This window comes from Bradyrhizobium sp. AUGA SZCCT0177 (assembly GCF_018130125.1).
GTDB lineage: Bacteria > Pseudomonadota > Alphaproteobacteria > Rhizobiales > Xanthobacteraceae > Bradyrhizobium.
Genome location: NZ_JAFCMA010000036.1, coordinates 1 through 56957 on the forward strand (window position 1 = coordinate 1; position 56957 = coordinate 56957).

Here is a 56957-nt window from a genome sequence, read left to right on the forward strand (position 1 = left end):
GTTCAGCTCTCGCCTACCCGACAGCTTGACACCTGCAACGGGTGCCAGGACCACACGGTTTTGCCGTACGCTTATCCACGCCGTCGTCGAGGCGTAAACCAGCGTCCACCGCAACCCGTCCAACGTCCGTGACGACGGCCGACGCCCTCTGAGTGGGACGGGATGGCCAAAGATATGCACCTGATTTTCTTTCTGGTAAACAGAAATATTTTTTATTTTGGGGCTTGACACGATTTTTGATAATCAGAAATGACCTACCCGGCTTCCGCCTTCGCTCGTTGAGCTACGGCGGACAGGTCGCCAAGGCTACTCCGGGCGCGGCCGTCGGGTTGTTTTGTCGCACAGCGACGGGCCGGGAAGGTCGGCGGCTCGTATGAGTAGACCCGCCCACACACCGGCGGCTTGCCATCCGTGTGGAACGACCCGGTGGCTCTGAGCCCACGCCGGGCAATCGCTTGACCACCATCAAGCGGCCAGCAGCAACGCACATCTCGATCCAGCCGCTTGTCGCGCCCGCACCGCTCGACGGGCCCGTCAGCGAGAGGGATCCTGAGTCTCGGAATTCGGCGTGCGGGACGCATGATGCGTTGCACGATCATGATCATCGTTGGGAACCCATTCCTCCGCGCTTGAGTCCCAATGATGGGTGTCGTCGAAGTGTTTCCAGAGTGGCGGCCTTGGTTTGCTTTCACCCTTCTGTCGCAATGCATTCAGTGCGCGGAGTTGGACAACGAGCGCGCCAGCCATCGTCACCCATCCGCGAGCGCTATATCGGGAATTCCATTTGATTGTCTCGAGCATCTGACGCCTCCTTCAAGAAAGCAGCCTTCCGCCATCTTAGCCCGGGCCAAGAGCACGGGAATGTAAACTACTTCACAGTCAGCCGACATCTTCGACATAGCCGCGGGCGAACCCATGAGGGCATGCGCCTGGCGGCGCCGCGAGGACTGAGTGTCCCGGATCATATCCGCTCTATCATATCCTTTCTATCACAAGGACGGAACATCGTCGGCGCGGTCGGGCATGTCCGAAACGGCTGATGGATCGGCTCGCCGGCCTGCCAACGATCCCAGATCTCGGATCGCTGGGCCGCCAACTAATGCGCCGTCGCTGCTTCATGCCCACACTCCATCTTTGCTAAAAGATTGGAGTGTTGCGCTGACCAAATGAGCCCGCCCCATCGTAGCGGACATTGAATCGCAAGTTGGGTGTTATGGAAGTTGGCCATTGGCAGAGGAAGGCGCCAGCAAATGCATGCCCTTCCTCGCCAATCACCGCTGCAAAGCGCGAGTGTGACTTTAGTCACAACACCCTTCCCGCACCTGCTTTACGCATCATTGCACGGTCTGGATGATCCCGACCCCAACCAAAATGGTGGAGCCAGTCATGCAGACCTATTCGGCAGATATGAACACGATGCGTCTTCTTGCTGACCACGAACTTGACGCTGTATCAGGCGGCTTTGTTTATATCGCTGTCGTTGTAGGCTCGTTCCTTGCTGGAACGGGAATTCGGATGGGCCTCGACAAGATCGCCGAGGGAATCGCAGAGCCGCAAGGCACGCTGAAGGGAATAAAGCCCAGGGGCGGAAAGTAAGGCTAGTCCTTCGTTTATGCAGTGGAGCGCTCCTTGTTCATGCGGCGCTCCACTCCCGTCAGAATCCGATAGGCCGGAAGCGGCAGGACGCCGGTTCTGATGTCCAGTCCCTCCCACGCTTACGCTGCGCGCGTCATTTTGCAACACGCGCTTCCTGCTTCCTGGTCACATGCCAGATCACGATGTGATAATGCGGCACGTCCACTCCGGGGTGACCCGGGTTGAAGTAGATGCTGACGTGGTCAAGCGCTGCGCCAGCGAACCCCGACGCCTCCAATGGCTTGTGATCGTCGATGTCTCTTGTCGGGACCATATACACGGTTGCCACCAAGCGATCCTTGCGGTCGAAGCACAGGAACGGTCCGAGCGGCAGAGTTTCGGGTTTGACAAAGAGGACCCCCAGGCTGGGAAAGAACTTTGGGAAATTCACGAGATCGCTGACGCGCTTGTATCCGTTCTTTTCGGCAATCTTCCGCTGATTTGGAGGCGGACGAACGACGTGGTGCTTCCTGTGCGCTTTGCCGACTTTGCGAGCGGCTGTTTTGGTTTTTCCGACCTTGTCGGCCGTTTGCACCCTGGTCGGTGCGAGCACCCGCGGCGCCGCGGGTTGGGCTGGATCAAATTGGGGTTGACCAAACGGGGGTTGAAAAGATTGCGGTTGGCCAAATTGGAGTTGGCCAAATTGGGCGGCGGGCTGCCTCACGTCGGCGATCAGTCCGAGTGACGCGACGAGAGCTGCGGTCACCAGCGCATTGCGCATCGTGATCTCCCAATCTCACCTGCCCTGCTTGCGTTCTTGCCACCGCATGAAGTCCTGGAACAGCTCTTCGCGGTCCGGCGGATTGCTGGTTGGCTTTTGCTCGAGGAACCGGCCGAACGCCTTGCGAAGCGCGGCCTCTCCGCCCGATTGCCGCTGGAGCCAGCGCTCTGCCGGTCGAAATCGCCGCCAACCAGGCAGCACCTCAGGCAAATTCACCTCTCGCCATTTGGGATGGTGAGCGTCACCGAGAAATTCGGGAAATCGCGAGAACAGCGTTTCGACAAAATGTTCCAGGAGCTGAAACCGCTCGCTGCGGGCCGGCCAGTTGTAGGCGAAAAGAGCGCATTTGGCCGCGATCGTGTCGACGCTTTCACCGGTCACAACAATGTTTGGGTAATCCTCGCGGCGCAACGTCGATGGCAGATAATCTTGCTGCAGCGCCCGGGAATAGGGAATCGGCAGCAGGTGAATCCCATCCATTTGCGCGTAGCGGGCCAGGGCGTTGACCGGTTTTCCCGAAACCAGCAGGCTGGCGAAGACTTGCCCCTTCTTCATCCCATCCAGCGCGGCGTCCAGCCCCAGGTTCAATTCGCTGAACTTCACCTCCAGACGGTTGAGCACCTCACGGCCAAGCACAGCGGCAGCACTGCCCTCTTCGCCGAGATTGACCGTCTTTCCCTCAAGATCCGCCAGGCTTCTGATCTCAGGTCGCGCGAGGAGATGGAACTCTTCGACAAAAAGCGGGGTGATGTAGACGAGCTTGTTCTGGATGTCCGGGATCGTCCTTGTCTCCCGCAGCCGGTCGACCAGCACGACAGGCGCGATCGCCATGTCCGCACCCGCCAGCGTAAGCACGTCCAGGATGTTGCGGATGCCACCGTTTCCCACCATTGGGAGCACCCGTAATGCGACCTCGCCGCGAGGACCGGTCTCCTGGCCGCTGGCCAACGTGGTCGCAATGTCCTGAGTGATGGCGAACTCGGTGCTTTGCGGCGGACCGGTTACCAATCCCGCGGTGTAGGGGCTCACAGCTGCTCCCGCTTCCTTCCTGGGAGCACTTGCCTTGGGCGCAGACGCTTTGGCGGGTTCACTCGCAGAAACGGATGGTCGGGTTTGGGCGAGGCCCTCCCGGACCAGTTGGCCGAGCCAAGCCGCTGCAATGAATGCGGTCAACAAACCGACCCGCACCACTCCGCTGACCCTCATTGTTCCCACCTGTTCGACCAGACCAGCCCTGCCCTGGGCGTGACATTCGCTCGCCGTCAGGGAAAAGGCTTGAGCCGACAAATCGTCACCCCGCGACGTCAGAAGCACGACCGGGCAGAATGGATTTGCTTCGCTTTTTTCAACGCGCCTGAACCAGCGGCGTTCCTTTGTCGGGGATGCCTGCGGCCAACGGTCCGCATCCGTTCCCGGTCATCAGCGTCGGTTTGGGCCTCCGCCGGTGACTTCCGGTTGCCCTCCGGAAACGGGCATGGTCAGAGCGACCATTCCGCCGCTCGTTTCGTGCCACAAGAACAGGGCTTGCAGCCGGTAGGGCGCGCGAGGCTGACAGACGTCGCCCGCCGAGCTTAACTAATATGCAGGATCGCGCCGCTGCCCCTGAGTAGCCGTTCGGGCCAGTGCGAGCGCCTCCTCGACCCTCGCACGAAAATCTCGAGCAGCTTTCAGCGGACGTCGAATATCCGGGTCTTCAGAACCGCTGTCGAAAGTGATCAGCTTCATGCAATGAGGGCATTGCATCTGATAGCCTGGCTTCAGTCGCTGCGCGCGCTCGTGAAAATTCTTGCGGCATTTGGAGCAGATGATCTTGATGCGATCGGTCATGGAGCCTCCATCGAGTATGATGTGACGCAATTCCTGGTTACTACTAATTCCTCCGCCCGTCGGTCGGAGAGCTTCACCTTCGTTTTCAATCCAAACGGATACCCGCGAACCCTTCCCGTGTTCGTGTTTGAGCAGTTGCGATGCTCGCCTGAGTCCTGGGCCGCGGCTGGTGATGCAATGGTCGCCCAGTCGTTTTCCTAGTCAGTATTCAATTAAACAACCGCAACAGAAGGGCTTTACCGACAGGAACTGCTCGCACGCTGTGAAAGGCGCGAACATACTCTCCTGCGTAAAAGGCGCGTACTATGCCGACCCGCGTCGAGACATTTTCTTCGAACCGGACGCCAAAGCCATCGGTCGTGTATCGCACCACCGCAGCGGACATGTTTTGACCATACACATTGCACTTGAGAATAGTCCCCACCGGCGGCGGTGAAGGATCGATGAACCTGGCCCCGGTTATCGAGATGTCCGCCATACGAACCAGCCGTGGCTCGCTTCCCTCGTGAATGAGAACCGGCTCACTACGATCAAATCGCTCGGCCTTGCGACGACGGGGCTGCTCGAAGCAAATGAGGCACACGATCGCCAGGATGACGCAGTTGTACAAACTCCAGGCAAGCGCCAGTCCGCCGTAAGCGATGCTATCGCCCTGCGGATTAATAATGAACGCGTAAGCGATCGCCAGCAGGGTCATCAGCAGCGCAGATCCGTAAAGCCGCAGCAGCGGCCACTCGATGAACTTCTGATTGCGATCGCCACCTTTGGCTGTGACCTGAAACTTGTGACCTTTTGGCCTGATCAGGCCCACGACAATTGCCTTCAGGACCGCCGGGGCCGCGATGTACTGCGAGACGTCCGTCATGATCGCCAGGGAGCGGCCCCGGGAAATCCAGCCCATCGTGCATGCGTGCCAGACGTAGAAAGGCAAGAAATACTTGAGCAGCTCGAAGAGATCGGCGTAAACCGCCTTGATTCCGAACATGAGATAGAGCCACGGCACGAGAAGGCCGAGCACCTTCATTCCATAACCCGCGGCCCAGCTCATGAAAGCGTCGACGAGGGAAAGCCGATCGATCAAGGTGAGCTTTGATTGCAGTGAAAACGGACCGCTGCGGCCTCTCACGATTTGCATGAAACCGAGGCACCATCGGCTGCGTTGGGTGATGTACTCCTTGAGGCCCTCGGGTGCCAATCCGAGCGTAAGTCTTTCGTTCAGATAGACCGTGAGGTAACCCCGCTCCTTCAGGCGCAAAGTGACGAGATAGTCCTCGGTCACCGAATCCGTCGGGAAGCCGCCAATCTCCATGAGCCCTGAATAGCGGATCACCGATGACGTTCCGCAGCAGAAGGCGACACCCCAGGCGTCTTTGGCCGGCATCAGAATATCAAAAAAGAAACGTTGCTCATCGGGCCACACTTCTGTGGCGGACAAGTTCGACTGGATCGGATCCGCATTGATAAAGTGCTGCGGGGTCTGCACCACGCCAACGGTCTTGTCTGCCATCAAACTGATAGTGCGCGTGAGGAACTCCGGCATGGGAACGAAGTCGGCATCCAGGATGGCAACGAACTCCGGCTTGTTGCGCAATCCAGCTACGTGGCGCAATGCGTGATTGATGTTACCCGCTTTCGCGTGCCGATTGTCCGGGCGAGTCAGGTAGTGACAGCCCAGTTCTTCGGTAAGCCGTTTGAGCCACAGCCGCTTTCCGTCATCCAGGACCCAGACACGATAGTTGCCGTGTTTCAATCCCGTGGCACCGATGATCGTGCGCTCCAGGATTGCTTTCTCCTCATTGTACGTGCAGATGAAGACATCGACGAGCGGAGCCGGCGCAGCCACAGCGGCTCCCTTTATTCCACCCTTCGCGTCGGCAGAGCGATCGATCGTTCGACTGAGAAACAGTAGTGACAGGCAGACGGCAAGCAACGAGGCCATCTCGGCCAGCATGAACGGATATCCGACGAGAGCGTCGGCAGTGAGGCCTGGCGGCGGCAGCGTCTGCGTGACGCGCCACACGAGGTATCGGATCAGCAGGGCAACGCACATTCCGGTCATCAATAACCGGGCGATTGTGCTGTCGCTCCTCAGCATCGGCAGGATTGCGAGACAGACACCGAGAGCAACGAGGCCTGGTGCGAGCGCTTCGATCATGGCTTCGAAGTGCCGCGGTCGAACACCACCCGTCCAGTGCGCCCCACTGCACAGTCTTTGCCCGTGGCTTCGAGACTGGGCAGCGAGACCGTCACGCGATATGGTTCTTTGCTAAGCGCGTCGGGATTGATAGCCAGGTTCGCGGGCGCACCAGACGCGCCAGTGAGATTCACGATCACGCCCTTGATCGCCGGACTGCCGTCGTTTGGTTCGAAACTCGCCTGCTTACCGAGCTGGAGCCGGTTATAGACACTTTCGGTGGCATTCGCTGTTACGACAGCGCCGCTGCAATCAAGCAGCTTCATCAACGCCTGACCGGCCCGGACATCCTCGCCTGGCGAAGTCATCATCTCCCAGATCCGGCCGGCAACCGGTGCCTTGATGTCTGCTTCCGATCGACTGATATACTGCAACTGCTCGGACGCGATCTCGCTGGCGAGCCACTCGATCTCGGCATCCGCATGCGCCAGATCGGCTTTAAGATCATTCGCGCGTTGCCGCATCTCTTCTTCGCGCTGGACCGAACTTGGGCGGTCATTGTAGCTGTCGCCCAGATACGTGCCCTTCTGCGCGGCAGTGAGCTCGACCTTGGCTGCATCAAGTCTTCGCCGGGCGCCGATCTCGGTTTGCTGGGCCACCGATTGTTCCCGGGTCAAGCGGGCGAATTCCACGGTGGAAACGCTGCCCGACTTGATCAGCGACGATGCCCGCTCTACCGCCGCGGTCGCCTCTTCCCGTCGAGACGCGGCGGCTTCGATCACCGACTGTATTTCAGCGATGCGTGCGTCGAGTTGCAGAATGCGGCCTTCCCTGAATTGGGCGGCCTGTCGGGCGAGATCTTGCTGCGCGGCTTGAGCCGAGGCGAGTTTGGTCGCCAGACTTGGACGCTGGTTGTCCAGTCGCGACATCTGTCGTCTCAGGTCATCCAGCCGGGATCGATCGCCCCGCGCGTTCACGACGCGAAGGATGACGTCACCTTCATTCACCGCGCTCGACGCCGTCGCATGGTCAGACCGCGATCTGACTTCGCCATCGATCGGCGACCTTAGCGTCACGAGCCTGGCGTTGACCACCGCCTCGACGCTGGAGGTCTGCCAGATTGCTCTGACTGGCAGCCATCCGAACACGGCAACGATGGCGAGACCGGCAGCGATCTTCAGCACCCGCCGAACGGTTCGATAGGAGCGCGGGAGCGTTTCCTGATCAGGCGAACCGCGGTTTACCGGCTCGTCGACATCGGGCTTCAGTCGCTCTTCCAGATCGCGCTGCAGACCTTTGGCGCCGTGGTCGACATCGAAGGATTGGACACCTCCCTCTGCAACGGGAGAGGGGAAGTGTCCTGGAGTGAATTGGTTCTTTTGCGCACGATCCATGGCAGCGAGTTCCCGATACTGTGAGTGAGCGGACTTGAATCGCCGCCCTTCGAGTCAGCGCGGTCTATCCCGAACTGAAACAGGACTTAGGCATCGTCGTAGGCGACCCCGCGACGGTGGAACCTCGAAGGCGACAGCATCTCGCTTGTCACGCCGTCGTCAGCCGAACCAATCCAGCTAACGACCAAAGAGGTTAATGAGACGCCAATGATGCGCGCTGATTAATTGGAACTTCACGATTGGCACGACGACGGCTGGGAACCGGATTATCCACGTCCGATGTGGTTCATTTTCGGGAACTCGGCGCCTGCCTCCGTGTGGTCCGCATTACCGCGGCAAACGGACATCATCGGCTCGGCAATCCAGGTCCGAAAAGTGCCAGACGCGTTTTGCGCGACGGCCAACACCAGGCATTTTCCGCAGCGTCCTTTGACTCACCATACGTAAAAGCACGCCAGCGTTTTCCGATCGGGCAAGCGCGGGGCATCTCGCGCGATACCGCGCCTCACCGCGGAGGTCGCAGCTCGATGCCGTAGCGCGCATGGATCCGCGCGATGGTGCCGTCGGCCAGCAGGGCCTCTAGTCGTCGCACCTTCCGCTGCGACCTGGCCGTTCACCCCTATGGTCTGGCCAGGGAACCGTGATGGAGGGTCGGGCCTGTGCTAGAATGATCAGGCCGAGCCATCCCGGGGGAAGCCCATGAGGTGTCCGAGCTGCGGGGCCGAGACCAAGGCGGGGAACAGGTTCTGCAGCAGATGCGGAGCACCGCTTGCGCTGACCTGCGCCGCTTGTGGCTCGCTGAACGAGCCGAGCGCCAGCTTCTGTGGCCAATGTGGCATGGGGCTTGCGCGGGAGGTTCGAGGAGGTGCCGTTGCGACGGAGGAGCCGCCGGGCCTTGAACCGGCCCCGCTGGCTGCGGAGCGCCGTCACTTGACGGTTATGTTTTGCGATATGGCCGGCTCGACGGCGCTTTCGGGTCGCCTCGATCCGGAGGACCTGAGGGAGGTTATCCGGGGGTTTCAGGACGCGTGCGTCCAGGCGATCCGTCGATTCGACGGCTTTATCGCGAAGTTCATGGGCGACGGCGTGCTGGCTTATTTCGGCTATCCAAGGGCTCATGAAGACGATGCCGAACGCGCCGTCAGAGCGGGACTCGCAGTCGTCGATGTGATCAGCCAGCTGATGTTGCCGACCAAGGCGCGACTAGAGGTCCGAGTGGGCATCGCCACCGGTCTTGTGGTGGTCGGCGAGACGTTGGGTGAAGGTTCGTCTCAGGAGCAGGTGGTCATCGGCGAGACGCCCAACCTTGCAGCCCGCCTGCAGGGTATTGCCGAGCCGAACGCCGTTGTCATCGGCGACGGAACGAGACAGCTGCTCGGCAGGATATTCGACCTCGAGGATCTCGGCCCGCGGTTTCTCAAGGGAATGGCCAATCCAGTTCCGTCGTGGCGGGTCGTTGGCGAACACACGGCCGAAAGTCGCTTCGAGGCCGGGCAGGCTCAGCGTGCAACCGGTTTTTTTGGCCGCGAACGTGAGGTCGACCTTCTGATGGACCGCTGGGTTCAGGCGCAAAATGGCGAAGGTCAGGTCATCCTCTTGTCCGGCGAGGCCGGAATTGGCAAGTCGCGGATCGTCGCGGCGCTGCGGGAGAAGATCGTCGACGGGGCTCATACGCGCATCGTGTATCAGTGCTCGCCTCATCATACGAATAGCCCGTTTTATCCCGTGATCTCCCAACTCGAGCGCGCAGCCGGGATTGCGCCTGACGACCCCGCCGAGACCAAGCTCGACAAGCTGGAACCGGTTCTAAAACGTTCGTTCTCGACGATCGGTCATGTTGCGCCACTCTTCGCGACGCTCTTGTCGCTGCCGTTCGAGGGCCGGTACGTGGCACCCAGCCTCACGCCGCGAGAGCAGAAGGAGCGCACTTTACTGGCGCTCATCGAGCTGCTCAGCGGCCTCGCGAAGCAATGCCCCGTATTGTTCATCCTGGAAGATGCACACTGGATTGATCCGACGACGCTTGATTTGTTTACGCGGACCATTGACCGGCTGCAGCGATGGCCGGTCCTGCTGATTGTCACGTTCCGTCCCGAGTTCGAAGTGCCGTGGGGCCACTATCCCCACGTGACAGCACTCGCTTTGAATCGGCTGGGGCAGCGCCATGTGGCAGCAATGATCGACAGATTAACAAATCGCAAGGTGGTGCCAGCCGACGTCCGGGACGAGATCATCGCGAAGACCGACGGAGTGCCGCTGTTCGTGGAAGAGCTCACTAAGGCAGTCCTGGGATCGGGGCTCCTCAAGGAAACCGCCGACCGCTATGTTCTGCACGGCCCGCTGCCTCCTCTCGCGATTCCAGGAACGTTGCACGACAGCCTGATGGCCAGGCTCGACCGCCTTGCGTCCGTGAGGGAGATCGCCCAGATCGGGGCCGCCATTGGAAGAGAGTTTTCCTACCAGCTGCTGGATGCCGTTGCGCCGGTTCACGACAAGGCGCTGGAGGACGCACTCGACCAGCTCAGCAAGGCGGACCTGATTTTTCCCAGGGGAGTGCTACCCGAAGCGACCTACATCTTCAAGCACGCGCTCGTGCAGGATGCCGCCTATCGAAGCCTCCTGCGCTCAACGCGTCGACAGCTCCATGGCCGCATCGCTCAAGCGATCACGGAGCTGACGCCCCAAATCGTTGAGACCCAACCCGAACTTCTCGCCCATCACTATGCGCAGGCGGGGCTCATCGATGATGCCATTGCTTATGGCCTGAGGGCAGGACGGCGCTCTGCGGCGCGTTCCGCCAACGAAGAAGCGATCACGCATTACACCAAAGCACTGGAGTTGCTGGCCGCGAAATCGGAGGGAGCGGAGCGAGATCGGCAGGAGCTCGAGCTGCTGATCGCCCTTGGAGTTCCGACGATCGCGGCGCGCGGCTACATGGCGGCTGACGTCGAAGGCATTTACGGCCGCGCGCGCGACCTGTGCGACCGCGCGACCGAAACTCCGCACCGCTTTACCGCGCTGCGCGGCCTCTGGAACAGCGCATTCCTGCGAAAACCGCTGCTGAAAGCCCAAGAGCTGAGCGCCGAACTGGTGGCCCTGGCGGATGCCCAGGGCAATGATACGCGTCGGGCGCTCGCGCATCGGGCGCAAGGCTGTACCCTGCTTCTTCGCGGCGAATTTGAGTCCGGCTGGGAAAGCTTTCGTCAGGCCATCGATCTCTGGGATGTCGACAACGCGCACGCGGAGATCCTCATCTACGGCGAGGATCCGAGCGTGCTCTGCCAAGCCTATGGGTCGTGGCTGCTATGGTTCCTCGGCTATCCGGACAAGTCGAGCGCATTGATCGGCAAGGCGTTGGCCGATGCCGAGAGGCTATCCAACCCTTTCATTTACGCCATGACCCTCGGCCTCGCATCCGCGCTACACGTTGATCGTCACGAATTTTCTCGGGGATTGGAACGCGCCGACGAGTCCTCAGCTATCTGCGCAGCGTACGGTTTCCCGCAGTGGACTGCCTACGTCATGATAACGAGAGGCCGAGCTCGCGCGGCGCTTGGTCGAGCCAATGACGGTATCGCCGAGATGGAACGGGGCTTGGCCGACTGGCAGGCACTGGGCGCCAAGCTCGCTACGACACGGACCGTGGGATTAGCGGATGCGTGTGCGAAGGCAGGCCTTATCGCGGCGGGCCTCGATTGGATCAAGGTCGCCGCGGAGCATGCTCGCACGTTTCACGAAAGGCTTCTCGAGGCCGAGATCCATAGGGCGCACGGTGAACTGCTGCTCACGAGGGGGGCGACAGGGGATGCGGAAGCCTGCCTTCGCCGCTCCATAGAGATCGCTCAACACCAAAAGGCCAAGTCTCTGGAATTGCGGACCGCCACGGTCTTGGCGCAACTCTGGCAGCAGCAGGGCCAGCGAGAGGCGGCGTACGACCTGGTCGCGCCGATATACGGCTGGTTCAGCGAGGGGTTCGACAGCCCAGACCTGCGGAATGCGAGGGCGTTGCTGGATGATCTCGCATGAACGACAGGAAGTCGTGCGGGCCGCTATCCTCGCCGGCTGGGCTGCAAGTCTGCTTTACCCCGATGAGTAGATGTCGCGCGAGAGTTTCCAAGTCAGTTTGCGGTCAAAATCGACACTTTGGCCCTGTGCCGATCACTTCCGGTGTACACCCGACTCCGGACATGTCGCTACACCGCTATAACTGATGCTTTGTGCCGGGAGCGGAACATGCGCTGAATGATCGCTCGCCGGTGATCTCACCGTTCAACTGACGTCGCTCATGGTATCAGCCGCTTTGTGTCATGGATTCGTGTTTATCGCGCTCGAGTACCTTGGTTGCGCCACTCGCAGCACTCACAACGTCCGAGACTGTCCCGAATGTCCGGACCACCTTCTTGTCTCGGAAATCGCCCTTCCAGAGTCTGCCGTTCCGGCTGTACGCGACCGCGACGACGACGGGGTAATCCAAAAGGGTAAGTCTCAAGGGACCTGCCCACGTGGTATAATTCCATGTCATCGGCATGCACGCAGTAGCGGAGCGGAGGCAACGCACGAACCGACAGGGGTCCGTGCCGCGTCTGTACCGGTTGATCGCAGCTCGCATAATGGGATTGAGTTTGGTCGCTTCTCTTGGGATCAGCACAGCCTATGCGCATGACCCGATGCGACCAGAACTCAACACGTGTTCAAACGAATGGGTTATCAGCGGCGGCCCGCATCGCGCGAGGAGGGATGAGCGCCGGATTGCCGCGCGACTAGTCCAATGGCTTGATCAATTGCGGCGTAGAATTCTTGAGATGCAACGAGGTAGCGTATCGGGATGAAAGAGCTATCGCCAGTCAACGACAGCCTTCTGAGGCAGCGCCTCACCGAGCTCGACTCGATAGCGAGCTGGGAGCCGCATATTCTTTCGGGCCTTGAGAGATTTATCCGCACCGCCGGCGACTATGATCTCTTTCGCGTCAATCCTGTCCAATACGCGACTGCTACCGGCCTAAGTGAGGCAGAAGGAATTGATCTGTTTGTGCACGCCGCGAAGGTGGGCCTGTTCGAGATGCAGTGGCTGCTCATCTGCGCCTATTGCCCGCAGGTCGCAGGCAGCTTTCGAGAGCTAGACCAGGTTCACCCACGTTTCCAGTGCGAGTTCTGCAACGCGCTCAACGATGTGACGCTAGACGACTACATCCAGGTCACCTTTACGGTCTCGAATGCCGTCCGCGATATCGTATTTCGTCATCCCGAGATGCTGTCCGTGGAGGACTACTACCTGCGTTATAACTTCTCCAAGGGCTTCAAGCCTCCGCACGGAATGACGCACGAGCAACTCGTCGCAGCACTCTCGCGGGGATTTGCCGACATCGAGGCTGACCAGCAGAGGAGCTTCGAATTTGACGTGACGGCCGGCCGTTTCGAGGTGCTCGATCTCAGTCACAAGCTACTTTTGGTTTTCTTCGCGAACGGTGAACCGGCAGAACCCCAAGGGACGCAGGTCCGGCTCGAGTCGGGTCGGTTCACAGTTCCGGATCGGCCTACTGGGCCGAGAGAAATGGTACTTGGCGATGGGCGCTTTGCGTTTCGACAGACGGCCGATCTTAACCCAGGCAAGCACATCATTCAGATTGAGAACCGCACGAGCGATCGCGGCCGCTTCTGGTTCCTCCAGTACCCTTACCAGTTCGAGCCCCATCTGGTCGAGTATGAGCCGTTTCTTTCCGGTAGGCGGCTGCTGCTCACTCCGTGCTTCGGCGAACTCTACAAGACACAATTGGTGGATGAGCGGGAGAGCCTGGCAGTCTCCGACATTACCTATCTGTTCACCGATCTAAAGGACTCCACTCCGTTGTATGAAAGCGTTGGCGACGTGAATGCCTATTTTCTCGTGCGTCAGCACTTCGACATCTTGAACAAGATCATTCGGGAGCGATCTGGCATCATGGTCAAGACGATCGGGGATGCAGTCATGGCTGGCTTCGAGCGTCCGCAGGACGCCGTTCTTGCCTCCATCGAGATGGTCGAAGAACTGTCACGGTTCAACCAAACCGCTTCACGGCCGCTCGGCCTTAAGGTCGGTGTGCACAGAGGCAGAGCCATCGCCGTAAGGCTCAACGACCGGATTGATTACTTCGGGCAGGACGTGAACATCGCCGCCCGCGTGCAAGGTCTCGCCGGCGTCAACGAAGTTTGCTTGACAGAAGCGGTAATGGAAGCGCCCGGCGTCAGTGACATCGTCAAAGGACGACCGGCATCGCGCGACTACGAGAACTTGAAGGGTATCGGCCAGAAGATGGAAATTTATCGGATTGAAATCTCTCCGGCGTAGAGATGAACGACCGCTGGCCTCCGCTTCGCGGTAGGCCTATATGCTGCCAGACCGACAGACCGATTGTCGGCATTAGGTTAAAGCGCCAATTCGCCGCTGCGGTCATTTCCGTTCTGAACCGTCAATAACCCATGATGACGTTCAACTTTCCACACGTTAATTGAGCCGCGCAATCGGTTCGACGCGATGTCTAAAAGTGCCGACTGTTTCCCGTGTTAGCCGCGTGGCTCACGCAAATTCAGAGTTGCTCACGCGCTAATCAGTCCCAGGTCCGCTCCGGGTCAAAAGCGTCGTTCTAGTCGCCGCTAGTCACTTCCGGTCTGCCCCGACAGACGGACGATTGGGGGCCCGCCCATGGGCAATCGCGTGGGCTTGATCCTTGGGGCGGTCCAATCGCGTACCACCCTATTTTCATGTGTGCTATCTGGTTGGGTAGCAAGATGGTAGCAGGAGAAGCCGATCATGACTGACGATCAGGTCAATCTCGTCGTTCAGCACCTTTGCGAGCAATTGCACTTGGCGCTCCGATTGAAGGACAGCGAGGCACATCCACCAAACGCCAAGGAAATTGGATTTGATCCTGCCTCTGTGAGAACTGTATTGCTGACCGGGTTGCGTTCGGCGGGTGTCACGACCCACCACGAGGCAGCCGGGGCGAGCGAAGAGCCGCCGTGGTCCTAAAAGAAAAACGCGGGACAGAAGCCCCGCCAATGTTTCAGTTGGGTCAAACCCGGAAATCACGGCGCGCACTGAGGAAGTCCGCTTTGCCCTCAAGAACACACATGGTCCGCCTAGCCTGTCAGGTCAGATAAGTGCCACAAACGGACTCATGATTCACCGTGCGCTTTCGCGCAGCGTATGCGAGTTAAATTAGAAACTGGCGTACATCAAAAGGGGCAGGACGCCTTGCCCTTTTCGGCTCGAGGTGACGGTCCTGGACACGCCCGTGTTCGTCGGCGTAGCGCTCCCAGTCACTCGACGCTGCTCAGCCGCCTCGACCGAAAAATCAATGCTCAAATATCAAACCATAGAGAGCTATGCGCCGCTAGCGAGAATGTCGGAGCTAATTGCGTTCCGACCGCAGGGCTGATCCCTCTCCGAAAAATTTCAGAGCCCGTGGCCGGGGATCAATTCGGAGACGGAAGCAAGCTATTTTCTCAGAGCAGATCAGCTTTCGCGCGGTTCGCAGTCCGGCCGTTTAGACTTCTCCCCGGAGACCAGAATGATATGCTGCGACGCGACCGCATAGTGGGTCAGCTTGAGTTTGTGGTGGAGTAATCACATGCCCATTAAACCGCCCGCTACAGAATGGGACCTGATTCGCGCCCGTCAGATTGAGCGCTCGTGGACGCCCTTTTTTTTAAAGCCGCTCTCTAGCGCTGAAGCAGAGATCGTAACTAGGGCAATTGCGCAGGGCATCGCGTTGGGTCGCCAACAAGGTTTAGAGCTAGCGAAGGCTCCGCATGACTGTCCATCCCAAGCACATTTGGGGACTATCGCGAAAGCCGCTCGTTAAGAAAACCGCTTTGCACGGTCCTCAAAAGCAGATCAGGCCTGACGTCCGATGTGGCTCATTTTCGGAAGTCGGCGCCTGCTCGGTGTGGTCCGCATTACCCCGGCAAACGGACATCATCGGCTCGGCAATCCAGGTCCGAAAAGTGCCAGAGTGTTTTGCCGACGGCGAACGCCATGCATTTTCCGCAGCGTCGTTTGACTCACCATACGTAACAACACGCCAGTGTTTTCCCGTCGGGCAAGCGCGGGGCATCTCGCGCGATACCGCGCCTCACTGCGGCACTCGCAGCTCGATGCCGTAGCGGGCATAGATCCGCGCGATGGTGCCGTCGGCGAGCAGGGTCTCGATCGCCGCATCGACACGCGCGCGCAGCTGGTCGTCAGGGCGAAGCAGCCCGGCGGCAATATTCCAGTTCAAATCCTGATCGTCGCCGAACGCCGGAATCAGGCGCAGCGGCTTGTCGGCGTGCTGCAGGTTGAACCAGCCGACCGTCATCGGGGTGACGGCGGCGGCCTCGATCTCGCGATTGGCGAGCGCCGCAACGATATCGTCCTCGAAGGCGAACGGAGATGTGGCCGCGCCGCCCTTGGCGAGCGTCATCGAGACCACCGAGCCGACCGGTACCCCGACCCGCTGATCGGGACCGAGACCGGCCAGCGACGAAGCCTGTGAATCGCCGCGCACCGCGAGCACGACGCCGCTGCGATGGTAAGGACGCGACGTCCGCACACCGCCGGCGGGCGGCGTATCCTTGCGGGCGATGACGTCGAGCACGAGGTCGCAGTCGGCGCGGCGATACTGGATCGCGCTGATCACCCACTCCCGCGTCAGCTTGACCCCGAGTTGCTCGGCAATTTTTTCGCCGAGTTCGATCTGAAATCCCGGGACCGGTCCGGACTTGCTGGCAAACGGCAGCGCGTTGGGGCTGGCGCAGAGCGTCAACGCACCGCGCTCGATGACAGCTTCCAGCGAGCGGGCATCCGCCGGCGCGTTCCAGAGCATCAGCAACGCGAGGCATGCCGCGTATCGGGCCAAGCGACGCGGGCCGCTCGCCACGTCGCTCGAGAGCGCGCTAGTCATCAAGCCCTCTGATGTAGGCCAGGATCGCGATGATCTGGCCGTCACTGAACACCGAACCATAGGCGGGCATGGCGCCGACCTTGCCCTTCTTGATGCGCTCGACGAGGTATTCATCGCTGCGCTCGGACTTCGACAGCTTCGGACCCCTGCCCGCATGGCGGCCGCCCTCCTGGTGACAGAAGCCGCAGGTGGTGGCGAACATTTTCCCGCCCTCGATGTCGTCAGGCGAGGCTTCGGCTTGCGGCAGCGGATTTGCAGCCTGTTGGGCAAAAGCAGCGGTCGACAGAAATGGCCAGATGATGGCCGAAACAACTAGCAACGGTATTCGCATTCCATCATCCGTACTGATCGCAAGAGCGACAACGTATTGATCGCAAGCGGCAGGGCCTTGACCGCAAGGGCGGCAAGGAGATCCCTGCCGCCCGCGCCGCCATCACTGTCTGAGTGCGTAGACAATCAGAGCGCCGGTATTCTTCGACATGCTCTTGAAGGGCTCGCCATAGAGCGCGACGAACTCATCGGCCACCAGGCTGCCCCAGCCCGCCGGTACGGCGACGTACTGCTTGCCACCGGCCATGTAGCTGATGATGCCGGCATTATGTCCCATGCCGTTGTTGCGCGACCAGAGCTCTTCACCGGTGTCGGCATTGTAGGCATGCACGATGCCTTCGGCGTCCGGCACGAATACCAGATTGCCCGCGGTGGCCAGAACGCTGGCGAGCGGCGGTTGCTTGTAGGCGACCTCCCACTTCTTGGCGCCGGTGACCGGATCGCGGGCGCTGAGATGACCACGGGCCGGCCCGTCCGGCGGCGCCACAATCTTGAACGTGGCGCCGATGTTGAGCTGGGCCATCGGCTCCAGGATCGGCGTGGTCTTCTCGACGCTCATCTCCATGCACCACTCCTGCCCGATCCGGTAGAACAGCCCGTTCTTGGGGCTGTAGGCGCCGGAGTTCCAGCTGATGCCGCCGGCGATGGCCGGGCACAATGGCGGGTCCACCTTGCCTTCGACGAGGTCGCGGCGACCGATCAGTTCACCGGTCTTCGGATCGATGCTCTTGACGAAGTTGATGTTCTTTACCAGCGCCCAGACGTTCTCGACCTTGGCGTTGGACCGATCATAGACGAAGACGTATCCGCTCTTGTTGGCGTGCACGACGAGCTTCTTGCCGCCACGCTCCAGCATGACGAACTCGCCCACGGAAGAGTCGAAGTCCCAGGCATCGTGCGGCAGCTCCTGATGATAGAATTTGAGCTTGCCCGTATCGGGATCGAGCGCGATGACCGATGTCGTGTAGAGATTGTCGCCCGGCCGCGGCCCGCTCTTCTTCCAGTCCGCACCCGACCAGTCGTAGAGCGGCGCCGGGTTGGCAGTGCCCCACCACACCGAATTGGTTTCCGGGTCATAGGTTCCGGGCATCCAGCCACCGCCGCCGCCGGTCCGCCAGGAGTCACCACCCCAGGTCTTCATGGCCTCTTCGGTCCCGGCCACCGTGAAGAATTCCCATTTCTTCTGGCCGGTCTTGCCGTCCACGCCGAAGATCGGTCCACGACCGGTCCACTCGCCGCCCTGCGCACCAATGATCACCATGTCCTTGACCACCAGCGGTGCGCCGGTGAAGCCGACGGTCACCTTCTTGGAATCCAGCAGCTTGGTGTCCCACACCGATTTGCCGGTCTTCAGATCGAGCGCGATCAGGCGCCCGTCGACGGTGCCGACATAGAGGTTGCCGCCTCCGATAGCGATGCCGCGATTGTACGGCGAGTGCGTCTGCTTGGCGACCAGCTCCTCGTCGAGCTCCGGCGCATAGGCCCAGATCGTCTTGCCGGTCGCGCCGTCCAGCGCGTAGACACGGCTGTAGGAGCCCGAATAGTACAGCACGCCGTCAAGGGCCAGCGGCGTCGACTGCAGGCCGCGGGTGGCGCGTTCCGGAAAATGCATCCAGGCGACTTCGAGATTCTTGACGTTGCCGGCGTTAATCTGCTCGAGGCCGCTGTAATGGTAGGACTTGTAAGTGCCGTGATACGTCGGCCAGTCGTTCATGGCCGCCTCGGCATTCAGCGAAGCAGCGTTCTGGGCGCACGTCGGCGAGACGCTGACCAGCGCCGCCACCGCCAGCGCGGCGCAGCCGACAACAGATCGTCCGTAGAAAGTCATCTGCATCCTCCCTTTGTGTTTGTTTATTGGGCCGAAATTCGTCGCGACGCTTGCAGGAAGTTCTGGTGTCAAAGCCTCATGGGGTCGGCAGTTCGAGATGGATGGCATGGACCGGCGGGACTACCGTCGTAAGACGGCAGCACTTCATGCCGCCTCACTGAGAGGCGGGCAGAGGTCCGGGCGAAGGATTGTGTTCGAGGCGGGGACGATTTCAGTGCAGCGCGGCACACGCGGTCATTGCCGGGGCTTGCCTGCCCCCAACGGTCCCCGGCGACGTCGGTGCGGTGCACCATGACATGTCCCTCGATGCGCCACGCCATTAGCTACCGGATTGTTGTTTTTTTGTGGAGCACCGCCAGGTTTGGCAACCCCAAGCTGAATTGCCTGATCACTCCGGCAGGCGGCGCGCGAGCGGGCAGCGACAAAGCTGCGCAAGGGCGTCGGGCTGGGTCGTCAGCCGCGCGCGCTACGCCATCTCTTTTGCAGTGACGGCTTGCAGTCGTTCGGACACAGCCTGGTGAGGCGCTCGATGGCGTCGAGATCGTCGAGGACGGGACGCGCAAACCGTGACATGGCGGCAGGTCCGAAAAGTGCCGGAACGAGACCCGGGCACCTGCGGCAACGCATAAAAAGAAAAACGAAGTTACTCGATCACCTCGTCGGCGCGGCCGAGCAGCGACAGGGGCATGGTGAGGCCGAGCGCCTTGGCGGTCTTCAGGTTGACGACCATCTCTACTTTCGTGACTTGCACGACCGGCAACTCCGCAACTTTCTGGCCCTTCAGAATCCGTCCCACATAGGCGCCGGCCTGGCCATGAGATTCGGCCACGCTGCCGCCATAACTCATGAGGCCGCCAGCAGCGGCGAACTCGCGCGACTGATGGACAGCAGCCACTCGATCGCGAAGCGTGAGTGCGGCAAGTCGTTCACTGCGGGTCACAAAAGACGCATCGTTGGCTATCACAAGTCCGCCGGCGCCAAGTTTGCCGAATGCCGAAAAGGCCTCACCGAAATCACTCTCCTTGCTGGCATGCAGGACGTGCAGATCGCATCCGAGGGTTCTGGCCGCTGTTCGCAAGTCCGCTACGACCGCCTCGGCGTTTTTCGGATTGCTTGGGTTGACCAGCACCGCGAAGCTGCCTGCGGTGGGCGCGACTTCGTGTAGCACTTGGAGCCGCTTCGCCGCGATCGCCCAATTTAGCGACGTTACACCGGTTATGTTGTCTTCCGGCCGGCTCAGCCCGGCGACCAATCCGGCAGCAACCGGGTCTGCGCCGATTTCGAAAACGATCGGAATCGTCCGCGTTGCCGCTTTGGCGGCGAGCGCAGAAGGCACACTTCCGGGCGCCACGATTACGCTGACCTGAAGGCTAACCAGTTCAGCCGCAAGCGCCGGAAGCCGATCGTTGCGACCTTCTGCCCAACGATATTCGATCGTTACGTTGCGGCCTTCATCGAAGCCGGTCGAGCGCAGGCCGCGCCGAAATGCCTCCAGGCGACTTGCAAAGCGGGCCGAGATATCCGATCACGGGTATCGCCGGCTGCGCGCGCGCCATGATCGGCAATGCCACGGCACCACCGAGTAGACCGAGAAATTTCCGCCGCGTCATGCTGGCCCTCAGGTTCGGAGCCCTCAGGTTCTGGACGGTATCGTACCATTCTTTATGGGCAATCTGATAGGGTCACCAGAGATGAGCCATGTCCGTTCCGGGTCATTCGCGACCAAGGCATGATGCCGAGCGATGCCCGATCCACCATCGCTATCGGGCATCGGCAGCGCATTGTCAGTGAGCATTCGTCACTCAAACCCCGGCCGCGGCACCAAATTCATCAGCATGTTGGCGTAGCCGCCGTCGACGGTGATCTCGTCGCCATTGACGTAGGACGAGCGGTCGCTGGCCAGATAAAGGATGGCGTCCGCGATATCCTGCGGCATGCCGACCCGCCGTAACGGCACCACCGCGGAGCGGCGTTCGGTGACGCCGGGCGTATCGTAGAACGCCTGGCTCATCGGCGTGATCACCATGCCGGGGCTGACGACGTTGCTGCGGATGCCTGCCGGCCCCCATTCGCTGGCGAGCTGGCGCGAGAGCATGATGACGCCGGCCTTGCTGACACTGTAGGCGCCGCTCTGGCCCTGCGCATGGCTGCCGGCGATCGACGACACGTGAACGATGCTGCCGCGCCCGGATTTTCGCATCTGCCGGCCAAAGCTTTGCGCACAGAGGAAGTAGCCGGTGAGATTCACCGACAGCACGGCGTTCCATTCGGCCAGCGTCAGATTCTCAAGGCCACCCGGCCGCAGCACTGCGGCGGTGTTGACGAGAACGCCGCATGGCCCGAGCGATTGCTCGACCGCCTCGGACACGCCGGCAACGCTCTCGGCATTCGCGGTGTCGCAGCGCCCGACGAAATGCTCGGCTCCAAACTGGCGCAGCTCACTGCGCGTGGTTTCAAGGCCGCGCTCATCGAGGTCAATGGCGGCGACGCGGGCGCCGGCCTGCGCAAGACTGAGCGCCGTGGCGCGGCCGATGCCGCCGCCTCCGCCCGTCACCACGCACACGCGGCCTGTCAGGCCAAGCCAATCGGGTGGATTTTGTCCGGTCATGATGGCCCTCGTTTCCTGCTGTGATTTTTTTCTATTTGCGAAATTTCCTTATGGCCGCGGCGGCATAACGTCGCCGCCGCGACCTGGTCGTAGGATGGGTAGAGCGAAGCGAAACCCATCAATCACTTGCGACTAGGTGAGATGATGGGTTTCGCTTGCGCTCTACCCATCCTACGATTCACCCCGTAATCCCCGCGGCGACCTGGCCGCGCAGCCGCTCCAGGCTGTGCAGGGTATTGGCGCAGGCTTCGGCGACTTCGATGCCCTTGATGACGAAATGCTTGCGGAAGAAATCGTGGTGCACGGCGCTTTCGTGGAATTGCTGCGGCGTCAGCACCGCCGAGAAGATCGGCACTTCGGTTTTCAGCTGCACGTCCATCAGCGCCTTGATCACGGTGTCGGCGACGAATTCGTGGCGGTAGATGCCGCCATCGACCACCAGCCCCGCCGCCACGATCGCGGTGTAACGCCGCGTCTTGGCGAGCAACTGCGCATGCAGGGGTATCTCGAACGAGCCCGGCACCTCGAACAGATCGACCTGCGCGCGCGAGATATGCCGCGCCTCGATCTCTTCGAGGAAGGCGATGCGGCATTCCTCGACCACGTCGCGGTGCCAGGACGCCTGCACGAAGGCGACCCGCTGCGGCTTGACGAAACGCGGATGCACGGGCGCCGGCGGGCGCTCGGGCGTGTCGGGAACCCTAATCTCGGATTCCACTGTTTGGGCTTCTTGGATTTGGGCTTCAGGCTCTTGCAACATCTGATTCATGGCTTTCCTCTTTCAGGACCAGAATCAGGGCACACGGAACGACGATTGACCCACGCAAACGCGCGGGCCGCCGCAACCGTTCTCTTTCATCCGGACTTTAACCGTCGGCTTCGGAATCACACCGAATCTGCTGACCCTTCTTCCCCGTGGAAGTCCGAGAAGAAGGCGCTCGCGGGCTTGGGCTACGTCACCCTTACCGCCGGTGGGGATTTTCACCCCGCCCTGAGAACATCGGCCGCCCGGAATGGACGACCTGTCGGCAAATATGACCAAAGGCCGCGGCATCGGCAAGCACCATCAGCACCGGGAATCTGCATGATCCCCATGACGGCGGGACAGGGCAGGCTCCGCTTCTCCCTCTCCCCGCGCTTTGCGGGGAGAGGGTTGGGGTGAGGGGCCCTTCCGCACGGTTGGTGCGAATTGAAAGACCTGTACCCCCTCACCCGGATCGCATCTTCGATGCGATCCGACCTCCCCCCGCAAGCGGGGCGAGGTAAGCAAGAGAACACCGACCACTCAAATTCAATCCTAAGCCGCCTTTTGCGCCGCCTTGATCAGGTCGAGGATCTCCTCAAGCCGCGCGGTGATGTCGCTAGTTTCCAACAGCTCTTGCCGCTGCTCGATGCTGACCGGCAGCAGCGGCGCCACGGTGTCGGCGAGCAGGCTGGGGTCGCCGATGTCGGGAAGGTGGAGACGCGCCTGAAGCTGCGGCGGCACGTGAGAGTAATCGACGTTGGCAAACATCCGGTAGGCATCGAGGACGAGGCGTGACAGCAGGACGGCCTTGTCGGTCTGGCCGTTGCTCTCTTCGATCGGCGCGATCTCGGCCGCCAGGAATTCGTCCGCGACCGCCTTGCCGACCGCGGCGCGTTCGAGGCCGGAGATCGCCAGCTTGAGCGTTCCGTCGGTCAGCACCACGCGATTGATCACGGCCGCGGTGACGCCGACCGGATAGAGCGCGTCCAGTTGCGGATCGTCGTCGGCCGAGCGCCGCTGCGTGACCACGAACACGCGGCGGTCCGTCGCCAGCGCGCGCTCGATGGCGCGCCGGGTTTTTTCGCGCCCGACGAAAATCGGCGCGACCATCTGTGGAAACACCACGAGGTCCCGCATCGGCACGATCGGGATGCCCGCGGTTATCGAATTTGTTGCCGCGGCCGGCATGAGCGGAGGCAGGCTCGACTCAATTCGCGCGGCGAGATGATTCCAGTCGGGCAGGCCCAACGTCCTGGCGACAAGTTCCAGGCTTTCGCTGTGGGTGAGAGAAACCGATTTGGCCTTGAGAGCCTCGCGCAACGAATGCGCCATAGCCTTGGCATCGCGAAAATCGCGCATGGGATACGTCCTCTGCATTGGCGAACAAGGTGTGTCAGGCGCTTGCGTTACTGACTCGTTCGCTGGGCAAAGGAGGCCTCGAACGGCTCGATACGTTCACCGTACCCTCGAAGGGGCGCAAGCAGCGGGTCGTATCCACCCTGTGGAAAAATATGCGCTTAGGCAGAAGCGGCTGTCAATTCAGGTTAAGAAAAAATTAACCATTGTGGCGGGCCGGTGCTCTTCCGGTGGCGGCCGACTCCAATCCACAGAATCCGATTCCGATTTGTTCTCAAATTAATAATTACGACCGCGAAGAGCTGTGGACGGCCCGCGCATTGGCTGTGGACGGACTCTGGGGTCGGTTGCGCAGATTCCGCAAATCACATCACTTGAGCCGGCAAGCCTCGGGACGATCAAGAACAAGGTCAGGAACGATCAGGGGATTGCAGTCGGCAGCGACGCACCACCTCCCGCGCCCGCCGGTCCCCGTTGTGCGTATCAACTCACGTGAAATGGCAAGGTCGAGACGGAATGTCGCTCCTCGAAGGCATTATCGATTCCCCGAACAACCCGCTCGCGGTTGTCGAGGACATCGCCACCGACAATAACTGGGCGTATGAGCGTTCCGGCGAAGACGAGGTGACCATCGTCTCCAAGGGCGACTGGACCGACTATCAGCTCTCCTTTACCTGGATGGCCGAGATCGAGGCGCTGCATCTGGCCTGCGCCTTCGACATGAAGATTCCACCCGCGCGCCGGCCCGAGGTGCAGCGGCTGATCGCTGCGATCAACGAGCAATTGTGGATCGGCCATTTCGACATCTGGACCCACACCGGCATGATCATGTACCGGCAGGCGCTGGTGTTGCCGAACGGGCTCACCGCCTCGACCGCGCAATGCGAAGCCATGCTGGTCGGCGCCATCCACGCCTGCGAACGCTATTACCCCGCGTTCCAGTTCGTGGTCTGGGCCGGCAAGACCGCCGCGGAAGCCATGAGCGCCGCGATGTTTGATACTGAGGGCGAGGCGTAGGCGCCTTAGCCCGAACCGCCTCCACATATTCGGTGTCGTCCCGGCCTTGAGCCGGGACCCAAACGCCGTGACGTCAATGGCTAAAGCAAACTGCTTGTGGCCTGTCCTTCGCTTCACTAGAACCGCTGGTGGTTATGGGTCCCGGCTCAAGGCCGGGACGACAGCGAATTCGTGGTGATCACCTTGAACACAACCAACGCACTCAAAAACGTCCACGGCACCATCGCGCTCGCGGGCGCCGGCAAGATGGGCGGCGCGATGCTGACCGGCTGGCTGGCGCAGGGGCTCGATCCCCAGCGCGTCGTGGTGATCGAGCCGCATCCCGCCAGCGAGATCAACGCGCTGGCGGCGCAAGGCATCCGCCTCAACCCGGCGCCAAAGGATGTCGGCGAGGTCGATACGCTGGTGGTGGCGGTGAAGCCGCAATCCTTTCGCGAAGCCGGTGCGGCGCTGAAGGCTTTCGTAGGATCGTCGACGCTGGTGGTCTCGATCATGGCGGGCACGACGATTGCCGTGCTTGAATCCATCGTCGGCGGCAGCGTGGTTCGCGCCATGCCGAATACGCCAGCCGCGATCGGCCGCGGCATCACGGTTGCGGTCGCCGCCAAGAAAGTCAGCGCCGCGCAGCGCGCGATCGCCGACGCGCTGCTGCGCGCGACGGGCTCGGTCGAATGGGTCGACAAGGAAGGCCTGATGGACGCGGTGACGGCGGTGTCCGGCTCGGGGCCGGCTTACGTGTTCCTGCTCGCCGAAGAACTCGCGCGCGCCGGTGTCGCCGCTGGCCTGCCGGAGGAACTGGCGACCAAGCTCGCCCGCGAAACCGTCGCCGGCTCCGGCGAGCTGCTGCACCGCTCGGACCTGTCGTCGGCGACCTTGCGCCAGAACGTCACCTCGCCCGGCGGCACCACCGCGGCAGCGCTCGAAGTGCTGATGGGTTCTGACGGAATGCAGAAGCTAATGACGCGCGCGGTGGCCGCGGCGACGCAGCGCTCGAAGGACCTGGCGAAGTAGTCTTTACTGTCATTGGCGGGCACAGCCGTCTGAAGGACGGCGTCGCTTCCGCTCGCCTATGCCCGGCAATCCATCGTCTTCGATTAGACTCTTCCGAAGAGGGATGGATGCGCGGGTCAAGCCCGCGCATGACAAGCGAGCGCTCTACTTCACACCCAACCGCTTATTAAACATCTCGACATTGACGAGGCCGCGGGCGTGGCGGCCGTCGCCGATCTTGCGCTCGCCCTCAAAGGCCTCGACCTCGAAGCGGATCACGCGGCGTTCCACCGCGACCACTTTCGCCGTGGTCCGCACCAATGAGCCGACCAGCGAAGCGCCGATATGGCGGATATCGACTTCGGTGCCAACAGTGATCCAGCCCGGCTGAAGATGGCCCCGGACGGCGTCACCCGATGCCATCTCCATTTCCAGGATCATCATCGGCGTCGCATAGACCATCGGCATATCGGGCACGAAATGCCCGACCGTGCGCTCCGGCGGCACCACCAGGGTGCGCTCGGCGCTCATGCCGATCTTTATGATTTCGCGTGCGTCCATGGATCGTTTCCACAAAACCGGTGTCGTCCCGGCCTTGAGCCGGGACCCATAACCACAAATGTCAATTGTAGCAGCTAGCTGGAGCTCCAGCTTTGCCTACAATCAATGCCGGTGGTTATGGGTCCCTGCGTTCGCAGGGACGACGGATGAAACTACTTCTTCGCCGCGGCCGCGCGTTCGACGAACGTCTTGCCGCCCTTCATCTTGTGGGCCAGCGGCGCCTCGTTGATCTGGATCACGACCGCGTCGGCGTCGACGCCAAGGTTCTTGACCAGCGCCTGCGTGATGTCGCGCATCATGCCGGCCTTCTGCTCGTCGGTGCGGCCGGCGGCCATGCTCACGGTAATCTCGGGCATTATTATACTCCCATTGTTCTTGTTTCACTCGCCGTCATCGCCGGGCATAGCCGTCTGAAGGACGGCGTCGCTTCCGCTCGCCTATGCCCGGCAATCCATCCCTTTTCAAGGAAGATGGATACGCGGGTCAAGCCCGCGTATGACAAACCTAGTTCCACTTCACGTCATGGCGCGCCAAAACTTCGCGCACGGCATCGACGAGCTTGCTTGCATCGACCTCGTATTGGGCCTCGGACTGCTTCTTCAGATATTCCTCGCGGTCCTTGATCTCGGTCAGGCCCGCCCCGAGGATGAGATCCTTGAGTTGAACCTTGCCGTTCGCCCGCTCGTCCGAGCCCTGGATGATCGCGCAGGGCGCGTTGCGGCGGTCGGCATATTTCATCTGCTGGCCGAGGCTGTGCTTCGGGTTTCCAAGATATAGTTCCGCGCGGATACCAGCGTTGCGCAGCGTCGCGACCATTTTCTGGTAATCGGCGATTTCGCCGCCGAACACGGTGACGACAACAGGCCCGACAGCGGGCTTGGTATCGACCTTGCCGATCAGTGTCAGCGCCGCCTGCAGCCGAGACACGCCGATGGAGAAGCCGGTTGCAGGAACGGGTTCGCCGCGGAAGCGCGAGACCAGCCCATCGTAACGTCCGCCGCCGCCGACCGAGCCGAAACGCACGGGACGGCCCTTTTCGTCTTTGGTCTCCAGCAGCAGCTCAACTTCGTAGACTGCACCGGTGTAATATTCGAGACCGCGGACGACGGAAGGATCGATACGGATGCGATCCGATGCGTAACCGGATGCTGTGACCAGTTTGGCAATCTCCTCCAACTCGCTGACGCCGGCCTGACCCACGTCGCTCTTGGCGAGATAAACATCGGCGGCGGCAATTGCCTCTTTCCAGTCGTCGCGTTTTTGCGTGACGGCCAAAACGATGTCGGCATCCGCGGCGCTTAGGCCGGCTCCGTTTGTGAAGTCGCCCTTGCCTTCTTCGCCTCCATCCCATCGTCCGGGACCGAGCAACTTGCGAACTTCGTCGGCGGAAAATTTGTCGAGCTTGTCGATAGCGCGCAGCACCGTGAGCCGGCATCCGGCATTCTCCTCGCCGCCGAGACCGATCGCTTCGAGCGCCCCGTCGAGCACCTTGCGGTTGTTGACCTTCACCACATAGCTGCCGCGGGGAATGCCGAGCGCTTCCATGGTGTCTGCCGCCATCATGCACATCTCGGCATCGGCGGCCGGCGTCGGCGCGCCGACGGTGTCGGCGTCGAACTGCATGAATTGGCGGAAGCGCCCCGGACCCGGCTTCTCGTTACGGAACACCCACCCGAAACGATAGGAACGATAGGGCTTCGGCAACGAGTCAAAATTCTCCGCGACATAGCGCGCCAGCGGCGCGGTCAAATCGTAGCGCAGGCTGATCCACTGCTCGTCGTCGTCCTGGAACGAGAACACGCCCTCGTTCGGCCGGTCCTGGTCGGGCAGGAATTTGCCGAGCGCGTCGGTGTATTCCATCGCCGGGGTTTCCACCGGCTCAAAGCCGTAGCGCTCATAGACTTCGCGGATTTTCTCGACCATCTGCCGCGTCGCCGAGATCGCGGCGGGACCGCGATCCTCCAGCCCGCGCGGCAGGCGCGCCTTCAGCTTCTGGGGTTTCTTGGATTTGTCGGCCATGGGCGGCGTTGCAACTTGTGTGGGGTGGGCAAAGCCGCTTGGCGCCGCGCTCACCGGGAAAAACAGGGTGGGCTCGTTTCGCTCGGCCCATCCCACGCACTTAGCCCACCGGGCCGGTTTTGACCAGAACGTCCTGCCCGGCGTCTAAGGGGTTTCCATCCTGGCGCGTAGCGCGTCGGCGTCGGCCTTCGACATCTTCTTCAGCATCGGCCGGATGGTCTCGCCGCCGACGATCTTGCCGTTCCGCAAGAACATCCAATCCGAGATGTCGGCCTCCCTGAACTCAGCCAGGTCGCCGGCCCGCTTACCCAGCAAATGGCGCGGCGCATTGGCGAACCTGCCCGAATAGCGGCCGTTTCCAATCTTCTTCACCTCGGCCATCCAGATGTGTTCGCCGCTGTTGTTCGGATATGGAAAACGCGCCTTGAGAGAGTGACCGGTCTCCGACGGTTTGGGCGCGTCGTAGGAGGCCCAGAATTTCGGCAGCATGGAACGCGCCTGCGCGATCGCGGCATTGATCTCCGGGTCGCCGTTGCGAAAGTCGATCACGGGGGAGCGGTCTTCGGCCCTGACACTCGTTGTGGGGGAGCCGAGAAGCGCAAGTGCCGCCGCGAAGGCGGCCGCCACGACGCATTTCGAGCATGTTGAGAGGGTTGAGGTCATTTTCACCATTCCACGAACCGCTATCCGCAAATCCGGGAGTTGGTCGCGCAAAGCCGCGAAACAGTTCATGGCCGGGCAGAGGCAAAGGGCAGCGCTTTGAAAGTTGCTCCGACGTTCCCCGGATGCTGCGCAGCGCGCCGCAGGCGTGGTGCGCTGCTGATCCGGGGTCCATCTATGTCTACGCATGGGTCCCGGCTCTGCGGCGCAGCGTTACACGCTGCACCGCGTCCGGGACACGGAAAGCGCCCTACGCCGCCACCGCCTTACCCTTGGGCTGCACTTCGGCCGTAAAGTCCGCCATCAGCTGTTCCGAAATCTTGCCGGGCGTGAACTTCCACTCGGCGATGTCAGCCACCGGGGTGATTTCGGCGGCGGTGCCGGTGATGAAGCACTCGGTGAAAACAGAGAGTTCGTCCGGCATGATGCGGCGTTCGATCACTTCGATGCCGCGACGCTGCGCGAGATCGATCGCGGTGGCGCGGGTGATGCCGGCGAGGAAGCAGTCGGCGATCGGCGTGTGGATCTTGCCATCGGCGATGAAGAAGATGTTGGCGCCGGTGCATTCGGCGACCCGCCCCTGCCAGTCCAGCATCATGGCGTCGGCATAGCCGGCACGCTCCGCTCTGTGCTTTGAGATGGTGCAGATCATGTAGAGACCGGAGGCCTTGGCCATCGCCGGAATCGTCATCGGATCGGGGCGCCTGTATTCGGCAAGGCACATGCGGATGCCCTTCATCTTGGTGGCCGGATCGAAATAGCTCGGCCAATCCCAGGCGGCGATCGCCAGATGAATGGTGTTTGATGACGCCGACACGCCCATCATCTCCGAACCGCGCCAGGCGATCGGGCGGAGATAGGCGTCAGGCAGATTGTTGCTGTCGATCACGAGCTGCTTGGCGGCATCGATCTCGGCGACCGAATACGGAATCTCGAAATCCAGGATGTTGGCCGAGCTCTTCAGGCGCTCGGAATGTTCCGTGCTCTTGAACACCCTGCCGCCATAGGCGCGCTCGCCCTCGAACACGCAACTCGCGTAATGCAGCCCGTGGGTCAGCACATGGACGTTGGCGTCAGCCCACGGCACGAGCTTGCCATCGTACCAGATGACACCATCGATTTTGTCGAAGGAAATTCCCATGGCCTCTCTCCCAGTTTGACCGCGCACGCGCGCGCGACTCCGCGAGGCGCGCGCGGCCCCGTGCTCAGGTCGAAAAAACGTTGCTTGTCTCAGAGGCGGCGGATTCCGCCGCCGGTTACAGGACCTTTCGGATCCACTCGTGCGGGTCTTCCGCACGGCCGTACTGGATGTCGACCAGCTTCTTGCGCATCCCCATCGCGACGGGGCCGGCAGCGCCGCCGCTGATGAGGAAATCGCCGCTCGCCGAACATACCTTGCCGATCGGCGAGATCACCGCCGCGGTGCCGCAGGCAAAGGCTTCTTTCAGCTTTCCGCTGGCGGCGTCGCTGCGCCACTGGTCGATCGTGTAGAGCTCCTCACGCACGCGCGCGCCGGAATCCTTTGCCAGCGCAATGATCGAATCGCGGGTAATGCCGGGCAGGATGGTGCCGAGCGGCGGCGTCAGCAGCGAGCCGTCGTCAAACACGAAGAACACGTTCATGCCGCCCAGTTCCTCGATGTAGCGGCGCTCGACCGCATCGAGGAAAACCACCTGATCGCAGCCGCGATCGATCGCCTCGGCCTGCGCCCGCAGGCTGGCGGCGTAATTGCCGCCGCATTTGACGGCGCCGGTGCCGCCGATCGCGGCGCGCGTGTAGTTCTCCGACACCCAGATCGACACCGGCGCAGGTCCACCCTTGAAATAGGAGCCGACCGGCGAGGCGATGACGGCGAAGATGTACTCGGAAGAAGGCTTGACGCCGAGAAAGGTCTCGCTCGCGATCATGAAGGGCCGCAAATAGAGGCTGCCCTCGCCGCCTGGTATCCAGGCGCTGTCGATGCGCACGAGCTGCTCGACCGCTTCGATGAAGACGTCCTCAGGGATCGGCGCCATCGCCATGCGCTCGGCCGAATTCCTGAAGCGCCTCGCATTGGCGTCAGGGCGGAACAGGTTCACGCCGTTGTCGCGCTTGTAAGCCTTGAGGCCCTCGAAAATCTCCTGCGCGTAGTGCAGGACAGCGGCGGCCGGATCGAGCGGAAAATTGGCGCGGGATTCGACCCGCGCGTCATGCCAGCCCTTGGCCTGATTGTAGCGGACGATCGCCATGTGGTCGGTGAAGACCCGGCCGAAGCCGGGGTCCACGAGCTTTGCCGCGCGCTCCTTTTCGGACGTCGGATTGGTCGCAGGCTGGATGTCGAATTTCAAACTCATGGTCTTGCTTCCCGCCCTTGCTTCCTGCTGTCGGAACCGGTGCGTTTCCTGGCGCAGGCCTGTTTCGTCAAGCCTGCTTGCTTGATTGGTCCGGACTTCACCACCACCGGCCTTGCCGCTGGTTTCCATCGCTGGCAAGTCCCTTGAGGACACGCTTTTGCGGAGTGCCGAAGTCCAGTATGTTTGCGCAAATGCCGCTCGACAATCGCACGGTAGTCCAATTCGCGGCCGTTGCCGCCATCGCTGGCCTACTCCGGTCGTTCCTAACGTTGCCAAGGCCGAAACGACTTAAAGTTTCGTCGTGGCTGGCAGTTTTGTAACATTGAACCCAAGATATGTCAACATGACTGACATAAATTTCTCAAGGCCTGCCGGCGACCCCGATTCGAAGGGGCCTGACGGCGTGTCCCCGCCCCCGCGCGCCGGCGAATTGCGCTGGGATATCATCGAGCTTCTGTTCTTCGCCTATCGCGACTTCGTCGGCGACGCCGACCATGAGCTCGAGGCGTTCGGGTTCGGCCGCGCCCATCACCGGGTGATGCATTTCGTCCACCGCTACCCCGGTCTCAAGGTCGCCGACCTCCTGGACGTATTGCGCATCACCAAGCAGTCGCTGGGCCGGGTGCTCAAGCAATTGCTGGACGAAGGCTATATCGTGCAGAAGACCGGCAATAACGACCGCAGGCAGCGCCTTCTTTACGCCACCCCGAAGGGCGAGGCCCTGGTGGCGAAGCTCGCCGGGCTGCAGACCGATCGCATCAACCGCGCCATGCAGGATATCGATCCCGCCGGCCAGGAAACGGTGCGGCAGTTTCTGCGCGCGATGATCGATCGCGACGACCCGGACAAGGTGCTGGAGACGATCTTCGGCAGCGGAAAGAAGCCAAGGGAGTGACTGTGGCCCAAGGAACCCCGAACGGAATTCCAAACGCAACTGCCAACCCTACCATTGCCGCAGCCTCCGCGCGGACGCCGCGGCAAATGGCCGACGACGCCCCGCATCTGCTGCTGGTCGATGACGACCGCCGTATCCGCGACTTGCTGTCGCGCTTCCTGTCCGGCGAGGGCTATCGCGTCACGACCGCGGCGAGCGCCACCGACGCCCGCGCCAAGCTGCTCGGCCTGCATTTCGATCTCCTGATCCTCGACGTCATGATGCCCGGCGAAACCGGCTTCGATCTCGCCCGCTTCATCCGCACCTCCTCCTCGGTGCCGATCATCATGCTGACGGCGCGCCATGAGGCGGAAGCCCGCATCGAAGGCCTGCAGATCGGCGCCGACGATTATGTGGCCAAGCCGTTCGAGCCGCGCGAACTGGTCTTGCGGATCGGCAACATCCTGAAGCGCACCGCAACGCCGGCAGTGGAAGCGCTGGAGCAGATCGCATTCGGGCCCTACGTCTATCATCTCGAACGCGGCGAGCTGCGCGAGGGCGACGAGATCATCCACCTGACGGACCGCGAACGCGAAATGCTGCGCATCCTCAGCCTGAGCCCCGGCGAAACCGTGCCGCGCGCGGCGCTGACCGGCGGCGGCACCGTCAACGAGCGCGCCGTCGACGTGCAGATCAACCGGCTGCGCCGCAAGATCGAAAAAGATCCGGCCAATCCGTTGTTCCTGCAGGCGGTGCGCGGCATCGGCTATCGCCTGGTGGCGTCGCCGTGAGCCAAACGAACCAAGCGCGATGAGCACGCTCGACACCGGCCTCACGCTGATCCGCACCGCCGCAGGCCGGGTCTCCAAGGTCAATGGCTGGATGGGCAACGCGTTCAAGGGCTGGATGCCGACCGGCCTCTACGCCCGCGCGCTTTTGATCATGATCGTGCCGATGGTGGTGCTGCAGACCGTGGTCGCGTTCGTGTTCATGGAGCGGCACTGGAACACGGTGACGCGGCGCCTGTCGGCTGCCGTGGTGCAAGATATCGCCAGCCTGATCGACGTCTACAAGGGTTATCCGCAGGACAAGGAACGCGCGCAGCTGCGCCGTATCGGGCAACGGCTGCAATTGGTGGTCGATTTTCTCCCCGTCGGCGACATGCCGCCGCCCGGGCCGAAACCGTTCTTCTCGCTGCTCGACCAGACGCTCTCGGTTCAGATCGGCCGCCAGATCGGCCGGCCGTTCTGGATCGATACCGTGGGCAAATCCAACCTCGTTGAAATCCGTATTCAGCTCGACGACGCGGTGATGCGCATCTTCGCGCAAAGAAGTGCGGCCTATGCCTCCAATTCTGAGATCTTCATCTTCTGGATGCTGGGAACGTCCTCGATCCTGTTGATCGTCGCGGTGCTGTTCCTGCGCAACCAGATCAGGCCGATCCTGCGGCTCGCCGACGCCGCCGAAAGTTTCGGCAAGGGCCGCGAGGCGCCGAACTTCCGTCCCCGCGGCGCGCGGGAAGTGCGGCGCGCGGCGCAGGCGTTCCTGGAGATGAAGGCGCGCATCGAGCGCTCGATCGAGCAACGCACCGCGATGCTTGCCGGCGTCAGCCACGATCTGCGCACCATCCTGACCCGCTTCAAGCTCGAACTCGCGCTGATCGGCGACAGCCCCGAGGTCGACGGCATGCGCAAGGACGTCGACGAGATGTCCGGCATGCTCGAGGCCTATCTCGCCTTTGCCCGCGGCGACAGCGGCGAGGTCGCGCAGCCGACCGACATGTCGATGGCGCTGGAGGAATTGCGCGGCGATGCCGAGCGCCACGGCCATACCGCCACGGTGGCGTTCCACGGCCTGCCGGTGGTGACCGTCAAACCGGCCTCGTTCAAGCGCTGCCTTGCCAACCTCGTCTCCAACGCCGCGCGGCACGCCAATACGATTTCGATCACCGGCCATCGCGACCACCGCTATCTGACGGTCACGATCGACGACGACGGACCGGGCATTCCGGCCAACATGCGCGAGGAAGTGTTCAAGCCGTTCCTGCGGCTCGACGACGCCCGCAACCAGGACGAAGGCGGCACCGGCCTCGGCCTTGCGATCGCCCGCGACATCGCCCGCTCGCATGGCGGCGACATCACGCTCGGCGACAGTCCGATGGGTGGCTTGCGCGCGGCGGTCAGGGTGCCGGTGTAGGAAAGAAAGAACGTTGTCGTCCCTGCGAACGAACGCAGGGACCCATAACCACCAGCGGATGTTGGTTTTATCGGCTGATCGTCATCTTCCTTTTTCGACAATATCGGCCGCGGAGTATGGGTCCCCCGATGCGCAATTGCGCATCTGAGCGTTCGCAGGGACGACAATTCACCGCGACAGAACTCTGCGGCATCGTCACTCTGCGGCCTCCTTACTTCGGCAGCTGCTTCGGCAGCAGGCCCTTCAGCTTTTCCATGTCCTTGAGATTTATCTTCATGCCGCCGGGCATGATGATGTCGCCGGGCTTTTGATCGGCCTTGCAGGCGCCGAGCCACTTCGCCTCGATCGTGGTCGTGGAATCGCGCGGCACGCCGGCCGGAGCGCCCGTGGTGTTCGAGGTCGACTTCACGGTGTAGGCGGAGCTGAAATCGCCAGTGATCTCGGCACGCGATTTGACCGACATGCCGCCGGAGCCGCAGACGGAATCGGTGACGTAGCCGGTCGCGGTCTTCTGGGTATCGTTTTTCGAGCAGACGTCCTTGGCCATCGGCGAGAACGAGGTGCTCATATCCTTGTCGGTGGTCGCGTCGGTGCACTGCTGCATCGTCATCTCGGGCACCGGCGAGCCGGTCTGCACCACCTTCATTTCCCACAGGCCGGCCTTGCGCACCGGCAGCTCGACGGCGCTGGCATGGCTCGCAGGCCACACCGCGAGCAGGCCAAGCGCCAAACAAAATGAATGAAGCTGTCGCGCCATGCTCGCGCCCCCTGGTGGTTCAGGCGTTCAGGTCCGGCTCAGTAGAGCGTGCGCAGCGGCCGGGCGTGAGTCCCATAGGGCACCCAGCGGCAGGCGAAGGAGACGTATCCGCCCTCATAGGGCTGCACTGCCAGGAATTTCACCACCTTGCCGTAACCGGCGCAGTGATCGACCGCGAGCTGGCGTGCATCCGCCTGTCTCGCCAGCGAATAGGCGACAATGCCGCCGGTATCATTGCCCTTGAACGGCGGCACCCAGTCGGCCTGTGCCGGCGCAGCCGACAGCAACCCGCACATCGCAACCAGGCACGCGGCCCCAATTCTTTGCATCGCAGACTCCATTCGCTGGGGCCACCATAGAGTGCGCCGGCGGCCGTGAAAAGAATGGGTTACGGCCGGACCTCGACTTGCCTGCAAGGTGTTGCCGCGCTGCACTTGACCTCGTCCGGGCTTCACGGCACGGTCCTAAGGGTTGGATGACCAGCGGAATTCCCATGCGCACCCTCTTCACATCGTTGAAAACCCTCGGCCTGGCCGCGTCGCTCGCTGTCCTGGCATTCGGCCAGTCGGCGCAGGCCGCCAATCCGCTGGAATTGAATTTCTGGCTGTCCGGTCCCCGGTATGACGGGCGCGTTGCGCCGTGCGAATCGGCGCTGCCGACCATCATTTCGCAGTTCCGCGAGAAGGAAAGCACCTTCTGGAATTCGCCCCTGACCATCACCTCCTATGGCCGGATCCACGAAACCACGTTCCGGCCCTGGCAATCCGACAACATTCCGCGCCGCTATTGCACCGGCGACGTGATGCTGAGCGACGGCAAGGTGCGCAACGTGCACTATTCGATCGTCGAGGATGGCGGCTTTGCCGGCTTCGGCCAGGGTGTCGAATGGTGCGTCACCGGGCTGGACCGTAACTGGGCCTATAACCCCGGCTGCAAGGCTGCGCGGCCTTAAGCTTAGCCTAAGCTCCCTGCCTGGGTTTTTCGATCGCGGTGGCCGGCGCCACCCGATTCGCGCTAACGCCATTTTTGTTCTTGAAATGTTCCGGCTCCCTGCTAGGCTAGGGTAATTGAGTACGTCATGCTTTGCGAGTAAGGGAGCGTTTGATGTTTCCATCAGTCATTGTTTCGCGGCTGCTGATTTCGCTGGCACTTGTCTTGGTCACCGCGGGCCACGCCGCCGCGCAGGACCGCCGGCAGAACGCCCCTGGCGAGTTCGATTTCTACGTGCTGGCCCTGTCGTGGTCGCCCTCCTTCTGCGAGGCGGCCTCCGAACGCGGCAATAGCGGCCGTTCTGCGCAGATCCAGTGCGAGCGCCCGTTTTCCTTCGTGGTCCACGGCCTGTGGCCGCAATATGAGCGCGGCTTTCCCGAATATTGCCAGCGGCCGTCGCCCCGTCTCGACCGCAACGTCATGTCGTCGATGCTGGACCTGATGCCGGCGCCCGGGCTGATCTTCAACGAGTGGGACAAGCATGGCACCTGTTCCGGCCTTGGCGCGCGTGCCTATTTCGAGAACATCCGCAAAGCCCGCGCCGCGGTGAAGATCCCCGAGGAATTCCTGCAATTGTCGGAATCGAAGACGATCGCCCCCGAGGCGCTCGAGGCAGCCTTTATCAAGGTCAATCCCGGCCTGAGCAGCTCGGCGATTTCGGTCGTCTGCAGCAGCCGGCGCCTCAGCGAAGTTAGGGTCTGCATGAGCAAGGACCTGCAATTCCGCTCCTGCGAAGAAATCGACCGCCGCGCCTGCCGCCGCGACGAGGTCGTGATGCCGCCGGTGCGGGGGAGTTAAAACCTCCCTCGCCGTCATGCCCGGGCAGAAGCGCGAAGCGCGTCTTCGCGCTAGATGACCCGGGCATCCACGTCTTCCTTCGTCTGGTGTTCAAAGACGTGGATGGCCGGGAGCGCAGACAAGTTTACGTAGTCTGCGCAGCAGACTTACTATGCCCGGCCATGACGAGTAGAAGACGTAGACGTCTTCTCCAACGGCTCTTGAATTTCTCATCATGAACTACCGACACGCCTTTCATGCCGGCGGCTTTGCCGATGTCATCAAGCACATCGTGCTGGTGCGGATGCTGACCTATCTGCAGGAAAAACCTGCAGCCTTTCGCGTCATCGACACCCATGCCGGCGCCGGGCGCTACGATCTGTCCGGTGATGAGGCCCGCCGCAGCGGCGAATGGCTGACCGGCATCGCGCGGGTGATGCAGGCGCGGTTCTCGGAAAATGCGTTGCCGCTGGTGGCGCCCTATCTCGACATCGTCAGGGCCTTCAACGCGCAAGCCGAGCTGAAAGCCTATCCCGGATCGCCCTTGATCGCGCGCGCGCTGCTGCGGCCGCAGGACCGCCTCACGGCATGCGAGATCGAGCCGAAAGCCCACAAGCAATTGATCGATGCGCTGCGCCGCGACACCCAGGCCCGGGTGGTCGATCTCGACGGCTGGACGGCGTTGCCGGCCTTCGTGCCGCCGAACGAGCGGCGCGGCCTGGTGCTGATCGACCCTTCGTTCGAGCAAAAGGACGAGTTCGAAAAGCTCGCCGACGGCTTTGCGGAGGCCTATGCGAAGTGGCCGACCGGCAGCTATCTGCTGTGGTATCCGGTCAAAAGCCGGCGCATCACCGACGGCCTGGCGCGGCATGTCGCCGCTGTGGCTGAGACCGGCAAGCCGGCCGGGAAATGTCTGCGGCTCGAATTCAGCGTCGCACCGCAGCAGGCCGGCGGTCCCCTCACCTCAACCGGGCTTCTGATCGTCAACCCGCCGTGGACGCTGGCGGGCGAGCTGAAGACCATTTTACCCGAACTGGAAAAACCGCTCGGCCAGGGCGGCGCCGGCCGGTTCAGGCTTGAGACGCCCAAACCTTGAAGGCTCCTTGAATGCAAGCCTTGAATGCAAACCTTTGGGGGTAAGCCTTCAAGGCAGTGCATCGGGCTGAAAAGTGCGATTGAGCCATAGTCAATTTGCGCGGAACCGTATTATGCTCGGCCGTTATGACTGGCTTTACGTTCCGCTTCCGCGAATGGTTGCGGCGGAGTGATCAAGGCCTAAAAAAATCCAGACTGATCGGTGCGTGACCCGATCGGTTCAGGTGGCCAAGCTTCCGGCAGCGAATGTCCGGTCGGCCGATACGCGAATTGCGCGTAGCGGCGGAGCAATACGGGGAGGAGTTTTCCCGATGGCCATGACTGGTACAGTCAAGTTCTTCAATGGAGAACGTGGCTACGGCTTCATCAAGCCCGATGACGGCGGTCGCGACGTGTTCGTTCACATCACTGCCGTCGAGCGGGCCGGATTGAAGGATTTGACTGAAGGACAGCGCATTACATTCGAGGTCGAACCGGACAAGAAGGGCAAAGGCCCCAAGGCGGTCAACCTGGTGATTTCATCGTAAGCTGACGCGTGAGCTGAAGCTTGGCGGTGAAAGCGGACTGAAGTTTTGCCTGCACCAAATCCCGCTGAGCGCGAGGCGCGCCTCAGAACGTGGAGGCGTGCATGATGTGGCCGGCACGCGCCGGTGCCGTACGTTCGCTCTCGGGGAAGAAGCGCGCCGCGATCCTGTCAGGGCCGACATCATCGACATGCCGAAAGCCGGTCGCGCTCATGCGGGCGCAAAGCGATGCGGTATCGAAATAGCTCTGAAGGCTTTCGCCAACCGCGGCCACCCGCTCGGCAAGCGCTTGATGCGCGGCGCGGCCGGCCGGTGCGACCGAGCTTGCGGGATTGACATAGTCGAACACCACTTCAGCACCGCCTTCGAGCTGCGCGATATAGCCGAGCGTCGAGAACACCGCCGTCTCGGTCAGATAAGGCACCACGCCGAGCCAGCTGAAGAAGCTGCGTTTGGCGGCGACAAAGCCTGCGGCGTCCAGCGCTTCGGCCAATGTCTGCCGTTCGAAATCTATCGCGACATAGGTCAGCGTGTCCGGCACGGCGATCGTCGCGGCGGCCAGCATGTCGCGCTTGCGTACTTGCGTGGCGGGAAAATCGACCTCGAAAATTCGCAGGCCACCCGCGAGCGGCGTCCGGTAGGCGAGCGTATCGAGCCCTGCGCCGAGCACCACGAGCTGCGTCGCTCCATTATTCACCGCTTCCGTCAGCGCTTCTTCCGAGATGCGCGAGCGCGCGGCGATGAACCAGCGCAAGCGTGGCCCGGACGTGTGGGCCCGGGCATGGTCGAGCGAGACCTGGATATCGTCGCCGAGAATGCGTAACGCCAGCGGATCCCAAAGGATCGATGCGTTATCCAGCACCTGATGCGCCGCGCGCAAACGGGCGGCGCCCAACGCGGTCAGACTTGGCTGCCCCGGCTGCATCGACGAATTCTAGGCGTGCCGCCGCGCACTGTCCACGAGACAAAAAAATCCCGGCGGCTTGGCGCCGCCGGGAGGCTGCAACAGATGGTTTCTTTGCGTTTTCTTGATCTCAGAAGCGATAATTCACGCCGGCGCGGATCAGCCCGAAGCTGTAGCCGTTCGATGCTCCGGTGATGACAAAATTGGTGTTGGAGAGGTCGACATAGAGATATTCGACCTTGGCGCTCCAGTTCGGCGCAAAGCCCATTTCAGCGCCAACGCCGGCGGTCCAGCCCGCCGTGGTGTGGGATTCCGACAGGCCGAACGTGGTGGCGCGCAGTTCGCCGAATGCAAGACCGCCGGTGCCGTAGAACATCACGTTGTTGAACGCGTAGCCGACCCGGCCGCGCAGCGTGCCGAACCAGGGGTTGGAGAACTTCCACGGCGCGAAGGTGTCGGCCGCGCCGGTCGCGTTGATATCGCCCTCGAGGCCGAACACCCACGGCCCGTTCTGAAAGTTGTAGCCGGCCTGCACGCCGCCTGCGAAGCCCGACGGCTTGGTCGGGTTGTTATCGACCGAGCCCCAGGCATAGCCGAGATTGCCGCCGAGATAGGGACCGGCCCAGCTATAGGCGTTGAGCGGCTGATTGACGGTATAGGGCGCGCGCGATCCGTAATTCATATCGGCCGCCTGCGCCGACATCGTCCAGGCTGCGGCGACCACCGCCAGCGCCCGCAAAACAAAGCTGCCCATCACTCAACTCCACCACGCAACAGCCGCACCCTTCCGGCCGAGGCCGGCTTGGTTACGGAATTCCACTTGTTTCCTGTAAGATTTATCGAGAGTTTTAAGTTAAAGGGTTGTTAAGCCCTCTTACCGCCCGATCATCAGTCTTAAGAATGTGTTACCCGGCGTGGCCTCGGTCGCCGCCGGCACGCTGGCGATGCCGGCCAGCAGCGCTTAATTTAGGCCCATGGATCACGATTCTACCGACCATCCGAAAGCCCCGGGCAAGCCACGGCGGGGTTCCCAGCCGGATTTGCTCCCAAAGGACCTTGCAAAGGACCCTGCGCAGGAGCTTGGCTCCGCCGATCTCGATCCGGCGACGTCTGCGGCCGAGGACGAGGAAGAGGCCCGCCTGCCGGAACCCGCGGAGGAAACCGCCGAGGACGCCACGGAGGCCTTGGCCGAAGGCCCGCTCGCGGTTGGCCATGCCGCGATCGAAAACGCCGTGCGTCTGGCGCCGACCTCGCCCGGTGTCTACCGCATGCTCAACACCGGCAACGACGTGCTTTACGTCGGCAAGGCGAAGAACGTCCGCAAGCGGCTTGCCTCCTACGCCCGCGTCAACGCGCCGCTGCCGGCGCGGATCCTGCGCATGATTGCGGCCACCGTTGCGGTCGAGATCATCTCGACCACGACGGAGACCGAGGCGCTGCTGCTCGAGGCCAATCTGATCAAGCAGCTGCGGCCGCGCTTCAACGTGCAACTGCGCGACGACAAGTCATTTCCCTATATCCTGATCACCGGCGACCACTGGGCGCCGCAGATCCTCAAACATCGCGGCGCGCAGTCGCGGCCCGGACGGTATTTCGGTCCGTTCGCCAACGCCGGCGCCGTCAACCGCACCATCACGGCGCTGCAGCGCGCGTTTTTGATCCGCTCCTGCACCGACGGCTTCTTCGAGAGCCGCACCCGGCCCTGCCTGCTCTATCAAATCCGCCGCTGCTCCGGCCCCTGCACCCGCGAGATCGATTTCCCCGGCTATACCGAGCTGGTGCGCGAGGCCAGCGACTTCCTGTCCGGCCGCAGCCATCTGGTCAAAAAAGAACTGGCCGGCGAGATGGAGAAGGCGTCCGCCGAACTCGAATTCGAGACTGCGGCGCTCTACCGCGACCGCCTCGCCGCACTCTCGGCGATCCAGTCGCAGCAGGGCATCAACCCGCGCACCGTGGAAGAAGCCGACGTGTTCGCCATCCACCAGGAGGGCGGCTATTCCTGCGTCGAGGTGTTCTTCTTCCGCACCGGCCAGAACTGGGGCAACCGCGCCTATTTCCCGCGCGCCGAGAAATCCTTCACGCCGGAAGAAGTGCTGGCCTCGTTCCTGGCGCAATTCTACGACGACAAGCCGCCGCCGAAACTGATCCTGCTGTCGCATGAGATCGAGGAAAGCGCGCTGCTCGCGGATGCCCTCGCCGTCAAGGCCGGCTTCAAGGTCGAAGTCTCGACGCCGAAGCGCGGCGAGAAAAAGGAATTGATCGCGCATGCGCTGACCAACGCCCGCGAGGCGCTCGGCCGCAAGCTCAGCGATACCGCGACCCAAGGCCGCCTGCTGGAGGGCATGGTCACTACGCTCGGGCTGCCGCATGCGCCCAAGCGCATCGAGGTCTACGACAACAGCCACATCCAGGGCACCAACGCGGTCGGCGCGATGATCGTGGCGGGACCCGACGGATTCATCAAGAACCAGTACCGCAAGTTCAACATCAAGTCGGAAGGCCTGACGCCCGGCGACGATTACGCGATGATGCGCGAGGTGCTGGAGCGACGCTTCAAGCGGCTGTTGAAACCGCCGGAAGACGATACCGCCAAAGCGAAAGCCGAGATCAAGGCCGACGACGATTCGTTTCCGCAATGGCCGGATCTGGTCATTATTGACGGCGGCCGCGGCCAGCTCAACGCGGCAAGGCAGATCTTCGAGACCCTGGGACTGACGCAAGTCACGCTGCTGGCCGTGGCCAAGGGGCCGGACCGCGACGCCGGCCGGGAAACGCTGTTCATGCCGGACCGCGAGGCGATCAAGCTCGAACCGCGCGACCCCGTGCTGTATTTCATCCAGCGGCTGCGCGACGAGGCGCATCGTTTCGTGATCGGATCGCACCGCAAACTGCGCAAAAAGGACATCCGCGAAGCGGGTTTGCAGGAGATTCCGGGCATCGGCCCGTCACGCAAACGTGCCTTGCTGCATCACTTTGGAACGCTGAAGGAAATCGAGCGGGCCTCGATCGCCGACCTTGGCAAGGTTCCAGGGGTCAGCGCCGAAAGCGCCCGCAAGATTTTCGAGTTTTTCCATGCGCAACCGGGTTAAAGGGAGCCGATTCACATGAGGTTCACCTGGACGTTTCATTTGGCCGTCGCCTGCGACAGATCATCTGGGGCCTGCACGGTTGACCTTCACGCCTGAGCGGTATTGGTAAGACGGATGAACATCGCAACCACCAAGGGCCAGTCCAAGAGCCTGTCCCTCCCGAATATCCTGACCTATGCCCGCATCGCCGCCATCCCGGTGGTGGTCGGCTGCGTCTATGCCCAATCCATCATGGACGGCCCGCTCTGGCTGCGCTGGGTGGCGCTGGCGATCTTTATCGCCGCCGCCGTGACCGACGTTCTCGATGGCTATTATGCACGGATGTGGGACCAGCAATCGGCCTTCGGCCGCATGCTCGATCCGATCGCCGACAAATTGCTGGTGGCGTCCTGCCTGTTGATGCTGGCCGCCGACAACAGCATCCATGGTTGGACGCTGTGGGCGGCCATCGTGATCCTGTGCCGCGAAATCCTGGTCTCGGGCTTGCGGGAATACCTCGCGGCGCTCCGGGTCAGCGTCCCCGTCACCAAGCTCGCGAAATGGAAGACCACCGTCCAGCTGGTCGCGATCGGCTTTCTGATCGCCGGTGAAGCGGGCGAACAGATTTTCTCCCCGACCACCATGATCGGGATCGCCCTGCTGTGGACGTCGGCGATCGTCACGATCTATACCGGCTATGATTATTTCCGCGCCGGCATCCACCACCTCATCAAGGAGGATGAGGGATGAGGGTCAAATATTTCGCCTGGGTGCGCGAACGGATCGGCATTTCGGAGGAAATGGTCGAGCCGCCGGCCACCGTGCGCACGGTGGACGATTTGATCGGCTGGCTCTCCAAGCGCGGCGAGACCTATGCCTACGCGTTCGAGAAGCCGAGGGTGATCCGCGCCGCGATCGACCATACCCATGTCAAGCCGGATGCGATGATCGCTGGCGCCCGCGAGATCGCGTTCTTTCCGCCGATGACCGGCGGTTGATTAGCATAGCGTTTTCGAGCGAAGTGGGTACCGGTTCGCGTCAAGAAAACGCGTCAAAAGAAGAAAGCTTCATGACCGCCGCCGCGACCATCCGCATCCAGCAAGCCGATTTCGACATCGCGCAGGAGATTGCGGCGCTGACCAAGGGCCGCAGCGATGTCGGCGCGGTCGTGACCTTCAGCGGCATCTGTCGCGGCAGCGAGAACGGCGAACCGATCGCGGCGCTGACGCTCGAGCACTATCCCGGCATGGCGGAGGCCGAAATCAAGCGGCACACCGACGAAGCGATGTCGCGCTGGCCGCTGACCGGCCTCACCGTGGTTCATCGCGTCGGGCGCATCACGCCGGGCGAGAACATCGTGCTGGTGCTGGCGGCGTCGGCGCACCGCCAGGCGGCGTTTCAGGCGGCGGAGTTCCTGATGGATTATCTGAAGGCCAATGCGCCGTTCTGGAAGCGCGAAGAAAGCGCGAAAGGAACCAGCTGGATCGAGGCGCGCGGCCATGACGACGACGCCGCGGCGCGCTGGACCAAATCCTGATGGCCAAACAGAGCAAGGCGCCCGTCAAACGCGGTCTGCCGAAATACACCAAGCCGAAATTCCCAAAAGTCGGTGCCGGCGAATTGCTGACGCTCTTGGATTTCGTCCGCTTTGCGGTGAGCCGCTTTATCGAAGCCGACCTGGTATTCGCGCATGGCACCACCGATCCGGTCGCCGAGGCCGCGTTTCTGGTCTGCGAATCGCTGCGCCTTCATCCCGACCAGTTCGAGGCGTTTGCCACCGCGCGGGTCACGGCGGCCGAAGGCAAGGCGATCCTCAGCCTGATCGAGCGCCGCGTCACCACGCGGACGCCGACCGCCTATCTCGTCAACAAGATCTACATGCGCGGCCTGCCGTTCTTTGTCGACGCACGCACTATCGTGCCGCGCTCCTTCATCGGCGAGTTGCTGGATTCCCATTTCGGCGGCGACGACGACGTGACCGGCGGTTCGCTGATCTCGGACCCGGCGGCGGTGGAAAATGTGCTCGACCTCTGCACCGGCTCGGGCTGCCTCGCCATCCTGGCGAGCCGGAGTTTCCCCAACGCCGAAATCGACGCGGTGGATATTTCAAAAATCGCGCTTGAGGTCGCCGCGCACAATGTTGCCGACTACGGGCTGCAACATCGCCTTAACCTGCACCGCGGCGACCTGTTCAAGCCGCTGGGCGACAAGCGCTATGACCTCATCATTTCAAATCCGCCCTATGTCGATGCGCAAGGCATGGCCTCGCTGCCGCGCGAATGCCGCGTCGAACCGAAACTCGCGTTCGATGGCGGCGCTGATGGGCTCGACATCGTCAGGCGCATCCTCGACGAGGCCAAACAGCATCTGACGCCGGATGGCGGACTGTTGTGCGAGATCGGCCGTTGCCGGCCCGCGCTTGAAGCGGCCTATCCGCAATTACCGCTGATGTGGCTCGACACCGAGGATTCCGAAGCCGAAGTATTCTATATTACGGCCGACGATCTGTAGGCGCTGGCGTAAATCACTTTCCGGAACATTCGAAAACAAGCCGCGTTCATTCATGGCGGAGGCAATCATGCCTTCGCCGGTGGAGGAAAGCTGACATGCCCGGGCCTTCGAGCGGCTTGTTGCGCGCTGGCATTGCACTGAAGCTCAACCAGATCAAGCGCGCGACGCAATCCTATCTGCGCGACCGGACCGACCAGGCCACCGGCACCGTTACTTCCTACGCCATCGCCGCCGGCCTCTTCGCGGCCGCCGGAGTTTTTCTGACCGCAGCGCTCCTCGTCGGCACAGCAGCGCTGTTTCGCTGGGTTGAAATCAACTACGGACAGTTTTGGGCGTTCGGCGCCGTCGGCGGCCTGCTCGCGATCATCGCCTGCATCTGCGCCGCCGTGGCGGCCATCAGACTCAAGCGCCCTCCGCCGCAATTCCCGTCGCTCACCAGCCGCTTGCGGGTGGCGATCAAGGCCAGCCCCGTCAAGCCCGACCAGATCGAGGCCGTCAGGGATACGGCCGCGGCGATCCTGCAAGCCCCCGCGGCGCCGGTGGAACATCGGCGACGGCGAAACCGGCCGGGGCACAGCAATAGAAACGCGAATATCGGCTTGATCCTGATGGCAAGCTTGCTGGGCTACGCGGCGGTGCGGCGGCGGCAGCAGCAGGCACGACACGCGGGAATCTGATGTCCCGCGCCCGCTCCGACCATACGGATAATCTGATCCTGATTGCGGCCACCACTCTCGTGATCCTGACCGCGCAGCGCTATTTCCAGACGTCCGCGCCTGAACACGCCAATCCAGTGACCGATCCGGCGGCCGCGAAAGGCAGCGACTTTACACGCGAACTCTCGCAACCCGGCCGCGGGCGACGTGCACGCAGCCCGTTCAACATTCCCTGGGCGGGCTGGAAAGACATTCTGTGGCGCACGTATCAGCAGGCCAATGACGACCGCCTGCTCGCCACGGCCGCGGGCGTCGTCTTCTTCGGCCTGCTCGCGGTGTTCCCCGCCGTAACGGCGCTGGTTTCTTCCTATGGCCTGTTCGCCGATCCCTCGACCATCGGCGCCAACCTGCAGACGCTGGCGCTGATGCTGCCGGAAGGCTCGTTCCAGATCGTGCAGGACCAGATCGCGCGGGTGCTCGACAAGGGCAGCACTGCGCTCGGCGGAGCCTTCCTGTTCGGCCTCGCCCTTGCAATCTGGAGCGCCAACGCAGGGGTCAAGGCCGTGATCGACGCCCTCAACGCGGTCGATGGAGAACGGGAGAAGCGCAGCTTCATCAGGTTGAACTTGCTTTCGCTGGCTTTCACCGTCGGCGGGATCGCGGCGCTCTTGTTGATGGTCGGCGCCGTGGTGGCGTTTCCTTTGGCGCTCAATCAACTGGGCCTGCCTCCGGACAGCCTGTTCATCGTGAGCCTCGCGCGTTGGCCGTTATTGTTTGCGTTCCTGCTGGCGGCGCTCGGCGTTCTCTACCGGTTCGGACCGAGCCGGCGCCCGGCGCAGTGGAAATGGCTCAGTGTCGGCACGCTGCTCGCCGCCCTGCTGTGGATCGCCGGTTCCGCGGCGTTGTCCTGGTATCTGTCGAACTTCGGCGATTACAATGCGACCTACGGTTCGCTCGGCGCCGCCATCGGCCTGATGATGTGGATGTGGATGTCGGCCATCGTCGTGCTGTTCGGAGCGGAACTGAATTCCGAAATCGAGCACCAGACCGCTGTCGATACCACCGTCGGCCACCCAAAGCCGATGGGCAGCCGCGGCGCCACCATGGCCGACACGCTGGGACCGGCGGTTCCAGCCTCCTGAAAAAGAACACTAGACCAGCGAATCAACATTGATGCTAAGGTCATTGCGCTTGGGGGAGCGCAAGCCGGACGATGCCTGACGACACCAGCGTTTTCCCGGGCGGGGGTAGTTCGGACCTGAAGGCGTAGCGCGCGACATGATTCGCATTTCGACGATTTTTATCGCCATCTGCATGGTGCTGGTCGCAGCCTCGCTTGGCTTGGTCCTGCATGCGGTCGCCGGCATCAGCGGAACCGAATCCGCGATCGTGGCGCTGACGGCACTGACCTTCCTGATCCTCTACAACGCGGTTTCGATGCGGCTGCGCGATCGCTCCGATGTCGGCAGCCAGATCGCGGACCTGTCCCGCGGCACCGCCGACCTCGCCCGCCAGGTCGCCGAATTCGGCCGCCGGCTCGCGGCCGTCGAGGGCCGCGTGGTGTCGGCGAATTCCGCCAGCGGCGACCGCATCCAGGCCGTGGTCGGCGAGATCAACGAACTCGGCGTGCTGGTCAAGCAGCTCGCGGGATCCGTCGCCAGCCATGAGGATTTGATTGCCTCGGGCGCGGCGGCAGCGCCACCGGAACCGGCACCGGCCGCAATCGTGGCTGCGCCTGTCGCCGAGCCGCGAACCTCACCGCCATCATCCACCGAATCCGCAGCGCCGCCCGTCGTCGCCAGGCCGGCACCGGTCGCCGCGCCAGCGCCTGCCGAAGCCGCCGCGCGCAGCCAGCCGCAGCTTCTCGCCGCGGTGAAGAACGCCATCGAGGAGAACCGGCTCGACATCTATCTGCAGCCGATGGTGACGCTGCCGCAGCGCAAGGTGCGCTTCTACGAGGCGGTGACGCGGCTGCGCGACGACAACGACCAGATTCTTGCCGCCGACGATTTCATCGCCACCGCCGAAGCCGGCGGCCTGATGGGGCGCATCGACCACATGGTGATGTTGCGCTGTGTGCAGGTGCTGCGCCGCCTGATGGTGCGCAACAAGGATGTCGGCGTGTTCTGCAACGTCTCCGCCGCGACGCTGGCCAATCCCACCACCTTCGCGCAATGCCTCGACTTCCTCGAAGCCAATCGCGCGCTGGCGCCGTCCTTCGTGCTCGAGTTCAAGCAGGCCACGTTCCGCAACCTCGGTCCGACCGAGACCGAGCATCTGGCGGCGCTGTCGCAGCGCGGCTACCGTTTCTCGATCGACCATGTCAGCGACCTCCGGGTCGAGCCGCGGGAACTCGCCGACCGCGGCGTCCGCTTCATCAAGGTTCCAGCGGCGCTGCTGCTCGATCCCAGGCAGAGCTCGACGTCGGACATTCACCCCTCTGACTTGTCGGATCTGCTCGGCCGCTTCGGCATCGACCTGATTGCCGAAAAGATCGAGGGCGAGCGCGCGGTGGTCGATCTGCTGGATTTCGACGTCCGATTCGGCCAGGGCTTCCTGTTCGCGCCGCCCCGGCCGTTGCGGCCCGAGGGGGCATCTGCTACCGGCGGGACGACTTCGAACAGCACCAATGGTTCCAATGGCCCAAGCCCGCCTGCAAGCATCCCTGCTCCCGTCGCCAACCCGGCGATCGAACCTTCGACACGGGCGACCGGCAATGCCGCGCTGGCGCGCCGCGCCGCCGGACCGGGCTAACCGGCGCCCGATGTCATGACCACACTCCGGTTCGTCGAAAACCTGAGCGACCTCGTCGATGGCGTCGAAGTCATCCTCTCCGATATCTGGGGCGTGGTGCATAACGGGCTCGAGGCATTTCCGGTGGCCTGCGCGGCGCTGCACACCTTTCGCCAGCGCGGCGGCACCGTCATCCTCATTACCAACGCGCCGCGGCCCGCCGATTCGGTGCAGCGGCAGTTGCGCAAGCTCGGCGTCGCCGATGAGACCTATGACGCGATCGTTTCTTCCGGCGATCTGACCCGGCACTTTGTCGCCGACCATCCGGGAAAGAAGATGTTTTGGCTCGGTCCGGAGCGCGACAATTCGATCTATCGCGGGCTCGATCCCGTGATCTCCCCGCTGGAAGAGGCCGACTACATCGTCTGCACCGGGCTGTTCGACGACGAGACCGAATCGGCTGAAGATTATCGCGCGATGATGCTGCAGGCGCGCGAGCGCAAGCTGCCGCTGATCTGCGCCAACCCTGATATCGTCGTCGAACGCGGCGACCGGCTGATCTATTGTGCGGGCGCGATCGCCGAGCTCTATCGCGAACTCGGCGGCGAGGTGATCTTCTACGGCAAGCCGCACCGGCCGATCTATGAACGCGCGATGGCGCTCGCCGCCGAGCACCGCGGCCATGCCGCCCCGCTCGACCGGGTGCTGGCGATCGGCGATTCCGTCCGCACCGATCTCACCGGGGCATTGGGTTTCGGCATCGATTGCCTGTTCGTGACCCGCGGCATCCATTCCGAGGAATTCGAGGGCATCGACCAACTCGACCCGGCCTCGGTCAGAGAATTGTTCGGCCATCCGCCAAAGGCGCTGATGCGCGAGCTGAAGTGGTAGTGCCTACCTGCTGAAGGCAGCAACTCCGCCACTCTGCGCCGTCATGGCCGGGCTTGTCCCGGCCATCCACGTCTTAACGGACACTCGGTGCCAAAGACGTGGATGCCCGGCACAAGGCCGGGCATGACGAAAATTAGCGCTTGTGGCTAGGCGCCTTACGCCGTCGCCATATCCGGGAAGACCGCCTCGATCTTGGTCTTCAGCGTCGCCGCGTTGAACGGCTTGACGATGTAATTGTTCACACCGGCCTTCTTGGCCGCGATCACGTTCTCGGTCTTGGATTCCGCCGTGATCATGATGAAGGGCGTGGTGGCGAGGTTAGGATCGGCACGGACTTCCTTGAGCAGGTCGTAGCCGGTCATCGGCTCCATGTTCCAGTCGGAAATCACGAGCCCGTATTTCTTGCCGCGCATCTTGTTCAGCGCTTCCGAACCGTCGCTGGCATCGTCGATATTCTCAAAGCCGAGCTGCTTCAAAAGATTTCGGATGATCCGGATCATGGTGTTGTAGTCATCGACCACCAGAACCGACATCGACAAATCAACCGCCATCTCTTCCCCCACTAACGCTTATGCCACTAAATATCGGCAGGCCTGCGCGACCCGCAGTCCTCGCCCCACCCCTAGCATCAAGGCGTTAAACAGCGCGTTAATCGGGCGCGGGTGGATTGCCTCGGTTTTGAACCAAAGCCGTCCGGCTTGACTTCGCCCGCGCCCCCACGTCACGGTCCGGCCGCGCGCATCGCGGCCCAATGCCTTTTTAATCCGCAAGAATCCTGCAAGAATCCGTCACATGACAACTGGTTTTACCGTTATTCGAGACACCACCCCCGCCGCCGACATCCCCAAGGGGGCGGTGGTCGCCATGGGCAATTTCGACGGCGTCCATCTCGGTCACCGGGCCGTGATTGCCGCTGCGCTGAACATGGGGCGCGCCCACGGAAAACCCGCTTTTGCGGTGACCTTCGAGCCGCATCCGCGCAGCTTTTTCAGCCCGAACAGCCCCCAATTCCGCCTCACGGACGAGACCAACAAGCTACGGCTCTTGGCCGCCACCGGACTCGCCGGCGCCGTGGTGATGACCTTCGACAAGGGCCGCGCCGGAACATCGGCGCAAGATTTCATTCACCATGACCTGATCGGCCGGCTCGGCATCAGCGGCATCGCGGTCGGCTACGACTTCCATTTCGGCAAGGGCCGGGTCGGCTCGCCCAGCCTTCTGGTCAGCGAGGCGCCGCGGCTCGGGATCGAGGTCGACGTCCAGGCCCATGTCGACATCGCCGAGCGGCCGGTGTCCTCCAGCGCCATCCGCATGGCGCTGGCGGAGGGCCAGATCGACGACGCCACCGCGATGCTGGGCGGACCGTGGTTTGCGACCGGCGAGGTGATCCATGGCGAGAAGCGCGGCCGCGATCTCGGCTATCCCACCGCCAACATCCGCCTCGACAAGAATTGCGCGCTCAAGCACGGCATCTATGCGGTGCGGGTCGGGCGCGGACAAGGAAAAGATCAGGTGCGGCTCAACGGCGTGGCGAGCTATGGCCGCCGCCCGACCTTCGACAATGGCGCGCCGCTGCTGGAAGTGTTCCTGTTCGACTTCAAGGGCGATCTCTATGGCTCCGTGCTCGACGTCGCCTTCATCGCCTTCATCCGCGATGAACTTAAATTCGACGGCATCGAGGCGTTGATCCGCCAGATGGACGACGACAGCGCCCACGCCCGCGCGGCCCTCGCAGCCGCACCCGACGCGTTTCCGACGCTTGGAGTAATCGATTGAGCAGAAGCGAAAAGCAAAAGATGCTTGCGGGCGAATTGTATCGCCCCGACGCCGAACTCGGCGCCGAACAGGCGGTCAACAAGGCCTGGCTGGTGCGCTACAACGCGGCACTGGCACAGCCGGTGTCGGAACGGCACGCGCTGCTGCGCGAACGCCTCGGCCATGTCGGCAAGGATGCCGTGATCCGGCCGCCGTTCTTCTGCGATTTCGGCTACAACATCCGCATCGGCGACGGCGTGTTCATGAACTTCAACTGCGTCATCCTCGATGTCGTCGAGGTCTCGATCGGCGACCGCACCCAGATCGGGCCCGCCGTGCAGATTTACGCGGCCGGCCATCCCCGCGACGCCAAGACACGGCGCGAAGGCCTCGAATTCGGGCGCCCGGTCCGGATCGGCAGCGACGTCTGGATCGGCGGCGGTGCCATTATCCTGCCCGGCGTCAGTATCGGCGACGGTGCGGTGATCGGCGCCGGCAGCGTGGTCACGCGCGACGTCGGCGCTGAAGTGACCGTCACCGGAAACCCGGCAAGGCCGAAACGGTCGTCCTGAGATGCGGGCCCTGCGGGCCTTTGCGATTTCCGCTTCCGGCTGCTATGGAAAGCCCATGTTTGCGCGGCGCACCATCCCCATTAGCGGCCCGGCTTCCGCCTGAGCTTTGGCTCGGCGCAAGACCGGGATTTCCCCGTTTACCCCGCGAATGACCAGCGTATCTCGCGCCCTTTGAGCCAAACCAGAGCATTCATGTCCGAAAAACCGCAAAAGTCCGAAAAGTCCGAAGGACCAGACTATTCCAAGACCCTGTTCCTGCCGCTGACGGAATTCCCGATGCGCGCCGGCCTGCCCAAGCTCGAGCCGGAAATCCTCAGCCACTGGAACAAGATCGGTCTCTACGAGAAGCTGCGCGAGGCGGCCGACGGGCGACCGAAATTCGTGCTGCATGACGGCCCGCCCTACGCCAACGGCAACATCCATATCGGCCACGCGCTGAACAAGATCCTCAAGGACGTCGTGACCAAGAGCCAGCAGATGCTCGGCTTCGACTCCAACTATGTGCCGGGCTGGGACTGCCACGGCCTGCCGATCGAATGGAAGATCGAGGAAGAGAACTACCGCTCCAAGGGCAAGCCGAAGCCCGACTTCCGCGACTCCACGGCGATGGTGGCGTTCCGCAAGGAATGCCGCGCCTATGCGACGCACTGGCTCAACGTGCAGCGCGAGGAGTTCAAGCGGCTCGGCATCATCGGCGACTGGGATCATCCCTACGCCACCATGAGCTATCCCGCCGAAGCCCAGATCGCGCGCGAACTGATGAAGTTCGCCGCCAACGGCACGCTCTATCGCGGCTCCAAGCCCGTGATGTGGAGCGTGGTGGAGAAGACCGCGCTCGCCGAGGCCGAGGTCGAATATGAGGACTACACCTCGGATACGGTGTGGGTGAAGTTTCCGGTGACCTCGCCGGCGCATGGCGCGCTGGCCAACGCGTCCGTCGTGATCTGGACCACGACGCCATGGACGCTGCCCGGCAACCGCGCCATCAGCTTCTCGCCGAAGATCGCCTACGGTCTGTTTGAGGTCACCGATGCGCCCGCGGACAATTGGGCCAGGAACGGCGACCTCCTGATCCTCGCCGACGCGCTCGCCGAGAGCGTGTTCAAGCAGGCGCGCGTGACGGCTTACAAGAAGGTGCGCGAGCTGCCGGCCGACACGCTCGACGCGGTGGAATGCGCCCATCCGCTGAAAGGTTTTAGCGGCGGATACGAATTCACCGTGCCGCTGCTGCCCGGCGACCACGTCACCGACGACACCGGCACCGGCTTCGTGCATACCGCGCCCGGCCACGGCCGCGAAGACTTCGACGCCTGGATGGCGAACGCGCGCGAACTCGACAGCCGCGGCATCAACACCGCGATCCCCTATACCGTCGACGAGAACGGCGCCTTCACCGACCACGCCCCGGGCTTTACCGGCAAGCGCGTGATCAACGACAAGGGCGAAAAGGGCGACGCCAACGAGGCCGTGATCAAGGTTCTGGTCGAACACGGCAAGCTTCTGGCACGCGGCCGCCTCAAACATCAGTATCCGCATTCCTGGCGCTCGAAGAAGCCGGTGATCTTCCGCAACACGCCGCAATGGTTCATCGCGATGGACAAGGACATCGCTGATAACGGCAAGGCCAAGCCCGGCGATACGCTGCGCGCCCGCGCGCTGCATGCGATCTCGGTGACGCAATGGGTGCCGCCCGCCGGGCAAAACCGCATCAACGGCATGATCGCCGGCCGCCCCGACTGGGTGATCTCGCGCCAGCGCGCCTGGGGCGTGCCGATCGCGGTGTTCGTGCGCGAGAAGGCCGACGGTTCCGCTGAAATCCTGCAGGACGAAATCGTCAACCAGCGCATCGCCGAGGCTTTCATGGAGGAAGGCGCCGACGCCTGGTACATGGACGGCGCCCGCGAACGCTTTCTCGGATCCCGCGCGAACGAAGACTGGAAGAAGGTCGACGACATCTGCGACGTCTGGTTCGATTCCGGCTCGACGCACGCTTTCGTGCTGGAAGACCGCCAGAATTTTCCCACGCTCGGCAACATCGTCCGCAAGGTCGATGGCGGCGAGGATACCGTGATGTATCTGGAAGGCAGCGACCAGCATCGCGGCTGGTTTCATTCCTCGCTGCTGGAAAGCTGCGGCACCCGCGGCCGCGCGCCTTACGACGTGGTGCTGACGCACGGCTTCACGCTGGACGAGAACGGCCGCAAGATGTCGAAATCGCTCGGCAACACCGTCGAGCCGCAGAAGGTGATGAAGGATTCCGGCGCCGATATCCTGCGGCTCTGGGTCTGTTCGACCGACTATGCCGACGACCAGCGCATCGGGCCGGAAATCCTGAAAAATACCATCGAGACCTACAAGAAGCTGCGCAACTCGATCCGCTGGATGCTCGGCACGCTGCACCACTTCAACCCCGATGACGCGGTCGCGCATGAGGAGATGCCGGAACTCGAGCGGCTGATGCTGCATCAACTGGCGGGACAAGCCGCGATCGTGCGGCAGGCCTATGCCGAGTTCGATTACAAGACGGTTGTCGCCAGCCTGTCGGCGTTCATGAACACCGAATTGTCGGCGTTCTATTTCGACATCCGGAAAGACGCGCTGTATTGCGATGCGCCGTCCTCGCCGGTGCGCAAGGCGGCGCTAACCGCGATCGACATCATCTGCGACGCGATCCTGAAATGGCTGGCGCCGGTGTTGAGCTTCACGACCGACGAAGCCTGGCGGATGTACCGGCCGGGCGCCGCGCCGTCGGTGCACCTGACACTGTTCCCGACGGATCTGGGTTCATTCCGTGACGATGCTCTGGCCGCGAAATGGGAAACCATCCGCGACGTCAGACGCGTCGTCACCGGCGCACTCGAACTCGAACGCGCCGCCAAGAACATCGGCTCGTCGCTGGAAGCTTCGCCCCTGGTCTACGTGTCGGACAAGGCGATCTTCAACACGCTGTTCGACGTCGATCTGGCCGAAGTGTGCATCACCTCGAACGCGATGGTGACCAACGACGACGCGCCGGCCGCGGCCTTCACCCTCGCCGACGTTCCCGGCGTCGCGGTCGTGGTCGAAAAGGCCGTCGGCACCAAATGCGCGCGGTCGTGGAAGATCCTGCCGACCGTTGGCGAGGACGCCGAATATCCCGACGTGTCGCCGCGCGACGCGCAGGCGCTGCGGGAGTGGAAAGCGCTGGGAGTTACCTTCTGACTGCGTCGTCCCTGCGAACGCAGGGACCCATAACCCCGGGCGTCCGAGATAGATAAAGGAAGATGACCCAGAGTCTTTCCAACATGATCCGACACGGCGACGCGATGAGCGCTATCGCGCTCACGCTAGGGGTCCCGGCCTTCGCCGGGACGACGGCAGAGTTTGTGTCGGGCACGTCACCATGAGCCCTCACCTCCGCCCCGGGATCATCGCCGCCGTCGCAGCCCTGGTGCTCGACCAGGCCTCGAAACTCTGGCTGCTGTTCGTGTTCGATATCGGCCGGCGGGGAGCGGTGAAGGTGACGCCGTTTTTCGATCTGGTGCTGGCCTGGAATGTCGGGATCAGCTTCGGCTGGTTCCAGAACGACGGCTTCCTGGCCCAGGCCATCCTGACCGCGATCAAGGCGGTGGCCGTGGTCGTTCTGGCGGTCTGGATGGCGCACTCGCGCAATTGGCTGGCCACCGTGGCGCTCGGCCTGATCATCGGCGGGGCTGTTGGCAACGCCATTGACCGGATCGCCTATGGCGCGGTGGTCGATTTTGCCCTTTTCCACGTCCAGATCGGGGGAAATACCTTCAATTGGTACGTGTTTAACCTTGCGGATGTGGCCATTGTTGCCGGGGTAGCAGCCCTATTGTATGATTCCTTCCTGGGGGTACCCGCCGCAAAAGCGCCCTGATCCCGGTCGATACGAACCGTACGTTGGCGGCTCCTTGGCGGTAATATTGCCTTGCAAACTCGGGATTGTGTCTCAAGGCCAGCCCGGCAAGTTTTGCGGAAATTTGAATGGGAACGAGCGCAATGCGCGAGACCGAAGCCAGCTTCTGGATGGTGCAGACAACCTCGCTGACGCGGGCGATGCGGTTCGCCGCCATTGCCCTGGGCGTCGGCCTCGTGATGGCCGCCGGTCCGGTGCGCGCGGCCGATGACGATGACGAAGACGACAGGACCTTCGAGGAAAAGATCATCGGCAACATCATGAGCGGCCTCGGCGGCACGAACATGGAAAACAGGGGCATCGAATACCGCGAGCGTTCCCCGCTGGTGGTGCCCCCGAAACTCGATCTGCCGCAGCCGGCCGGCTCCTCGGCCGCAACGAACGCGCCGAACTGGCCCAAGGATCCGGACGAGGCGCGCCGCAAGGCTGCGATCGCGGCCCGCAAGAAAGACAACAAGGATCCTGCCCTGTCGGCCCGTGCCCTGACGCCATCCGAACTCAATGTCGGCAGGACCAGCGCGCCCGCCCGCACCAACAACGATCCGGTTCAGCCGGGCACCAACCAAAACAACCCACTGCTGAGCCCATCGCAGCTCGGCTATGAAGGCGGCTTGTTTGGCATGTTCAAAGGCAACAAGTCCGAGACGGCGGAGTTCAAGGGCGAACCGCCGCGGCAGTCGCTGGTCGAGCCTCCGTCCGGATACCAGACGCCCTCGCCGAACTTTGCCTACGGAACCGGGCCCAAGGAATCGCTGAACAAGACGTACGACGTCATGACGGGCAAGGAACGCTGACGCCAATTTCGGCTCCGCGCCCTCACCTGTGAGGACCGCTGTTGGTACGGCCAGGCGTTTGCTCTCTGCATCGTGACATCAGGCGTGATACGCGCGGTATACGATGCCGCGGCTTTGTCCCGAACGCTTAGGTTCGGGCTTCCAGATAGGTCATGATGTCCCCACATCGCTTTGCCGTTTCGCTCGCTGCCGTTTTGATTTCGACAATCGCTTTTTCCCCCGGCGGCGCGCCGGCCCAGACCACGGTGACGTCGGAGCGTCCCGCCAGCTTCACGCTTGGCAACGGCCTGCAGGTGGTGGTGATCCCCGATCACCGCACCCCCGTAGTGACGCAGATGATCTGGTACAAGGTCGGCTCCGCCGACGAGACGCCGGGCAAATCGGGACTGGCGCATTTCCTCGAGCATTTGATGTTCAAGGGCACCGCCAAGCATCCCGCCGGTGAATTCTCTGAAACCGTGCGCCGGATCGGCGGCAACGAAAACGCCTTCACCTCGGTCGACTATACCGGCTATTTCCAGCGCGTGCCGCGCGACCAGCTCGGCCGGATGATGGAATTCGAGGCCGACCGCATGACCGGCCTCATTCTGAAGGACGAAAATGTTCTGCCCGAGCGCGACGTCGTGCTCGAGGAATACAACATGCGGGTCGCCAACAACCCGGACGCGCGGCTGAACGAACAGATGATGGCCGCGCTGTATCTCAACCATCCCTATGGCCGCCCCGTGATCGGCTGGCGACAGGAGATCGAGAAGCTCGACCGCGAGGACGCGTTGGCGTTCTACAAGCGCTTCTACGCGCCGAACAACGCCACCCTGGTGATTGCCGGCGATGTCGACGCCAAGGAGGTCCGCCCGATGGT

General features: G+C 62.5%; 52 protein-coding genes, 1 pseudogene and 1 riboswitch (1 of these 54 running past the window's edge). Of the genes and pseudogenes, 29 read left to right on the forward strand and 24 right to left on the reverse strand.

The features are described from left to right. Positions 1–1386: 1386 nt before the first annotated feature. Complete coding sequence (locus JQ597_RS31305; protein WP_212269303.1) at positions 1387–1596, forward strand: hypothetical protein; 210 nt, start codon at positions 1387–1389, stop codon at positions 1594–1596. Between the two features lie 133 nt (positions 1597–1729). Here JQ597_RS31305 and JQ597_RS31310 read toward each other — a convergent pair whose 3' ends face one another. From JQ597_RS31310 to JQ597_RS31330, 5 genes are all read right to left on the reverse strand, one after another. After that, positions 1730–2356 (reverse strand): hypothetical protein, encoded by a 627-nt coding sequence (locus tag JQ597_RS31310; protein ID WP_212269304.1) that lies wholly within the window; start codon positions 2354–2356, stop codon positions 1730–1732. 15 nt (positions 2357–2371) lie between these two features. Continuing rightward, complete coding sequence (locus JQ597_RS31315; RefSeq protein WP_349628917.1) at positions 2372–3385, reverse strand: TAXI family TRAP transporter solute-binding subunit; 1014 nt, start codon at positions 3383–3385, stop codon at positions 2372–2374. Positions 3386–3931: 546 nt separating this feature from the next. Continuing rightward, positions 3932–4183, reverse strand: a complete 252-nt coding sequence (locus tag JQ597_RS31320; protein WP_212269305.1) for a hypothetical protein — start codon at positions 4181–4183, stop codon at positions 3932–3934. 208 nt (positions 4184–4391) lie between these two features. Next, complete coding sequence (locus JQ597_RS31325) at positions 4392–6338, reverse strand: glycosyltransferase (protein ID WP_212269306.1); 1947 nt, start codon at positions 6336–6338, stop codon at positions 4392–4394. Next, positions 6335–7711 (reverse strand): HlyD family secretion protein, encoded by a 1377-nt coding sequence (locus JQ597_RS31330; RefSeq protein WP_212269307.1) that lies wholly within the window; start codon positions 7709–7711, stop codon positions 6335–6337. Before JQ597_RS31330 ends, JQ597_RS31325 begins: the two co-directional genes overlap by 4 nt. Positions 7712–8410: 699 nt before the next feature. On the opposite strand from JQ597_RS31330, the pseudogene JQ597_RS38535 reads away from it, so the two are divergent. The 4 genes and pseudogenes from JQ597_RS38535 to JQ597_RS31345 form a co-directional block, all read left to right on the forward strand. After that, positions 8411–8488: pseudogene (locus tag JQ597_RS38535) on the forward strand (zinc-ribbon domain-containing protein); the annotation flags it as partial. A 153-nt stretch (positions 8489–8641) separates the two neighbouring features. Beyond that, the gene (locus JQ597_RS31335; protein ID WP_283813468.1) at positions 8642–11737 is read left to right on the forward strand and encodes an ATP-binding protein; all 3096 of its coding nucleotides are present in this window, start codon (positions 8642–8644) and stop codon (positions 11735–11737) included. A gap of 799 nt (positions 11738–12536) precedes the next feature. After that, positions 12537–14036 carry an adenylate/guanylate cyclase domain-containing protein gene (locus JQ597_RS31340; RefSeq protein WP_212269309.1) on the forward strand — a complete coding sequence of 500 codons (1500 nt, stop codon included), beginning with the start codon at positions 12537–12539 and terminating at the stop codon, positions 14034–14036. Between the two features lie 462 nt (positions 14037–14498). Then, positions 14499–14717: a hypothetical protein gene (locus JQ597_RS31345; RefSeq protein WP_212269310.1), complete on the forward strand. Its 219-nt coding sequence runs from the start codon at positions 14499–14501 to the stop codon at positions 14715–14717. Positions 14718–15822: 1105 nt separating this feature from the next. On the opposite strand, the gene JQ597_RS31350 is transcribed toward JQ597_RS31345, so the two are convergent. The 8 genes from JQ597_RS31350 to JQ597_RS31380 form a co-directional block, all read right to left on the reverse strand. Then, a complete protein-coding gene (locus JQ597_RS31350; protein ID WP_212269311.1) occupies positions 15823–16632 on the reverse strand; it encodes a substrate-binding periplasmic protein in 810 nt (269 codons plus the stop codon). Next, positions 16625–16963: a c-type cytochrome gene (locus JQ597_RS31355; RefSeq protein ID WP_212269312.1), complete on the reverse strand. Its 339-nt coding sequence runs from the start codon at positions 16961–16963 to the stop codon at positions 16625–16627. The genes JQ597_RS31350 and JQ597_RS31355 overlap by 8 nt, the downstream gene beginning before the upstream one ends. 102 nt (positions 16964–17065) lie before the next feature. Next, positions 17066–18790: a pyrroloquinoline quinone-dependent dehydrogenase gene (locus JQ597_RS31360; protein WP_212269313.1), complete on the reverse strand. Its 1725-nt coding sequence runs from the start codon at positions 18788–18790 to the stop codon at positions 17066–17068. 643 nt (positions 18791–19433) lie between these two features. Then, a complete protein-coding gene (locus JQ597_RS31365) occupies positions 19434–20309 on the reverse strand; it encodes an ABC transporter substrate-binding protein (protein ID WP_349628924.1) in 876 nt (291 codons plus the stop codon). Then, positions 20242–20400 (reverse strand): hypothetical protein, encoded by a 159-nt coding sequence (locus tag JQ597_RS38380; protein WP_349628918.1) that lies wholly within the window; start codon positions 20398–20400, stop codon positions 20242–20244. The genes JQ597_RS31365 and JQ597_RS38380 overlap by 68 nt, the downstream gene beginning before the upstream one ends. 188 nt (positions 20401–20588) lie before the next feature. After that, positions 20589–21398: an SDR family NAD(P)-dependent oxidoreductase gene (locus JQ597_RS31370; protein WP_212269314.1), complete on the reverse strand. Its 810-nt coding sequence runs from the start codon at positions 21396–21398 to the stop codon at positions 20589–20591. A gap of 178 nt (positions 21399–21576) precedes the next feature. Next, positions 21577–22167 (reverse strand): 6,7-dimethyl-8-ribityllumazine synthase, encoded by a 591-nt coding sequence (locus tag JQ597_RS31375; RefSeq protein ID WP_212269315.1) that lies wholly within the window; start codon positions 22165–22167, stop codon positions 21577–21579. Between the two features lie 74 nt (positions 22168–22241). Beyond that, positions 22242–22401: riboswitch (FMN riboswitch) on the reverse strand. Between the two features lie 294 nt (positions 22402–22695). Continuing rightward, positions 22696–23502, reverse strand: coding sequence for an LON peptidase substrate-binding domain-containing protein (locus tag JQ597_RS31380; protein ID WP_212269316.1), 807 nt, complete (start codon positions 23500–23502; stop codon positions 22696–22698). Positions 23503–24015: 513 nt separating this feature from the next. Between JQ597_RS31380 and JQ597_RS31385 the strand changes: the two genes are divergently transcribed. Then, positions 24016–24516, forward strand: coding sequence for a type III secretion system chaperone family protein (locus JQ597_RS31385; protein WP_212269317.1), 501 nt, complete (start codon positions 24016–24018; stop codon positions 24514–24516). A 246-nt stretch (positions 24517–24762) separates the two neighbouring features. Then, the gene (proC, locus tag JQ597_RS31390; protein WP_249148359.1) at positions 24763–25527 is read left to right on the forward strand and encodes a pyrroline-5-carboxylate reductase; all 765 of its coding nucleotides are present in this window, start codon (positions 24763–24765) and stop codon (positions 25525–25527) included. Between the two features lie 144 nt (positions 25528–25671). Here the strand turns inward: proC and JQ597_RS31395 are convergent, their stop codons facing one another. The 6 genes from JQ597_RS31395 to JQ597_RS31420 form a co-directional block, all read right to left on the reverse strand. Then, positions 25672–26067, reverse strand: coding sequence for a thioesterase family protein (locus JQ597_RS31395; protein WP_212269319.1), 396 nt, complete (start codon positions 26065–26067; stop codon positions 25672–25674). Between the two features lie 152 nt (positions 26068–26219). Continuing rightward, entirely contained in the window at positions 26220–26423 is a 204-nt protein-coding gene (locus JQ597_RS31400; RefSeq protein WP_025590867.1) for a tautomerase family protein, read from the reverse strand. A gap of 148 nt (positions 26424–26571) precedes the next feature. After that, complete coding sequence (gene hisS / locus JQ597_RS31405; RefSeq protein WP_212269320.1) at positions 26572–28086, reverse strand: histidine--tRNA ligase; 1515 nt, start codon at positions 28084–28086, stop codon at positions 26572–26574. Between the two features lie 144 nt (positions 28087–28230). Continuing rightward, positions 28231–28749 carry a YegJ family protein gene (locus JQ597_RS31410; RefSeq protein WP_212269321.1) on the reverse strand — a complete coding sequence of 173 codons (519 nt, stop codon included), beginning with the start codon at positions 28747–28749 and terminating at the stop codon, positions 28231–28233. A 247-nt stretch (positions 28750–28996) separates the two neighbouring features. After that, positions 28997–29887, reverse strand: coding sequence for a branched-chain amino acid aminotransferase (locus JQ597_RS31415; RefSeq protein WP_212269322.1), 891 nt, complete (start codon positions 29885–29887; stop codon positions 28997–28999). A 115-nt stretch (positions 29888–30002) separates the two neighbouring features. Next, positions 30003–31079, reverse strand: a complete 1077-nt coding sequence (locus JQ597_RS31420) for a branched-chain amino acid aminotransferase (protein ID WP_212269323.1) — start codon at positions 31077–31079, stop codon at positions 30003–30005. Positions 31080–31422: 343 nt separating this feature from the next. Between JQ597_RS31420 and JQ597_RS31425 the strand changes: the two genes are divergently transcribed. The 3 genes from JQ597_RS31425 (at position 31423) to JQ597_RS31435 (ending at position 34149) form a co-directional block, all read left to right on the forward strand. Then, on the forward strand, positions 31423–31974 hold the full coding sequence (locus tag JQ597_RS31425) for a MarR family winged helix-turn-helix transcriptional regulator (RefSeq protein ID WP_212269324.1): 552 nt from the start codon (positions 31423–31425) through the stop codon (positions 31972–31974). An 86-nt stretch (positions 31975–32060) separates the two neighbouring features. Then, on the forward strand, positions 32061–32744 hold the full coding sequence (locus tag JQ597_RS31430; RefSeq protein WP_192737696.1) for a response regulator: 684 nt from the start codon (positions 32061–32063) through the stop codon (positions 32742–32744). Between the two features lie 19 nt (positions 32745–32763). After that, entirely contained in the window at positions 32764–34149 is a 1386-nt protein-coding gene (locus JQ597_RS31435) for an ATP-binding protein (RefSeq protein WP_212269325.1), read from the forward strand. 211 nt (positions 34150–34360) lie between these two features. Here the strand turns inward: JQ597_RS31435 and JQ597_RS31440 are convergent, their stop codons facing one another. Beyond that, on the reverse strand, positions 34361–34906 hold the full coding sequence (locus JQ597_RS31440) for a DUF3617 domain-containing protein (protein WP_212269326.1): 546 nt from the start codon (positions 34904–34906) through the stop codon (positions 34361–34363). Positions 34907–34944: 38 nt separating this feature from the next. Continuing rightward, the gene (locus tag JQ597_RS31445; protein WP_212269327.1) at positions 34945–35235 is read right to left on the reverse strand and encodes a hypothetical protein; all 291 of its coding nucleotides are present in this window, start codon (positions 35233–35235) and stop codon (positions 34945–34947) included. A 164-nt stretch (positions 35236–35399) separates the two neighbouring features. On the opposite strand from JQ597_RS31445, the gene JQ597_RS31450 reads away from it, so the two are divergent. From JQ597_RS31450 to JQ597_RS31465, 4 genes are all read left to right on the forward strand, one after another. Continuing rightward, positions 35400–35858, forward strand: a complete 459-nt coding sequence (locus tag JQ597_RS31450) for a hypothetical protein (protein WP_212269328.1) — start codon at positions 35400–35402, stop codon at positions 35856–35858. A 152-nt stretch (positions 35859–36010) separates the two neighbouring features. Next, positions 36011–36694, forward strand: a complete 684-nt coding sequence (locus JQ597_RS31455; protein WP_212269329.1) for a ribonuclease T2 family protein — start codon at positions 36011–36013, stop codon at positions 36692–36694. Positions 36695–36908: 214 nt separating this feature from the next. After that, the gene (locus tag JQ597_RS31460; protein WP_192738822.1) at positions 36909–37769 is read left to right on the forward strand and encodes a 23S rRNA (adenine(2030)-N(6))-methyltransferase RlmJ; all 861 of its coding nucleotides are present in this window, start codon (positions 36909–36911) and stop codon (positions 37767–37769) included. 310 nt (positions 37770–38079) lie between these two features. Further along, the gene (locus JQ597_RS31465) at positions 38080–38295 is read left to right on the forward strand and encodes a cold-shock protein (protein ID WP_028350729.1); all 216 of its coding nucleotides are present in this window, start codon (positions 38080–38082) and stop codon (positions 38293–38295) included. An 82-nt stretch (positions 38296–38377) separates the two neighbouring features. On the opposite strand, the gene JQ597_RS31470 is transcribed toward JQ597_RS31465, so the two are convergent. Further along, positions 38378–39217 carry a class I SAM-dependent methyltransferase gene (locus JQ597_RS31470; RefSeq protein ID WP_212269330.1) on the reverse strand — a complete coding sequence of 280 codons (840 nt, stop codon included), beginning with the start codon at positions 39215–39217 and terminating at the stop codon, positions 38378–38380. Positions 39218–39326: 109 nt separating this feature from the next. Beyond that, on the reverse strand, positions 39327–39950 hold the full coding sequence (locus tag JQ597_RS31475) for an outer membrane protein (protein ID WP_212034229.1): 624 nt from the start codon (positions 39948–39950) through the stop codon (positions 39327–39329). 220 nt (positions 39951–40170) lie between these two features. Between JQ597_RS31475 and uvrC the strand changes: the two genes are divergently transcribed. From uvrC to JQ597_RS31520, 9 genes are all read left to right on the forward strand, one after another. Beyond that, on the forward strand, positions 40171–42285 hold the full coding sequence (gene uvrC / locus JQ597_RS31480) for an excinuclease ABC subunit UvrC (RefSeq protein WP_212269331.1): 2115 nt from the start codon (positions 40171–40173) through the stop codon (positions 42283–42285). A 114-nt stretch (positions 42286–42399) separates the two neighbouring features. Continuing rightward, the gene (gene pgsA / locus JQ597_RS31485; RefSeq protein ID WP_212034227.1) at positions 42400–43014 is read left to right on the forward strand and encodes a CDP-diacylglycerol--glycerol-3-phosphate 3-phosphatidyltransferase; all 615 of its coding nucleotides are present in this window, start codon (positions 42400–42402) and stop codon (positions 43012–43014) included. Then, positions 43011–43262 (forward strand): molybdopterin converting factor subunit 1, encoded by a 252-nt coding sequence (gene moaD / locus JQ597_RS31490; RefSeq protein ID WP_212269332.1) that lies wholly within the window; start codon positions 43011–43013, stop codon positions 43260–43262. Before pgsA ends, moaD begins: the two co-directional genes overlap by 4 nt. A gap of 71 nt (positions 43263–43333) precedes the next feature. Next, positions 43334–43801: a molybdenum cofactor biosynthesis protein MoaE gene (locus JQ597_RS31495; protein WP_211998530.1), complete on the forward strand. Its 468-nt coding sequence runs from the start codon at positions 43334–43336 to the stop codon at positions 43799–43801. Further along, positions 43801–44775: a 50S ribosomal protein L3 N(5)-glutamine methyltransferase gene (gene prmB, locus JQ597_RS31500; RefSeq protein ID WP_212269333.1), complete on the forward strand. Its 975-nt coding sequence runs from the start codon at positions 43801–43803 to the stop codon at positions 44773–44775. The genes JQ597_RS31495 and prmB overlap by 1 nt, the downstream gene beginning before the upstream one ends. A gap of 95 nt (positions 44776–44870) precedes the next feature. Further along, on the forward strand, positions 44871–45452 hold the full coding sequence (locus JQ597_RS31505) for a phage holin family protein (protein ID WP_212269334.1): 582 nt from the start codon (positions 44871–44873) through the stop codon (positions 45450–45452). Next, the gene (locus tag JQ597_RS31510; protein WP_212269335.1) at positions 45452–46573 is read left to right on the forward strand and encodes a YihY/virulence factor BrkB family protein; all 1122 of its coding nucleotides are present in this window, start codon (positions 45452–45454) and stop codon (positions 46571–46573) included. The genes JQ597_RS31505 and JQ597_RS31510 overlap by 1 nt, the downstream gene beginning before the upstream one ends. Before the next feature lie 136 nt (positions 46574–46709). After that, positions 46710–48185, forward strand: a complete 1476-nt coding sequence (locus JQ597_RS31515; protein WP_212269336.1) for an EAL domain-containing protein — start codon at positions 46710–46712, stop codon at positions 48183–48185. A gap of 15 nt (positions 48186–48200) precedes the next feature. Continuing rightward, entirely contained in the window at positions 48201–49055 is an 855-nt protein-coding gene (locus JQ597_RS31520; protein WP_212269337.1) for a TIGR01459 family HAD-type hydrolase, read from the forward strand. 155 nt (positions 49056–49210) lie between these two features. On the opposite strand, the gene JQ597_RS31525 is transcribed toward JQ597_RS31520, so the two are convergent. Further along, complete coding sequence (locus JQ597_RS31525) at positions 49211–49606, reverse strand: response regulator (protein WP_192738834.1); 396 nt, start codon at positions 49604–49606, stop codon at positions 49211–49213. 241 nt (positions 49607–49847) lie between these two features. Between JQ597_RS31525 and JQ597_RS31530 the strand changes: the two genes are divergently transcribed. The 6 genes from JQ597_RS31530 to JQ597_RS31555 all read left to right on the forward strand — a co-directional run. After that, a complete protein-coding gene (locus JQ597_RS31530; protein ID WP_212269338.1) occupies positions 49848–50831 on the forward strand; it encodes a bifunctional riboflavin kinase/FAD synthetase in 984 nt (327 codons plus the stop codon). Beyond that, a complete protein-coding gene (locus tag JQ597_RS31535) occupies positions 50828–51382 on the forward strand; it encodes a sugar O-acetyltransferase (protein WP_212269339.1) in 555 nt (184 codons plus the stop codon). The genes JQ597_RS31530 and JQ597_RS31535 overlap by 4 nt, the downstream gene beginning before the upstream one ends. A gap of 192 nt (positions 51383–51574) precedes the next feature. After that, positions 51575–54583, forward strand: a complete 3009-nt coding sequence (gene ileS, locus JQ597_RS31540) for an isoleucine--tRNA ligase (protein ID WP_212269340.1) — start codon at positions 51575–51577, stop codon at positions 54581–54583. A 181-nt stretch (positions 54584–54764) separates the two neighbouring features. Continuing rightward, on the forward strand, positions 54765–55262 hold the full coding sequence (gene lspA / locus JQ597_RS31545) for a signal peptidase II (protein ID WP_212269341.1): 498 nt from the start codon (positions 54765–54767) through the stop codon (positions 55260–55262). 122 nt (positions 55263–55384) lie between these two features. After that, positions 55385–56095 (forward strand): hypothetical protein, encoded by a 711-nt coding sequence (locus JQ597_RS31550; protein ID WP_212269357.1) that lies wholly within the window; start codon positions 55385–55387, stop codon positions 56093–56095. A 152-nt stretch (positions 56096–56247) separates the two neighbouring features. Further along, a protein-coding gene (locus JQ597_RS31555) for a M16 family metallopeptidase (protein WP_409363323.1) crosses the window boundary here: on the forward strand, positions 56248–56957 show its 5' portion. Its footprint extends 682 nt past the window's final position; the window shows 710 of its 1392 coding nt (coding positions 1–710); it begins with the start codon at positions 56248–56250; its stop codon lies off the right edge, out of view.

Bases quoted from the DNA above. Each gene is read 5' to 3' on its own strand.
- JQ597_RS31445 (WP_212269327.1), bottom strand. From the start codon at position 35,235: ATGCAAAGAATTGGGGCCGCGTGCCTGGTTGCGATGTGCGGGTTGCTG.
- JQ597_RS31465 (WP_028350729.1), top strand. From the start codon at position 38,080: ATGGCCATGACTGGTACAGTCAAGTTCTTCAATGGAGAACGTGGCTAC.
- JQ597_RS31325 (WP_212269306.1), bottom strand. From the start codon at position 6,338: ATGATCGAAGCGCTCGCACCAGGCCTCGTTGCTCTCGGTGTCTGTCTC.
- JQ597_RS31305 (WP_212269303.1), top strand. From the start codon at position 1,387: ATGCAGACCTATTCGGCAGATATGAACACGATGCGTCTTCTTGCTGAC.
- JQ597_RS31370 (WP_212269314.1), bottom strand. From the start codon at position 21,398: ATGACCGGACAAAATCCACCCGATTGGCTTGGCCTGACAGGCCGCGTG.
- JQ597_RS31380 (WP_212269316.1), bottom strand. From the start codon at position 23,502: ATGCGCGATTTTCGCGATGCCAAGGCTATGGCGCATTCGTTGCGCGAG.
- JQ597_RS31420 (WP_212269323.1), bottom strand. From the start codon at position 31,079: ATGAGTTTGAAATTCGACATCCAGCCTGCGACCAATCCGACGTCCGAA.
- JQ597_RS31320 (WP_212269305.1), bottom strand. From the start codon at position 4,183: ATGACCGATCGCATCAAGATCATCTGCTCCAAATGCCGCAAGAATTTT.
- JQ597_RS31450 (WP_212269328.1), top strand. From the start codon at position 35,400: ATGCGCACCCTCTTCACATCGTTGAAAACCCTCGGCCTGGCCGCGTCG.
- JQ597_RS31415 (WP_212269322.1), bottom strand. From the start codon at position 29,887: ATGGGAATTTCCTTCGACAAAATCGATGGTGTCATCTGGTACGATGGC.
- JQ597_RS31435 (WP_212269325.1), top strand. From the start codon at position 32,764: ATGAGCACGCTCGACACCGGCCTCACGCTGATCCGCACCGCCGCAGGC.
- JQ597_RS31410 (WP_212269321.1), bottom strand. From the start codon at position 28,749: ATGACCTCAACCCTCTCAACATGCTCGAAATGCGTCGTGGCGGCCGCC.
- JQ597_RS31460 (WP_192738822.1), top strand. From the start codon at position 36,909: ATGAACTACCGACACGCCTTTCATGCCGGCGGCTTTGCCGATGTCATC.
- JQ597_RS31350 (WP_212269311.1), bottom strand. From the start codon at position 16,632: ATGACTAGCGCGCTCTCGAGCGACGTGGCGAGCGGCCCGCGTCGCTTG.
- ileS (WP_212269340.1), top strand. From the start codon at position 51,575: ATGTCCGAAAAACCGCAAAAGTCCGAAAAGTCCGAAGGACCAGACTAT.
- JQ597_RS31340 (WP_212269309.1), top strand. From the start codon at position 12,537: ATGAAAGAGCTATCGCCAGTCAACGACAGCCTTCTGAGGCAGCGCCTC.
- prmB (WP_212269333.1), top strand. From the start codon at position 43,801: ATGGCCAAACAGAGCAAGGCGCCCGTCAAACGCGGTCTGCCGAAATAC.
- JQ597_RS31510 (WP_212269335.1), top strand. From the start codon at position 45,452: ATGTCCCGCGCCCGCTCCGACCATACGGATAATCTGATCCTGATTGCG.
- JQ597_RS31345 (WP_212269310.1), top strand. From the start codon at position 14,499: ATGACTGACGATCAGGTCAATCTCGTCGTTCAGCACCTTTGCGAGCAA.
- hisS (WP_212269320.1), bottom strand. From the start codon at position 28,086: ATGGCCGACAAATCCAAGAAACCCCAGAAGCTGAAGGCGCGCCTGCCG.
- moaD (WP_212269332.1), top strand. From the start codon at position 43,011: ATGAGGGTCAAATATTTCGCCTGGGTGCGCGAACGGATCGGCATTTCG.
- proC (WP_249148359.1), top strand. From the start codon at position 24,763: ATGGGCGGCGCGATGCTGACCGGCTGGCTGGCGCAGGGGCTCGATCCC.
- JQ597_RS31430 (WP_192737696.1), top strand. From the start codon at position 32,061: ATGGCCGACGACGCCCCGCATCTGCTGCTGGTCGATGACGACCGCCGT.
- JQ597_RS31310 (WP_212269304.1), bottom strand. From the start codon at position 2,356: ATGCGCAATGCGCTGGTGACCGCAGCTCTCGTCGCGTCACTCGGACTG.
- JQ597_RS31355 (WP_212269312.1), bottom strand. From the start codon at position 16,963: ATGCGAATACCGTTGCTAGTTGTTTCGGCCATCATCTGGCCATTTCTG.
- JQ597_RS31525 (WP_192738834.1), bottom strand. From the start codon at position 49,606: ATGGCGGTTGATTTGTCGATGTCGGTTCTGGTGGTCGATGACTACAAC.
- uvrC (WP_212269331.1), top strand. From the start codon at position 40,171: ATGGATCACGATTCTACCGACCATCCGAAAGCCCCGGGCAAGCCACGG.
- JQ597_RS31530 (WP_212269338.1), top strand. From the start codon at position 49,848: ATGACAACTGGTTTTACCGTTATTCGAGACACCACCCCCGCCGCCGAC.
- JQ597_RS31475 (WP_212034229.1), bottom strand. From the start codon at position 39,950: ATGGGCAGCTTTGTTTTGCGGGCGCTGGCGGTGGTCGCCGCAGCCTGG.
- JQ597_RS31470 (WP_212269330.1), bottom strand. From the start codon at position 39,217: ATGCAGCCGGGGCAGCCAAGTCTGACCGCGTTGGGCGCCGCCCGTTTG.
- JQ597_RS31330 (WP_212269307.1), bottom strand. From the start codon at position 7,711: ATGGATCGTGCGCAAAAGAACCAATTCACTCCAGGACACTTCCCCTCT.
- JQ597_RS31455 (WP_212269329.1), top strand. From the start codon at position 36,011: ATGTTTCCATCAGTCATTGTTTCGCGGCTGCTGATTTCGCTGGCACTT.
- JQ597_RS31505 (WP_212269334.1), top strand. From the start codon at position 44,871: ATGCCCGGGCCTTCGAGCGGCTTGTTGCGCGCTGGCATTGCACTGAAG.
- JQ597_RS31425 (WP_212269324.1), top strand. From the start codon at position 31,423: ATGACTGACATAAATTTCTCAAGGCCTGCCGGCGACCCCGATTCGAAG.
- lspA (WP_212269341.1), top strand. From the start codon at position 54,765: ATGAGCCCTCACCTCCGCCCCGGGATCATCGCCGCCGTCGCAGCCCTG.
- JQ597_RS31385 (WP_212269317.1), top strand. From the start codon at position 24,016: ATGTCGCTCCTCGAAGGCATTATCGATTCCCCGAACAACCCGCTCGCG.
- JQ597_RS31400 (WP_025590867.1), bottom strand. From the start codon at position 26,423: ATGCCCGAGATTACCGTGAGCATGGCCGCCGGCCGCACCGACGAGCAG.
- JQ597_RS31440 (WP_212269326.1), bottom strand. From the start codon at position 34,906: ATGGCGCGACAGCTTCATTCATTTTGTTTGGCGCTTGGCCTGCTCGCG.
- JQ597_RS31495 (WP_211998530.1), top strand. From the start codon at position 43,334: ATGACCGCCGCCGCGACCATCCGCATCCAGCAAGCCGATTTCGACATC.
- JQ597_RS31375 (WP_212269315.1), bottom strand. From the start codon at position 22,167: ATGAATCAGATGTTGCAAGAGCCTGAAGCCCAAATCCAAGAAGCCCAA.
- JQ597_RS38380 (WP_349628918.1), bottom strand. From the start codon at position 20,400: ATGACGCGGCGGAAATTTCTCGGTCTACTCGGTGGTGCCGTGGCATTG.
- JQ597_RS31520 (WP_212269337.1), top strand. From the start codon at position 48,201: ATGACCACACTCCGGTTCGTCGAAAACCTGAGCGACCTCGTCGATGGC.
- JQ597_RS31550 (WP_212269357.1), top strand. From the start codon at position 55,385: ATGCGCGAGACCGAAGCCAGCTTCTGGATGGTGCAGACAACCTCGCTG.
- JQ597_RS31515 (WP_212269336.1), top strand. From the start codon at position 46,710: ATGATTCGCATTTCGACGATTTTTATCGCCATCTGCATGGTGCTGGTC.
- pgsA (WP_212034227.1), top strand. From the start codon at position 42,400: ATGAACATCGCAACCACCAAGGGCCAGTCCAAGAGCCTGTCCCTCCCG.
- JQ597_RS31395 (WP_212269319.1), bottom strand. From the start codon at position 26,067: ATGGACGCACGCGAAATCATAAAGATCGGCATGAGCGCCGAGCGCACC.
- JQ597_RS31360 (WP_212269313.1), bottom strand. From the start codon at position 18,790: ATGACTTTCTACGGACGATCTGTTGTCGGCTGCGCCGCGCTGGCGGTG.